Raw genomic sequence first — 56,775 nt, forward strand, 5'->3', positions numbered from 1 at the left:
ACCCATTATCGTCGTCAGGAGCCTGGGCAAATCGGTTCGCCTCGGCCAGGAAAGCCTCACCATCCTTGAAGGGATCGATCTGCAAGTCAATAGCGGCGAGACGGTGGCCCTGGTGGGGGCGTCCGGATCGGGCAAATCCACCCTGCTGGGGCTGCTGGCAGGCCTCGATCTGCCGAGCCAGGGGGAGATAGAGATCCTCGGCAAATCCCTCGGCGAGCTGGATGAGGAGGGGCGGGCGCGGCTGCGGGCCGAGCAGATCGGTTTCGTATTCCAATCCTTCCTGCTGCTGCCCACCATGACAGCCCTTGAAAACGTGATGCTGCCGGCCGAGCTGCGCGGCGAGCGGGAGTGCGAGCAGAGGGCCCGCGAGCTGCTGGCGGCGGTGGGCTTGAGTGAACGGCTGCACCATCTGCCGCCCCGCCTCTCCGGTGGCGAGCAGCAGAGGGTCGCCATCGCACGAGCCTTTATGACCCGGCCCAGCCTGCTGCTGGCCGACGAGCCGACCGGCAACCTCGACAGCAAGACGGGCGAGAAAGTGATAGAGCTGTTGTTCGAGCTCAACCGCAAGCACGGCACTACCCTGGTGGTGGTGACCCACGACCACGAGCTGGCCCGGCGCTGCCAGCGCCAGATAGTGATGGCGGCCGGACGGCTGGAAGGGGCAGCCGAAGGAGTGGAGGCATGAGACGATCCGGGATGACATGCCTGCCTGTTTGGCCAGTAAATGGAGGTCACGGGGAATGATGCAGTGGCGACTGGGATGGCGACTGCTTCGCCGGGAGGGATTCAACGGCGAGCTGCGCTGGTTTGTGCTGGCGCTGGCCCTGAGCGTGGCTTGCGTGCTGAGCGTGGCGCTGGTGGCAGATCGGCTCGATGCCGGCCTCAAGGCATCGGGCCGCGACTTTATCGGGGCGGATCGGGTGCTGCGCACCGCCACGGCCATGCCGGATGGCTGGTTGCAGCAGGCAAAAAATGACGGATTGGCGGTGCAGACCACGATCAGCTTCAACAGCATGCTGTTTCATGGCGAGGCGCTGCAGCTCGCCTCCATTCGGGCGGTGCCGGACGGTTTTCCCTTCTACGGCAAGCTGGAGTTGACCCCGCAGCGTTCTCCCGCGCCCGGGGAGATCTGGCTGTCGGCCCGGGTGATGCAGCTGCTGGCGGCCAAACCGGGGGATGAGCTGGAGGTCGGCAATACGGTGCTGAAGGTGGCCGGGCTGCTGGGTGAGGAGCCGGATCAGGGCTTCAGCCCCTTCCTGCTGGCGCCCAGGGCCCTCATTCACAGTGCCGATATCGAGGCGACCGGCGCCCTGTTGCCCGGCTCGCGCCAGCAGTGGCGCTATCTGTTCCAGGGCTCGCGGGAGTCACTGGCCCGCTACGAGCGCTGGCTGGAACCAAAGCTGCAGCCGGGCCAGAAGTGGATCAAGCCGGATGACGGCGAGTCCCGGGTGGGGCGCTCGCTCGCCAATGCGGAGCGTTTCTTCCGTCTGGCCTCCTTGAGCGGCGTACTGCTGGGGGCGCTGGCCATGGGGATCGCCGTGCGCCACTTTGCCGAGCGCCAGACCAACATGGTGGCGCTGCTCAAGACCCTGGGGGCCTCCCGTGCCAGCCTGTGGCAACTAATGAGCGTGCTGCTGCTCTCCCTGACCCTGATTGGCGCCCTGCTTGGCCTGCTGGCGGGCACTGTGATGCAGTGGTTCACCCTGCAGCTGTTGGGGGAGTTGCTGCCCCCGGATCTGCCGCCTCCCTCCTGGCGTCCTTTTGCTCTCGGGGTGGCGGTCGCCTTCTTCATCACCCTTTTGCTCGCCTTCGTGCCCTTCCTGCGCCTGCTCAAGGTGCCGCCCCTGCGAGTGTTGCGCCGCGAGCTGGAGGCGAGCGTTCCCCCCTGGCTGGCGTTGCCGGTAGGGTTGCTCGGCCTGTTTGCCCTGGTGTGGGGCTTTACCGCCGACGTGCGTCTGGCGTTCGGGCTGGTCGGGGGCATGGGCCTGCTGATGGGGTTGCTGGCGCTGCTGGCCTCCGGCTTGCTGCGGCTGGGTGCCAGGGTTAATGGCCCTCACGCCCTGCGTCTGGCGCTGGCCCATCTCTCCCGCGAGCGTAGCAGCGGCTTGTTCCAGCTGGCGGGCTTTGCCCTGGCTCTCATGCTGTTTGGCCTCTTGTGGGCGGCGCGTGTCGATCTGCTGGACGAGTTCTCGGCCCGTCTGCCCGTCGATGCCCCCAACCGGTTTCTGGTCAATGTGGCGGAACATGAGCGCGAGGGGATCCTGGCCGATCTGGCGGCTGCTGGTGCGGTCACCTCGGACTTCTATCCCATGGTGCGCGGTCGCCTGACCCACATCGCCGGCGAGGCGGTGGGTGAGGGGGCCGCCAGCGGCCGCGAGGGGGTCGATCGGGAGCTCAATTTCACCACCACCAGCACCCTGCCGGTCGACAACCAGCTGGTGGCGGGGCGCTGGTTTGATGGGCCCGGGGAAGTGTCGGTGGACAGCGAGCTGGCCAGCAGGCTCGGCATCAAGCTGGGGGACATGCTCGGTTTCACTATTGACGGGCGCAGCTTCGGGGCTCGAGTGACCAGCCTTCGCAGCATCAAGTGGGACAACATGCGCCCCAACTTCTACATGATTTTCTCGGAGGATCTGCTCTCCTCTTTCTCCCGTACCTGGCTAGGCAGCTACCGGCTGCCCGCCGCCGGGCGCGCCGCCGAGGTGGAGATCATCCGCCGCCATCCCACGGTCAGCCTCATCGACGTAGATGACTTGATCGCCCGCTTGAGTCAGGTTTCCGAACAGGTGAGCCGGGCGCTGGGCTTGATGCTGGGGCTGGTGACGGTGGCGGCGTTGCTGGTGCTGCTGACCCAGACCCAGGCCAGCATGGCCCACCGGCGCCGCGAGCTGCTGCTGATGCGCACCCTGGGGGCCGGCAGCACGCTGCTCAAGAAGATGCTGCGCTGGGAGCTGGTAGCGAGCGGTGCTCTGGCGGGGCTGTGCGCCGCCATGGTGGTGGAGCTCTGCTCCTTTGGCCTGCAGTGGTGGTGGTTCGAGGGGCAGTGGCAGTTCCACTGGGCAATCTGGCTGACCTTGCCTACCCTGGGGGCTGTGCTGGTGACGCTGGCCGGGCAGGGGATGCGCCGTCAGCTGCTGGCGGGCACCCTGAGCGATCGCTTGCGCGGCCTGGGGCAGGGCTTGCTGTAAGCGGTGGTAGACCTATTTACAGCCAATAAAAACAACCCGGCCAATTGGCCGGGTTGTTTTTGTTTGGGATCGGGTGTGCTAGCGGGGAGATCTCAGCAGATTGGTGAGGGCCTGGGGGAGTTCAGGGTAAGTGAAGTGAAAACCGGCCTGCTGCAGGCGGGCGGGCAGCACGTGTTGCCCGGTCAGCAGCAGATCCGATGCCTCTCCCATCATCAGGCGCAGCAAGGTTGCGGGCACGAAAAAGAGATGGGGGCGGTGAAGGGTGTGCGCCAGAGCCTGGCTGAACTCCCTGTTGCTGACCGGATGGGGAGCGGTGCCGTTGAAGATGCCGTCGCACTCGCCGTGCTCCAGCAAAAACAGGATGGCGCGCACCAGATCCTGCACATGGATCCAGCTCATCACCTGGTTGCCGGCGCCCATGGGACCGCCGAGACCAAACCGGTAGGGGAGGAGCATTTTGGGCAGGGCGCCGCCATCGGTGCCAAGCACCAGCCCGATCCGCACGATGCAGACCCGGGTCAGGCGGCTGCGGGCCTCCTGAGCCAGGGTTTCCCACTGCTGGCAGAGCTGGTGGGTGAACTCGTCGTGGGGCGTCTGACACTGCTCATCCAGCGGCGCATCGTCTTGCCTGCCATACCAGCCGATGGCGGAGGCGTTGATCAGCACCTTGGGGGGCGTGGTTGAGAGCTTGATGAGATCCACCAGCTGTTCGGTCAGCAGCCAGCGGCTATCGCAGAGCAGCTGCTTGCGCTGCTCGCTCCAGCGTCCGGCGGCGATGGGCTCCCCCGCCAGGTTGATGACCGCATCCACGTCATTGAGATCGTCGAGCCTGTCCAGGCTGTCGAGCACCTTGATGTCGTGACCCAGCAGGGTATAGGCGCGACTGCCCTGGCGGCTCAATACCACCACCTCGTGGTTTACCTTGAGATGGGCCACCAGTCGACGGCCGATAAAGCCGGTGCCCCCCGTGATCAGAATCTTCATCGCTGCGCTCCCTAATTCGTTGTTTTCACTCTAATCAGCTCTTGGGCATTGAACAAGTGGCCGCAGGTTCATCATTCTCTGCCTGCTCTGTTACCGCAGCTGGATGCGGGCGAAAAAAAAACCAGCGGATCACTCGCTGGTTTCAGGAACGTGCTCGCCATCATGGCGGCGCTATCAGAGCATGCGGGTGAGAGCGCGGCAGAGGCGCTTGACCCCCTCTTCGATGGTCGCCTCATCCACACAGGAGAAGCTCAGGCGCAGGGTGTTCTGGATCTCGGGGCGCACGTAGAAGGGGGCCCCGGGCACGAAGGCCACTTTTTCCTTGATTGCCTCGTCAAATAGCGCCATGGCGCTGACGCTCGGCGGCAGGGTCAGCCAGAGGAACATGCCCCCTTCCGGTCGGGTGTAGCTGACGCCGGGCGGGCAGTGACGGGCCAGGGCAGCTTCCATGGCGGCGCGCTGGCGGCCATAGACCTCCTTGATCTTCTCGAGGTGAGCATCCAGCGAGTTGTCCATCAGGAAGCGGTGTAGCACCTGCTGGCTGAAGGCGTTGCTGTGCAGATCGGTGGCCTGCTTGGCGATGGTGACCTTCTTGCGCAGCCAGTCCGGCACCAGCATCCAGCCGAGGCGGAAGGCCGGGACGACGGTCTTGGAGAAGGAGCCGAGCAGCACGGTATTGTTCGGCGCCAGCTTGGCGATAGGGGGCAGGTGCTCGCCCTCGAAACGCAGCTCGCCGTAGGGGTCGTCTTCCACCATCAGCAGCTCGTGGCGCACCAGCCGCTCGGCCAACGCCTCGCGGTTGGCGCGGCTGTAGGAGACGCCGCTCGGGTTCTGGAAATTGGGTACACCGTAGAGCAGCTTGGCATTGGAGCCGCTGGCCAGCAGCTCGTCCAGCGCCGCCAGATCCAGCCCTTCTTCACCGAGGGTGATGGGCTTGAAGGTAGGCTGATAGACGGAAAACGCCTGGATGGCACCAAGATAGCCAGGCTCCTCGATGATGAGGTCCTGCTCCTCGTCGATCAGTACCTTGCCCAGCAGATCCAGCGCCTGCTGGGAGCCGCTGGTGATGAGGATGTTGTCCGGGTTGACCTGCATGCCGTGGCGGCTCAGATAGCGGTTGGCAATGTATTGGCGCAGCGGAGCGAAGCCCTCGGTGGCGGCATACTGCAGGGCGGCGGCACCCTGCTCGCGCAGCACGTCCTGGCAGGCCTGGTCGATGGCCTTGACCGGGAACAGGTGCGGGTTGGGCAGACCGCCAGCGAAGGAGATGATCTCCGGATTGGCGGCAACTTTAAGGATTTCGCGGATAAAGGAAGGCTCGACTTTTTCGAAACGCTGGGCAAAAAACGGCTGCATAGGACTCTCTCTGGCATGATGAGCGGTCACTCCATTCGACCGCCAAGTTATCCGGTTGTATCAGATTTAAAAAATGAGGCAATGGCTGTAACAATATTCGCCAAAAAAGAGCCGGTTTGGCGCCGTGGCGGCGGCCACTGCCCATGACTGCGAGATCCGCGGGCGTGGATGGAAGATTTGTTGTGCGAAACACTTGCGCCCAGTGGCTATCTTGGGATAATTCGCTCCCCTGTTTTCGCCAGGCGATGAAATAACGAGCGTCGAGCCGTCCTTGCGCTGAGCGGATCCAAGACGTATTACCCGGATTGATGAAATAACGAGACAATTATGCCTGTGACCCAAGATGTATTTAACGAAGACGGCAAGTTCATGCGCAAGATCCGCAGCTTTGTCCGTCGCGAAGGCCGCCTGACCAAAGGGCAGGAGAAGGCCCTGGAAGAACTCTGGCCGGTCATGGGTATCGATTTCGCGCCAGAGCCGCTCGATCTGGTCGCCCTGTTTGGCCGCGAAGCGCCGGTAGTGCTGGAGATCGGTTTCGGCATGGGCGCCTCCCTGGTCGAGATGGCCAAGAACGCCCCCGAGAAAAACTTCATCGGCATCGAAGTGCATACCCCGGGTGTAGGTGCCTGCCTGGGTACCGCCCAGGAAGCGGGCGTCACCAATCTCAAGGTCATTTGCCACGACGCGGTCGAGGTGCTGGAGCACATGATCCCGAACGGCTCGCTCGCCTGCCTGCAGCTCTTCTTCCCTGACCCCTGGCACAAGAGCCGCCACCACAAGCGCCGCATCGTGCAGCCGGCGTTCGCCCAGGCCATTCGCCAGAAGCTGGCCATCGGTGGTGTCTTCCACATGGCCACCGACTGGGAAAACTATGCCGAGCACATGCTGGAGGTGATGAGCGCCGCCGAGGGGTACGAAAACACCTCCGCTACCGGCAACTGGGTGCCACGTCCCGACTGGCGTCCGCTGACCAAATTCGAACAACGGGGCCATCGTCTTGGTCACGGGGTTTGGGATCTGATTTTCAAACGTGTCAACTAACTAAGGAGCTATCATGGCCAATCGTAGCCGCCGCCTGCGTAAGAAACTGCGCGTCGATGAATTCCAGGAAATGGGGTTCGACATCGGTTTCAACTTCCCGGTCGGCACTGCCGAAGAGACCATCGATGCGGTAGTCGATGCGATGATCGATGAAGTGATTGAACCTCGCAAACTGGCCTTCGCCGGTTCCGGCCACCTGGCCTGGGAAGGGATGATCTGCACCCAGCAGCTCGGCAAGTGCACCGAAGAAGATCGCGCCGCCGTCAAAGCCTGGCTGGAAGCCAAGGGGATGGAAGCCGTGGTGGTCAGCGAGCTGTTTGACCTCTGGTACGGTGAACCGGCCTAATCATCTCTTGCCCATGGTGGGCAGATAGACAAATCCCGCCGCTGGCGGGATTTTTGTCAGTGGACCCGGGTTCTTCGCAGCCGTTTTAGTCATGGAATCGCTTATGGTGTTGTCATCCGAATTACTGGCCAGCATTCTGGAAGAGGTGCGCCCGCTGCTGGGGCAAGGCAAGGTGGCCGACTACATTCCCGCCCTGGCCCAGGTGCCCGCCGATCGGCTTGGCATGGCGGTCTGTACCGTGGAGGGAGAGCTGTTCACCGCAGGTGATGCCTTCGAGCCCTTCTCCATCCAGAGTATCTCCAAGGCCCTGAGCCTTACGCTGGCCCTCACCCTCTATCAGGAGGAGGAGATCTGGGCCCGGGTGGGCAAGGAGCCGTCCGGCCAGCCATTCAACTCCCTGGTCCAGCTGGAATTTGAACAGGGCATTCCCCGCAATCCCTTCATCAATGCCGGGGCTCTGGTGGTGAGCGATCTGCTGGAGACCCGCCTGACCGCCCCGCGCCAGCGCACCCTGGAGCTGGCCCGCCGTCTTTCCGGCAACCCGGCCATCATGGCGGATCAGATAGTGGCCCGCTCCGAATACCAGCACTCCGCCCGCAACGCCGCCATCGCCTACCTGATGAAGGCTTATGGCAACTTCGAAAATGAAGTGGACAAGGTGCTGCAAAGCTACTTCAATGCCTGCGCGATCCGTATGAGTTGCGTCGATCTGGCGCGGGCCTTCATCTATCTGGCCAACCGGGGTGTGCCGCTCGGTGAGACGACTCCGCTGCTGCCGGCCCGTACCACCAAGCAGGTCAATGCTCTGCTCGCCACCTGCGGCCTCTATGACGAGGCCGGTGATTTTGCCTATCGGGTGGGGATGCCGGGCAAATCCGGGGTCGGCGGCGGCATCATCGCCCTCATCCCGGGTGAGTTGTGCGTCTGTGTCTGGTCGCCCGAGCTCAACAAGGCCGGCAATTCGCTGGCGGGCACGGCGGCGCTGGAGTTGCTGGCCGAGCGCCTGGGCCGCTCCATTTTTTAACCTTGTTCAATGAATCGAGAGATCATCATGAAACGATATCTTCGCTCTCTGCAGGCCGCACTGGCGACCTTGCTGCTCTGGTGTGCCTGGCCCGTCCTTGCTGCCGAATTGCCGTCGCTCACCCTGACCGATGCCAAGGCCAAGCAGGCGGTCATCCTGGATACCCGTGCCAGCTACTTCTATCAGGGGTGGCCAATGGAGGGCGAGCAGCAGGGTGGCCATGTGGCCGGGGCCGAACTCCTCTCCGCTGACTGGAAATACAGTGATGAAGAGTGGCCCAAGGCGCTTGCCGCCAAGGGACTGAAAGCCGATCGACCGGTCGTTCTTTACGGTGCGCCGCGCGAGGTGGCCGAGGTGGCTCGCCTGTTGCGCCAGCAGGGCATCAAGCAGCTGTTCGAGCTGCAGGATTGGCAGAGTGCCCCGCGCGAGTATCTGGTTCGCTGGCAGCAGCTGGTCTATCCGCAGTGGCTGGCAGATCTGCAGGCCGGCAAGCCGGTGGTGGCCGCGCCGAAAGGGGAGTGGAAGTTGTTCGAGGTGGATTGGGGGGCACCCAAGGCCTACCTCATCAGCCACATTCCGGGGGCGGGGTATATCGACACCAACCGCCTGGAGGAGGAGCCGCTGTGGAACAAGGTCTCTGACGAGGCGCTCAAGAAGCTGCTGCTGGAAAATGGCATCCGTCACGATACCACCGTCATCCTCTATGGTCGCAACACCATGGCGGCGGCCCGGGCGGCCCACCTGATGATGTATGCCGGAGTGGAAGACGTGCGGTTGCTGGACGGCGGCCTGGAGGCCTGGTTTGGCCAGCATCTGCGCACCGAAACCGGCCTGCCCAACACCTTTGCACCGGTCAAAGAGTTCGGGGCCACCATTCCTGTGCATCCCGAGTACCTCACCACCCTGGCCCAGGCCAAGGAGCTGCTCAAACAGCCCGATGGCGCCCTGGTCAGTGTGCGAACCTGGGACGAGTTTGTCGGCAACACCTCGGGTTACAGCTACATCAAGCCGAAAGGGGACATCCCGGGGGCCAAGTGGGGGCGTGGTGGCGTGGATGCCAACAGCATGAGCGACTTCCACAACCCGGACGGCACCATGAAACCGGCCGGCGAGATCCTCGCCATGTGGGATGAGTGGAACATAGAGCCGACCCAGCAGGCCGCCTTCTATTGCGGTACCGGCTGGCGCGCTTCCGAGGCCTTCTTCTACGCCTGGCTGATGGACTGGAAGCGGATCAGCGTCTATGACGGTGGCTGGTACGAGTGGAGCATGGATCCCAAGAATCCCACGGTGACCGGTGAGCGTCAGCCCGCCAAGTAATTGATAATCGTGAAAAGGCCGGACATCTGTCCGGCTTTTTTTATCCCGGTTCGTGTCAGCGGCCACGGAACACTACACTTTTTGCGAAGAGATATCAGATCGACGTGAGGAGTGACTGATGAAACGGGTATGGATAAGTCTGCTGGTGGCAGGGATGCTGGGGCAGGGGGCCATGGCCGCAGAGCGGGCCCGCTATCTGGTGCAGATCAAACCGGGTGCCAGCGACTCCGTGCTGGCCCAGAGTCGGGGGATGGGGGGCGAGCTGGCACTGGTGCTGAAGGAGCAAAATGCCCTTGCACTCTGGTTGCCGTCGACGGCAGTCACAGCCTTGGCGCGTAATCCCAACGTACTCTGGGTTGAACCGGATGCCAAACGTTATGCCAGTGCCGAAACGCTGCCTTACGGCATTCCCATGGTCCAGGCGCCGCAGCTGAGTGATGCGGCGGCCGGGGAGGTACTGATATGCATCATCGACTCGGGTTACAGCGGCAATCATCCCGACTTGCCGCATGGGGCTCAGGTACAGGGCAGTGACAATGCCGGTACCGGCAGCTGGAGCAGCGACGAAAATGGCCACGGCACCCATGTGGCGGGCACCATAGCCGCAGTGGGTGGCAACGACATGGGCGTGGTCGGGGTGCTGCCGAACCAGAGCGTGCCGCTGCACATCATCAAGGTGTTTGGCGCCAATGGCTGGGCCTATACCTCCAACCTGGTGGGGGCACTCAACGCCTGCCAGCAGGCAATGTCCAGCCGTGGTTTTACCCGCATGGTCATCAATATGAGTCTGGGGGGGAGTGTCCCCAGCAAGACCGAAGAGAGAGCCTTCAACCAGGCCTACAGCCAGAATGTGCTGAGCGTGGCGGCGGCAGGCAATGCCGGCAATACCAGCAAGTCCTATCCTGCCTCCTACAGCAGTGTGGTGAGCGTGGCAGCCATCGATGCCAACAAGCAGCTTGCCTATTTCTCCCAACGCAACGATCAGGTGGAGCTCGCGGCACCCGGTGTCTCAGTGATGTCGACCGTGCCGGGCGGTTACGCCTACTACAGTGGCACTTCGATGGCGACGCCTCACGTGGTCGGGGTGGCCGCCCTGGTCTGGTCGCAGCGGCTGGAGTGCAGCAACGATCAATTGCGCCAGACCTTGCGCCTCAGTGCCCAGGATCTGGGAACGGCCGGACGGGACAACAGCTATGGCTACGGCCTGGTGCAGGCCAGGGCGGCGGCGGATCGGCTGGTGCTCGGGTGTGACGGCAGCACTAGCAGCACGGGCGGTGGCAAGCAAGGGGGACGCAAGTAGCTGATAGTTGGCTAAAATCCCTCAGGCTTGGCGATTCTGGACTAGGCTTCAAACACCGCCCTCGGTGTTGAGGGAGAACACAGGGAGATGAGACTGGTGATGAAACAACTGATGATTATCCTGGTATGTGCATTCGGGTTGGTGGCGTGCAGTTCCCAATACATCATGAGTACCAAAGACGGGAAAATGATCACCACCGACAGCAAGCCCAGGCTGGACGAGAGCACCGGCATGTATCGTTATTACGATGAAGAAGGGCGTGAGGTGATGATCAAGAAGGATGACGTCACCCAGATCATGGAGCGCTGATTGCCATCAGTGGTCACAGGGGCTGCCCATGGGCAGCCCCTGTCATTTTCGGGCCTCTCTCCCGAAATGATTAATTCGCTCACACTTTGTTATTAGTGGATGATTTTTCAGCAAGATTTATTAATCGGGTACAGCTGCCGTTATGGTTTCGCCGCTATCATGACGCTCCGTTTTATTGGAGGTGTTATGTCCCTGATGTCTGTCCTTAAATCACGTCTTTCCGTCCGAGCCCTGCTGGGGGGCGCCTTGCTGGCCGTTGCATCGAGCAGCTACGCAGGCGATGACCAATTTACCCTGGGACGGACCATACTGCTGGGGGCCGGGGAGCATGGCGCAACCATCCCTTTGGTGATCTGCCGTCAGACCAAATATATCAAGGTGAAGGCCGAGCGGGATTTGACCCTGGAGCGTGTGGTGGTGACCTATGGTGGTGATCGCACCAAAACCATCTATTTTGATCGGGAAATGCGTGGCGAGAAAGAAACGGAGTGGCGCTCGCTGGGTTCACGTCGCTGCGTGAAGAAAATTGAAGTCTATGGTAATTCAGAGCGTAGCAAGGCTGGCGTTAAAGTATTTGGTCGCAAGTAAACGAATACTGCCTGGATATTAATTTTCTTGTTCCGTGAATATGGCGAGCCGGGTGGCTCGCCATTTTTTTATTATTTTTTCGGACGGAAGGGTTTGATGACGGTTTCATCGCATTCGAGATAAGGTCCTTCCATCAGATCGATACAGTAGGGGATGGCGGGGAAGACGGCGTCCAGGCACTCACGGATGGACTTTGGCTTGCCCGGCAAGTTGACGATCAGGGTGTCATCCCGCAAGCCGGCGGTCTGGCGGGAGAGAATGGCGGTTGGCACAAACTTGAGAGATTCGGCCCGCATCAGCTCGCCAAAGCCGGGCATCATGCGATCGCATACCGCTTCGGTGGCTTCCGGGGTGACATCTCGCTTGGCCGGGCCGGTACCGCCGGTGGTGACCACAAGGCAGCACTCCTCTTCATCCGCCAGGCGGATCAGGGTTGCCTCGATCTGATCCTGCTCATCCGGGATCACCTGGTAAACAGGCTCCCACTCCGAAGTCAGGTAGGCGTTTAGGGTGTCGATGATGGCCTTGCCGGAGAGGTCTTCATAGATGCCGGCACTGGCACGATCGCTGACAGTAACGATACCGATTTTTGCCTTGCTCATGGTCTGCTCTTGGTTGCGCTGAATAAGTGGAAAATAAAATAGCATAATCAGCAAGATAAGTTAAACGATGGTAGCTTGGGCAGCGATGCTTGATTGAAATATAAGTGTCGAATGAAGCAAAAATAATGAGTCTGGTTCGTTTGGTCGCAATAAAAGAGGAGCGGGATAATACAAAATTGTATAAGTGGAACCGAGTTCAGGATTGAATTAATAATTTATTGAAATGTATCGATAATTACAGGCTTTGCTGTCAGTTTGAGTCTTATTGTTTCTGGCAAGGCGCACTTTTGGGAGTGAACCCGGGATTGTTCAGGCGTATATAAAAACGAGAGAGGCCGATGATGAGCCGTCGTCTTTTCTCAGTCCATATTGCGGTGCATGATGGAGGGCATCTTTATGGAATTGCCTGATTTCGATACCCTGAAAGAGCTTGCCGCCACTGAGCCGGCCCAACTCGAGACGATACTGCAGCAACAGATAGATGAGTTGATGGCCCGGGCGGGGCCTGAGCAGCAGCGTCGTCTGTTGGGCCTGCAGTTCCAGATTGATGGCCAGCGCCGTCTGGCAAAAAACAATCTCGACAGTTGCATCCGGATTGCCAATATGATGAAAGACTCCTTTTATTTGATGCAAACCGAAATGATGCAATTCAAGGAGGAGGAGCTGCCAGATGAAAACGATAGCAGCAGCAAAATAGTCCGGCTGGCAGATTATCAACATCTTAAATAATCTTCTGTAGTTTATTTTTACCTGATTAAATCCAGCAAGCCTGACAGGAATATAGTCGGAGAGGGGATTCTGTTGTTATTTATAAGATGACTTGTAATGAAGTTGTGATTGCCTTGGCGTTATTTAATAAATAATGACGATATGTCACTGATAGCAGTAGATGAATAGCGGCAAGAAGTAAGCTAGTATGACCAAAGTTTTAATTGCTACGACTCGAAGGGATTATGAGAAGTATCACGCCAAGGCGGGTGTTGTCGCGGGAGCAGCAGACCGAGATCACCCGCATTATCGTCAAGGTGGGGCAAATGCTGGCCCAGTTTGGCGCAGAAAGCCGCATCATAGAGCAGACCACGGTTCGGTTGGGGTTGGCGCTGGGGCTGGAGAGCGTCGAGATGGCCATCTCCTCCAGCGCTATCGTGCTTACCAGCCTCTATCAGGGAGGATGCGTCACCACCACCCGCAGAGTACGGGAGCATGGCATCAATATGCAGGTGGTGTGCGAAATCCAGCGTATCTGCATCATGGCGGAAAAAGAATTGATTGGTGCCCGAGAAGTGCGCCAACGGCTCGAGGCCATAGTGCCGTTTCACTACCATCCCTGGTTGGTGGTGCCCATGGTCGGGCTATCCTGCGGCGCGTTCAGCCTGCTGTTTGGCGGTGACTGGCCCATCTTCCTGGTCACCTGTTTCTCCTCCGCCGTGGCGATGCGGGTGCGCCAGCTGATGGCTCGCCATCACCACAGCCCCTTGATCAACTTTGCTGTGACCGGCTTTATCGCGACCCTGCTCTCCTCCAGCGCCACCTTCTTCCATTGGGGTGAGCAACCCTATCTGGCCATGGCGGCCAGCGTGTTGCTGCTGGTGCCGGGCTTCCCGCTCATCAATGCGGTCTCCGATATGGTGAAGGGCTACTTCAATATGGGGCTGGCCCGCTGGGGCACAGCGACCCTGCTGACCATCAGCGCAGCCATCGGTATTATCCTGGCGATGACGGTGACGGGCATCTGGGGGTGGAAGGTATGATGGTTGTTGACTCTGAGTTGGCACATGAGGATCTGGCCATCAGCGCAGGAAGCCATATCGGCATCATTCTGACCATCTCGGTGACCGGAATCAGGGGGGGGAAAGTATGATGGATCTGCTCTGGCTGCTGGCCAAGGATGCCTTCTGGTCGGCCATACCGGCGGTGGGTTTTGCCATGATCTTCAACGTGCCGCCGCGCATGCTCAAATATTGCGCCATGGGCGGGGCGCTGGCCCACAGCCTGCGTACCCTGCTCATCCATTACGGCATGACCATCGAATGGGCTACCCTGGCGGCGGCGACCACGGTCGGGTTTGTCTGCGTCTACTGGTCACGCCGCCTGCTGGCGCCCCGCCCCGTATTCAGCGTCGCTTCCATCATTCCAATGATCCCGGGCAGCTATGCGTTCAAGACCATGATTGCGGTGGTTGAGCTCAATATCTCGGGGGTGAGCATGGAGCTTATCCAGAGCGCGGTGGAGAACGGGTTAAAGTCTATCTTTATCGTAGGGGCCCTAAGTTTTGGGTTGGCGATCCCCTCTCTGGTCGTATATCGTAACCGGCCCATAATTTAGATGGTTTTGTGAGAGGCTGACACCATGAAGATTTCCATGATCGCCGCCATGGCCCAGGATCGGGTGATCGGCAAGGACAACCAGATGCCCTGGCATCTGCCGGCCGATCTGGCCCACTTCAAGCGGGTCACGCTCGGCAAGCCGGTACTGATGGGGCGCAAGACCTTCGAGTCCATTGGTCGCCCCTTGCCCGGGCGTCGCAATTTGATTATTAGCCGCAACGCCGCCTATGCAGCCCCTGAAGGAACCGAGGTGTTTCCATCCATCGAGGCCGTGTTGGCAACGCTGGCAGAGGTGGGGGAAGTGGACGAGTTGATGGTGATCGGCGGTGGTCACCTCTATGGCCAGCTGCTGGCCAAGGCCGATTGCCTCTATCTGACCCGCATCGAGCTGGCGGTGGAGGGGGACACCCGCTTTCCTGCGTTTGATGACGGCCAGTGGCAGCTTGTTGAAAGCGAAGCCCATCCCGCCGACGAGAAAAACCCGCATCCCTATCGTTTCGAGACCTGGCAGCGCTGCTGCTGAACCTCATTGCATCATCGTTGAAGCCAAAAAGCCCCTGGTGCCGCACAAGGGGCTTTTTCTTGCAATGAAGCTTCTGCCTGGCAGACAAGATCTCTGCCATGGCTGCACCAAAGCGCGCTACTTCATTCGCTCCTTTTTTGGCTTGATATCGTTAGGGTTGTAATAATTTTTACAGCTTTGATGACTGTTCGGGAGCATGTCCCGGCGCCACCCCCGAAAAGCCTGATCTTTCTCCCGCTCTTCCTGACTGGTCAAAACGCAACAATGATGAGTTACCTGACCACATAATTCATGCTGGCATGGTCCATGCTTTTTTGACGCTCAAGCTTTCCTGTTTTTCATCCCGGCGATGGCGTCGCCAACCTTGTTAATACGGGTGATTCTGAACCTGCTGACGACTCCCATTTTCTTGCCAGCGTTCCCTCTGTCACTGACTGTTCAATAAAAATATCAATTATTTAAATGGCGAAGCATTTTTCATCCTGTCATCTGAATAATGTTCAACTTAATGTATTTTTGTTGTTCAAATAAACCCTTTTTAATCAATAAATTGGCTGATTCCGTTCTTTTCTAGTGGCATGTAAACCTTTTTTTCTAGATGCAGATTGCTTAGTGTTAAAAGTAATTGGCTCACGTTCGGCAGGCAAATTGTCAAGATGTCGACCATGAAAAAAGGACAGTATGACAGTCAAAATCGAAGTCAAATCACTCTATAAAATCTTCGGAGAACAGCCGGAAAAGGCGTTCAAATTGCTGGCGAAAGGGCACGATCGCGCCAGCATTCTAAAAAAGACCGGACAGACCCTGGGTGTGCAGGGGGTCGATCTGGCCATCCACGAGGGGGAGATCTTCGTCGTGATGGGCTTGTCCGGCTCGGGTAAATCTACTCTGGTGCGGCTCTTCAACCGGCTGATCGAGCCGACCCGTGGTCAGGTACTGATCGATGGTGAGGACATTGCCGCCATCTCGGACAGAGAACTGCGTCAAGTGCGGCGCAAGAAGATCAGCATGGTGTTTCAGTCTTTTGCTCTTATGCCTCATCTGACCGTGCTGGAAAATACCGCCTTTGGCCTGGAGCTGGCTGGCGTGCCGCTTCTCGAGCGCCAGCAAAGTGCCCGTCAAGCTCTCGATCAGGTGGGGCTGGGGCCCTGGATGAATGCCTTCCCCGACGCCCTCTCCGGTGGCATGAAGCAGCGGGTTGGCCTGGCCCGAGCGCTGGCCAATGACCCCGACATTCTGTTGATGGATGAGGCCTTCTCCGCGCTGGATCCGCTGATCCGCACCGAGATGCAGGATGAGTTGCTCAAGCTGCAGGCCAGCCATCAACGCACCATCGTCTTCATCTCTCACGATCTGGACGAGGCGATGCGCATCGGTGATCGCATCGCCATCATGCAGGATGGGCAGGTGATCCAGGTCGGGACGCCCGACGAGATCCTGAGTCAGCCTGCCAACGACTATGTGCGTGCCTTCTTTCGCGGTGTGGATCTGGCCAACGTGTTCAGTGCTCGCGATATCGTCAGCCGCAAGCAGATGCCGCTTATCAAGAAGCACACCACGGACGGGCCGGCCAACGCCCTGCGCCAACTCAAGCAGCAGGATCGTGAGTTTGGTTATGTGGTTGATCGTGCTCGTCGTTTCGTGGGCGTTGTCTCTCTCGCATCGCTGGCGCGCACTGTGGATAGCAAGGGCAGTCTGGAACAGGCCTTGCTGGATGAGGTGACACCGCTATTGGCCGATACCCCGCTGCATGAGCTGATCAGCCAGGTAGCGGCGGCTCCCTGCCAGGTGCCGGTTATTGAGGAGGATGGTACTTACCTGGGCCTCATTTCGAAGGCGAATCTACTCAACACCCTGGACAGGAGTACCCCGGCATGAAGCAGTTACTCTCCCTCTGCCTGGCACTCCTGTTGCTGGCAAGCTACCCCGCATGGGCTGAAGAGGCGACGGCCAATCATCAAGATGATGCGGTCAGCAGTGAGACTACGGACGCGGCCGAGGATCCCTGGGGCAGTTCAACCGAGACGGCGGTGGCCAGCAATGACTGGCAGGCCGAGCTTGCTGCGAAAGCGGAAGAGCCGGCTTTCGACCCCCTGGATCCTTTCCAGCATGCCTGGGTGCCACTCGATAGCTGGGTCGAACAGGGTATTGACGTGCTGGTGAGCAACTTCAGACCCCTGTTCCAGATCATACGTGCTCCCGTCGAAGTGACACTCAATGCGCTGACCAGTGCGCTGCAGAGCATTCCTTCTTCCATCATGGTTGTGCTATTGACCCTGGTTGCCTGGCAACTGGTCAGTGGGCGGATGGCGTTGGGGACGTTGGTCTCGCTGATCGGCATAGGTCTTATCGGTGCCTGGGCTGATGCCATGGTGACCCTGTCGCTGGTGCTGACTTCACTCTTCTTCTGCATCCTGATTGGCTTGCCGGCCGGTATTCTGCTGGCCCGTAGCGAGAAGGCGACCACCTGGACCCGGCCGTTGCTGGATGCCATGCAGACGACCCCGGCCTTTGTCTATCTCATCCCCATCGTCATGTTGTTTGGCATAGGAAATGTGCCCGGGGTGGTGGTGACCATCATCTTTGCATTGCCGCCCATGATCAGACTGACCATCCTCGGCATTCGTCAGGTACCGGAGGATCTCATCGAGGCTGGGAATTCATTTGGTGCCAGCCCCTCCCAGCTGCTGTTCAAGGTGCAGCTGCCGCTCGCCATGCCCACCATCATGGCCGGGGTCAATCAGTCGCTGATGCTTTCCCTCTCCATGGTGGTGATCGCTTCCATGATAGCCGTGGGGGGGCTTGGCCAGATGGTATTGCGCGGTATCGGACGTCTCGACATGGGGATGGCCTCGGTAGGGGGGCTTGGCATTGTGCTGCTGGCCATAGTGCTGGATCGCATGACCCAGGCGATGGGCCAGTCCAAATCAGGGCATGCTGGCCGCTGGTATCGGCGTGGTCCCATTGCCCTGTTGCTCGCCCCGTTCGAACATCGCCACAAGACTCACACCAAAGGAGGACAAGTATGACAGCCATTACCCAAGGAATGACGCTGGGTTGCCTGCTGCTGAGCACGGCCGCCATGGCCGGTGTAACGGTTCAACCCATCCAGAGTACGTTGCCGGAGGAAGCCTTTCAGACCCTGCTGGTGAGCAAGCTGCTGGGTGAGCTGGGTTATGATGTCAAACCAGCCAAAGAGGCGGACTACAACGTAGGATATGCCTCGGTCGCCAGTGGCGATGCCACTTTTCTCGCTTTCAACTGGGATCCGCTCCATAAGGACAAGTATGAAAAGGCCGGGGGCGATACCAAGTTCTACCGCAAGGGTACCTATGTGACCGGGGCGGCCCAGGGTTATCTCATCGACAAGGCTACTGCCGACAAATACGGCATCACCAACATAGCCCAGTTGAAGGATCCCAAGCTGGCTGCCCTGTTTGACAGCGATGGCGATGGCAAGGCTGATCTGGCCGGCTGCAATCCGGGTTGGGGCTGCGAGATGGTGATCAATCATCAGCTCAAGACGTACGGTCTGGCACAGACAGTGACGCATCAACAGGGCAATTATGCGGCCATCATTGCCGACACTATTACCCGCTTCAAGGAACAAAAACCCGTGCTCTACTACACCTGGACCCCGTACTGGGTGAGTGGTGAGCTGGTGCCCGGCAAGGATGTGGTATGGCTGGAAGTGCCTTATACCGCCTTGCCAGAGGGACGTGAGGGGGATACCCAATTGGCGAATGGCAAAAACTATGGCTTTGAAATGAATACCATGCACATAGTGGCCAACAAGGGGTTTGCCGAGGCCAACCCCTCTGCCGCCAAGCTGTTTGCCGAGATGAAGCTGCCCATCAATGACATCAACGTACAAAATGGGCTGATGAAGCAGGGTCAGAACAAGCCGGCGGATATCGAGCGTCACGCAGATGCCTGGCTCAAGGGGCACGAGGCGCTGGTGAACGACTGGCTGACTCGGGCTCGCGCCGCGAAGTAAGCGGGGGCAGGGAACAAGAAAATGCAGCCATACCACTCAGGCATCCAAGTTCTTTGAGTGTCACTTATAAAAGCGCCCGGCAGTTGCCGGGCGATTTTTGTGATCGGAATGGTGCGTTGTCGGACGGGATCAGATGCCTGAACCGTCGCTCTCGCCACTCTCCTCGTGCAGGCCGCATTCGCGCTTGAGGCCGAAGAAGCGGGTCTGCTCCTCGCTCATGCCGGGCTCCCACTTGGCGGTGGTGTGCACGTCGCCCACCGACAGGTAGCCCTGCTCCCACAGCGGGTGGTAGGGGAGGTCGAACTCCTTGAAGTAGTAGAAGACGTCCTTGTTGCTCCAGTCGATCACCGGCAGGAACTTGAAGCGACCGCGCTGGATGGCCAGCACCGGCAGCTTGCCCCGGCTGCCTGACTGCTCACGGCGCAGGCCAGAGAACCAGGTGCGGGCGCCGAGCTCGTTCAGGGCGCGGTCCATGGGCTCCACCTTGTTGAGCTGGTTGTAGCGGGTGATCCCCTCCACTCCCTGCTCCCACAGGAGGCCGAAGCGGGCCTCCTGCCAGGCCGGGGTGAGCGCGGCCCGGTAGATCTTGAGGTTGAGCGCGAGACGCTCGGTCAGCTCGTCGATAAAGCGGTAGGTCTCGGGGAAGAGATAACCGGTATCGGTCAGCACCACCGGCACGTCGGCCCGCTCGCGGCTCACCAGGTGCAGCATGAGCGCCGCCTGGATGCCGAAGCTCGATGACAGCACGTGCTCTCCCGGCAGGTTGGTCAGGGCCCAGCGCACCCGCTCGGGGGCGCTCATGGCGTCCAGCGCCCGGTTGAGGGGGGCCAGCGCCTCGACCTGCTCCTCCCGGCTCAAGGCCAGCAGGGCGTCGAGGTCGAGCCGACCGTCGGCGGTGCGCGCCAGCAGTTCGGTATCAGTTTGTTCAGGCTGCATAGAAGTCCCTCGCGGAGTCGATGACCGGGGCTATGATGCCGGCGCGAATGACGAAATCGCCGAAGCACTCGCCCGGGTTGCGATCCTTGGCCCAGCGGCCGATCAGGGCGTCCAGCTCCGCCAGGATCTGCGGCTCGGTGATGTTCTCCAGATGCAGGCGCGGGATGCGGGTCCCCTCCAGATTGCCACCCAGGTGCAGGTTGTAGCGGCCGGGCGCCTTGCCCACCAGACCCACTTCCGCCAGCATGGCGCGGCCGCAGCCGTTGGGGCAACCGGTGACCCGGAAGATGATGGCGTCATCCGCCAGCCCATGTTTGGTGAGCAGCCCCTCGATATCGGTGACAAACGCCGGCAGCATGCGCTCGGCCTCGGCCATCGCCAGCGGGCAGGTGGGCAGGGCCACGCAGGCCATGGACTGCTTGCGCTGCTCGCTCACGCCGTCATCCAGCAGGCCGTACTGGCGGGCCAGCGCTTCGATGCGGGCCTTCTCGCCGGCCGGGACGCCCGCGATGATGAGGTTCTGGTTGGCGGTGAGGCGGAAGTCCCCCTGATGCACCTTGGCGATCTCCAGCATGCCGGTCTTGAGGGGCTTGCCCGGGAAGTCCAGCAGACGGCCGTTCTCGATGAACAGGGTCAGGTGATGCTTGCCGTCGATCCCCTCGACCCAGCCGAAGCGATCGCCACGGCTGGTGAACTCATAGGGACGTACCGGCCCGAACTGGATGCCGGCACGGCTCTCCACCTCGGCCTTGAAGGCCTCGATCCCCACCCGTTCAAGGGTGTACTTGGTCTTGGCGTTCTTGCGGTTGACCCGGTTGCCCCAGTCGCGCTGGGTACTGACCACGGCGGCCGCCACCTCCAGCACGTGGGAGAGGGGCACGAAGCCGAAGTCGCTCGCCTTGCGCGGATAAGTGGTGGTGTCACCGTGGGTCATGGCCAGGCCCCCGCCCACCAGTACGTTGAAACCCACCAGCTTGCCACCTTCGGCGATGGCCACGAAGTTGAGATCGTTGGCGTGGATGTCCACGTCGTTGTGGGGCGGGATCACCACGGTCGTCTTGAACTTGCGCGGCAGGTAGTTGGAACCCAGGATCGGCTCCTCGTCACCCCCCAGCTTCTCGCCGTCCAGCCAGATCTCCACGTAGGCGCGGGTCTTGGGCAGCAGGTGTTCGGAGATCTTCTTGGCCCACTCGTAGGCCTCCTGGTGCAGCTCGGACTCCACCGGGTTGCTGGTGCAGAGCACGTTGCGGTTCACGTCGCCGGCGGTGGCGATGGAGTCGATGCCGGTGCTGTTGAGGGTCTGGTGCATCAGCTTGATGTCGCGCTTGAGCACCCCGTGGAACTGGAAGGTCTGGCGGGTGGTCAGGCGGATGCTGCCGTACAGGCTGTGTTCCTCGGCAAACTTGTCGATCACCAGCCACTGGGCCGGGGTGATGATGCCGCCGGGCAGGCGGGCACGCAGCATGACGTTGTGCAGTGGCTCCAGCTTCTGGGCGGCGCGCTCCGGGCGGATGTCGCGGTCATCCTGCTGATACATGCCGTGGAAGCGGATCAGCTGGAAGTTGTCGCCGTTGAAGCCGCCAGTGAGCGGGTCCTTGAGATCCTGCTCTATGGTGCCGCGCAGAAAGTTGCTCTCGCGTTTCAGACGTTCGTTGTCGGCCAGCGGTCCTTCCACCGGTCCTGGAATAACTTGTTTGCTCATCAATAGACATCCCTTTGATAACGTTTGGCACGACGCAATTCGCTCAGATACTCTTCTGCTTCCTCACGGCTCTTCTGGCCATGTTCGGCAATCACATCCAGCAGGGCTTCCTGCACATCCTTCGCCATGTGGTTGGCGTCGCCGCACACATAGAAGTGAGCGCCTGCTTCCAGCCACTGGTAGAGCTCGAGCCCCGCCTCGCGCAGGCGGTCCTGCACATAAATCTTGTTGGCCTGATCCCGGCTGAAGGCCAGGGAGATCTTCGACAGCAGGCCCGACTTCACATAACGCTGCCACTCCACCTGATAGAGGAAGTCCTGGGTAAAGTGCGGATTGCCGAAGAAGAGCCAGTTCTTGCCCTCCGCCCCTTGCGCTTCCCGCTCCTGCAAGAAGGCCCGGAAGGGGGCGATGCCGGTGCCCGGGCCCACCATGATGACGGGAGTGTCGGGGTTTTGCGGCAGGCGGAAGTTGTCGTTGTGCTCCACGAATACCCGCACCTCGGCATCCTCAGGCAGACGGTCCGCCAGATAGGAGGAGGCGGCGCCACTGCGCACTGTGCCATCTTCCTGCGGGTAGCGCACCACGCCGACGGTCAGGTGCACCTCCTCTTCCACCTCGCTCTGGCTGGAGGCGATGGAGTAGAGGCGTGGAGTGAGCGGGCGCAGCAGGCTGATCAGCTGTTCGGCTGTGAGCGCGGTCGGGAAGCGTTTGAGCACATCCACCACCTGGGCGCTGGCCACCAGCGCGTTGACCTGGGCCTTGTCGCCGGCCAGATCCTTGAGCGCCGCGTTGTCCGAGATCTCTGCCAAGCCGGTGATAAAGCCGCCGTGCAAGCGGGTCAGCTCAAGCTCGCGGCTGAGCACCTCGCGCAGGCTGCCGCGGGCGGTGGCCTCGTCGCCGGAAAGATGAGCCAGCGCCAAGACCTCACCGACCAGGTCGGCATCGTTGTCAAACCAGATGCCCAGCGCATCCCCCGGCTGGTAGCGGATGTCTGACTCTTCCAGGCTGATCTCGATGTGGCGGATATCCTTGGTCGAGTCGCGACCGGTGATCTTCTGGTTGACCGAGAGCCTGGCCGGGAAGGGGTTCTCCTTGCTGTACTGGCTGTGGCCGACAGCCTGCTGTACCGCGCTGGCTACGCTGCTGCCGGCAGGGCCGGCAGAGAGGGGGGCGGCGATGGCGTTGAGCGCCTGTTCGCCCCATGCCTTGGCGGCATCCTGATAATCCACGTCCAGGCTGGCGAGTTCATGCACCCGGTCGGCGCCGGCCTTGGTCAGCAGGCTGTCAAAGTCCTTGCCGGTCTGGCAGAAGAACTCATAGGAGCTGTCACCCAGCCCCAGCACGGCGAACTTGAGTCCTTCCAGCTTGCCGACCTTGCCCTTCTTGAGCTGCTCGTACAGATCGACCGCGCTCTCCGGCGGTTCCCCCTCCCCGTAAGTGCTCACTACCACCAGCAGGTGGGTCTCTTTCTTGAGCTGCTTGGGTTTGTAGTCCGCCATGGAGGTGAGAGTCACCGGTAGGCCACGGGCCTCTGCCTGCGCCTTGATGGCACTGGCCACGCCCTTGGCATTGCCGGTCTGGGAGCCGTAGAGAATGGTCAGGTTGCCGCCGGGGGCAACGGCTGCAGTGCTTGTAGCGACAGGCTGTTGACCGGACTGGGAGAGACCGTAGAGATAACCGCTGACCCAGGCGAGTTGCTGGGTATTGAGGGTTGAAAGTGCCTGGCTCAGCTGACGTTGCTGCTCATCAGAGAGGGGGGCGAGGTGGGTCAAGGGATCCTTCAATTGCATCACACACATCTTCCATGGGCTGATTTTTGGTCAGAGTAAGGGGTGTGATGGATAACAACAAAGAATAAAAATATCTTCTTTATTCCATTGTTGCATTAAAAGGAGAGAGCAGAGGTGTTAGCCATTCGGGGCGTAACGATTGTCATGGTATAAACAGCCATGAATGAGCCCCGAATTGATCACACAGGAAGCGTGAATGTCGACCATCAGATTGTTCCATGTCAATGCCTTCAGCAGGCAGCCCTTTGGCGGCAACCCGGCGGTGGTAGTGCTGGGACCGGCCTTGCCGGATGCCGGATTGCAGGCCATGGCGGCCGAGTTCAACTTGTCAGAGACCGCCTTTCTGGTGCCCCAGGGCCGGGTCCGCTACCAGCTGCGCTGGTTCACCCCCGAGCTGGAAGTGGACCTCTGTGGCCACGGCACTCTGGCAGCGGCCCACGTGTTGTGGCAGACGGGGGTGGTGGCAGAGGATGAGGTCATTCGCTTCGAGACCCGCAGCGGCGAGCTGCTGGCTCGGCGCGAAGGGGAGTGGATCTGGCTCGATTTTCCGTGCATCCCACTCACTCCTCTGGCGCTGGACCCTGCCTATGCTGTCGCCCTTGGTTGCAAGCCATTGCAGGCGCTGGCGGCGGGGGCCAAGTTCTTGTTTGAGCTAGCCAGTGAAGAGGAGGTGCGAGCGATTTCGCCCGATTTCCACGCCCTGCGAGCGCTGCCCGGTCGTGGCCTGATGGTGGCGGCGCCCTCGAGCGATCCGGATCATGACTTCGTCTCCCGCTACTTCGCCCCCTGGGTCGGGGTAGACGAGGATCCGGTGACCGGCTCCAACCACTGCGCCCTGGTGCCCTTCTGGGCCGAACGGCTAGGCAAACAGCAACTGCGGGCCCGCCAGATCTCGGCCCGGGGCGGTGAGCTGCGGCTTGAATTGCAGGGAGATCGGGTGCTGATGGCGGGTCAGGCCGTCACCTTGTGGCAGGGGGAGTGGCTGCTACCGCCGGCCTTATAAGCGGCAAGCTAGCGGCGTATTGAGTGTTCGCCACCGGCTGTGCCCGCCATAAAAAAAACGCCCCGCAGTTGCGGGGCGTTTTGATTGTCATGGACGGCAGCTGTGCTGCTGCGGCCCTGTTTCTTCGGCTCTTACTTTTGTGGACGCAGAGCCGGGAACAGGATGACGTCGCGGATGGTGTGGCTGTTGGTGAACAGCATCACCAGACGGTCGATACCGATGCCCTGACCAGCAGTCGGCGGCAGACCGTGTTCCAGCGCGGTCACGAAGTCGGCGTCGTAGAACATGGCTTCGTCATCGCCTGCGGCTTTCTGGTCAACCTGAGCCTGGAAGCGCTCGGCCTGATCTTCCGCATCGTTCAGCTCGGAGAAGCCGTTGGCCAGCTCGCGGCCGCCGATGAAGAATTCGAAGCGGTCGGTGACGTCCGGGTTCTGGTCGTTGCGACGGGCCAGCGGAGAGACGGCGGCCGGGTACTCGGTGATGAAGGTCGGTTGCAGCAGCATGTGCTCCACGGTCTCTTCGAAGATCGCGGTGATCACATGACCCAGCTCCCAGCTCTTCATCAGCTCGATGTGCAGGCGCTTGGCGACGGCGGTGGCCTTCTCCAGGGTCGCCAGATCGTCGCGGGTCACATCCGGGTTGTACTTCAGGATGGAGTCAACCATGGAGAGACGCTGGAACGGCTGACCGAAATCGATGGTCAGGCCCTCTTCGCCCTCTTTGGCGTAACGGATCTTGGTGTCGCCCAGAATGTCCTGCGCCAGGGTGCGCAGCATCTCTTCGGTGAGGTCCATCAGATCGATGTAGTCGGCGTAGGCCATATAGAACTCGAGCATGGTGAACTCGGGGTTATGGCGAACGGAGATACCTTCGTTACGGAAGTTGCGGTTGATCTCGTAGACACGCTCGAAGCCACCGACCACCAGACGCTTCAGATAGAGTTCCGGAGCGATACGCAGGTACATGTCGATGTCCAGCGCGTTGTGGTGGGTGATGAACGGACGGGCAGAGGCGCCACCCGGGATGACCTGCATCATGGGGGTTTCCACTTCCATGAAGCGCTTGTCGTTCAGGAACTTGCGGATACCGGCCACCACCTTGGTACGGGTCACGAAGGTCTTGCGGGACTCTTCGTTGGCGATCAGATCCAGGTAACGCTGACGGCAGCGGGCTTCCTGGTCGGTCAGACCCTTGTGCTTCTCGGGCAGCGGGCGCAGTGCCTTGGTCAGCAGGCGGATGTCGGAGACGTGCACGGACAGCTCGCCGGTCTGGGTCTTGAACAGGGTGCCTTCGACACCGACGATGTCACCCAGATCCCACTTCTTGAACTGCTCGTTGTAGAAGCCTTCCGGCAGGTCGTCACGAGTCACATAGACCTGGATCTTGCCAGCCATGTCCTGCAGGGTCGCGAAGGATGCCTTGCCCATGATCCGGCGGGTCATGATACGACCGGCAATCTTCACCCGTTTACCCAAGGCTGTCAGCTCCTCGGCGCTTTTGTCGCCAAACTCTGCCTGCAGATCGCCGGAGAGGCTGTCACGACGAAAGTCGTTGGGGAAGGGATTGCCCTGGGCGCGCAGGGCGGCCAGCTTGGAACGACGCTCTGTCATCTCATTGTTGAGTTCGAGAGTTTGGTCGACTTCCGGAGTAGTGGTTTGTTCAGACATGGTGATTCCTGCTTGTTTACAGACCTGATTTCAGGCTGGCTTCGATAAACTTGTCCAAGTCACCGTCGAGCACCGATTGGGTATTACGGGTTTCGACGCCGGTGCGCAGATCCTTGATACGGGAGTCATCCAGCACGTAAGAGCGGATCTGGCTGCCCCAACCGATATCGGACTTGGTCTCTTCCAGGGCTTGTTTCTCAGCGTTTTGCTTCTGAATTTCCAGCTCGTAGAGCTTGGCTTTCAGCTGCTTCATACACTGATCTTTGTTTTTGTGCTGGGAACGGTCGTTCTGGCACTGTACCACGACACCGGTCGGGACGTGGGTGATACGCACCGCGGATTCAGTCCGGTTAACGTGCTGACCGCCGGCACCGGAGGCGCGGTAGACGTCGATACGCAGATCGGCCGGGTTGATATCGATTTCGATATCGTCGTCGATCTCGGGATAGACGAACACGGAGCAGAACGAGGTGTGGCGACGGCCACCGGAATCGAACGGGGATTTGCGAACCAGACGGTGCACGCCGGTTTCGGTGCGCAGCCAGCCGAAGGCGTATTCGCCGGTGAACTTGATGGTGGCGGACTTGATGCCGGCCACGTCACCCTCGGAGCATTCGATGAGCTCCGGCTTGTAGCCGTGGGCATCGCCCCAGCGCAGGTACATGCGCAGCACCATGTTGGCCCAATCCTGTGCTTCGGTACCACCGGAGCCGGATTGAATGTCGATATAGCAGTCGGAACCGTCGTGCTGGCCGGAGAACATGCGGCGGAACTCCAGCTCCACCAGCTTGGCTTCCAGCTGCTCGGCTTCGGCGATGGCTTCGTTGAAGGTCTCTTCGTCTTCCCCTTCCACGGCCAGGCTTACCAGCATCTCGACATCTTCCACGCCCTGGGTCAGGGTATCGATGGTGCCAACCACGTTTTCCAGCGCGACACGCTCCTTGCCGAGCGCCTGTGCGCGCTCCGGCTCATTCCAGACGTCGGGCTGTTCCAGCTCGGCGTTTACCTCTTCCAGACGCTCTTTCTTGGCGTCATAGTCAAAGGTACCCCCTAAGAAGCTCGGTCCGCTCAGACAGCTCCTTAAGTTTGTTCAATACAGGATTAACTTCGAACATCGTGAAAACTCTCAGGATCGATGTGATTTGAAAACGGGTCATTCTAGCCAATTGTGGAAGGAATAAACAGGGCCGCCTGTCCTTGTGCGTGCCCTGTAGGCAATTTCTGGTGCAGTTTTCCCCACTCCAGTAGAAAATACCGCCCGCAACCCGGAATAAGGGTTCAGTTCTGGCTAATAACGTCGCTATAACATACGGGTGCCATGCACTTTTTGGGAAATCCTGTTCCTGATCTCATAAGAAGAACCATGATGAAAAATCTATCACTCAAGCAAAAGATACTGTTATCGGTGGTGATCGCCCTCTCGCTGGTGATCACCTTGCTCTCCTGGCAAGGCTACAGCAGCCAGAAGTCGCTGCTGTTGCAAGGCAGTCAGGAGCAGGTACAGCGTCTGGGTAACCAGCAGGCTGAACGGATCAGCGACTGGCTGGCTGCCCGTCGCGATGTAGTGCAGGCCCTTGGCAACAAGGCTGGCGCCGAGCCCCTTAATGCCCTGCAGCAGGCACAGGTCTCCGGCCGCTTCCAGCTCACCTATTTTGGCGAGAGCAGCGGCAAGATGAATGACTCTGACCCATCCATCAACCGTGACGGCTATGATCCCCGCTCCCGTGGCTGGTATCAGGAAGCCATGGCCAAGGGGGGCATGATAGTCACCAAACCCTATCTGGACGTGGCCTACAACATCCTGGTGGTGACCCTGGCCCAACCGGCCCAGGGCGGTGTGGTTGGCGGCGATCTCTCCATCGCCGCCCTGGTGGAAGACGTCACCAAGATGACTCTGCCGGCCGACGGTTTTGCCGTCATGATGCACAAGGATGGCACCGTCATCGCCTACAAGGATGCCGCCAAGGCGATGAAGCCGGCCACCGAGATCGACAACGATCTGACCAACGCCCTGATTGAACAGAGCAAGGCCAGCCACGAGCTGGTGCCGGCCTACTTCGACGGCGAAGGGCGCGACAAGCTGCTGTGGGCGGTGGACATTCCGGATACCGACTGGGAGCTGGTACTGGTACTGGACAAGGCGACCCTGGAGGCGCCGCTCTCCTCCCTGCTGATGACCCAGCTCGGCCTGGCCCTGTTGGTGCTGGTGGGCAGCATCCTCGCCATCTCCTGGCTGGTCAGCTTGCTGCTTGGCCCGCTCACCAAGGTTTCCCAGGCACTGGCCCGCATTGCAGACGGTAACGGCGATCTGACCCAGCGCATCAAGATCGACACCAATGACGAGGTCGGTCAGCTGGCCAACAGCTTCAACCGCTTCGTCGGCAGCCAGCACCAGCTGATCGGCAATATCCGCAAGCTGGCCAGCGAGCTGGACGCCGATGCCGAGCGCAGTCTGGTGACCAACCAGGCGGCGGTCGAAGAGCTGCAGCGCCAGCAGCAGGAGGTGACCATGGTCGCCACCGCGGTGACCGAGATGGCGAGCGCCACCCAGGAGATCGCCAACAACGCCGAGAGCACCGCTGCCGCGGCCCAACAGTCGGCCCAGAGCAGCGAGCAGGGCAAGATGCTGGTCAACAAGACTCGTCAATCCATCAACGGTCTGGCCGATGAAGTGGGTCAGGCGACCGAGGTGATCGGCGAGCTGAGCCGTCACGCACAGGCCATCTCCGGCATCCTCTCCACCATCCAGGGCATCGCCGAGCAGACCAACCTGCTGGCCCTGAACGCGGCCATCGAGGCGGCCCGTGCCGGTGAGCAGGGCCGTGGTTTCGCCGTGGTGGCGGACGAGGTGCGGGTGCTGTCGCGCCGTACCCAGGACTCCACCCAGGAGATCCAGTCCACCATCGAGACGCTGCAGCAGACCACCTCCCGTGCCGTGAGCCTGATGCAGACCAGTCAGGGGCTGGCCGACAACAGCGTGCAGGATGCCGATGCCGCCGCCGCCGCGCTCGAAGAGATCACCCAGGCCGTCTCCCTCATCTCCGACATGGCGGGCCAGATTGCCACTGCTGCCGAGGAGCAGACCCAGGTGACCGGCGAGATCACCCAGAACACCACCGCCATCAAGGATGTGAGCGACGAGATCACCGCCGCCGCCATGCGGGATCTGGATCAGGCCGCCGGACTCAAGGGACGGGCAACCGACCTGAACCAGCAGGTCGCGACCTTTATCCTGTAATCAGGCAGACCCGTTGCAACCGGGCCCCGCGATCGATGATCGCGGGGCTTTTTATTGGCCGTTATCGTGGTAGCCGCGGTTGGTAAAGGGGAGGTAGAGGGAAGAAACTTGCGTTTAACTCCCATGTGCCATGTGCCATGTGCCAGCATATCTGGCCCCTGGCCAGCACTCCGCCAAGCAGATTGTTGCCCAAAACAGAGAGCCCACCTTGCGGTGGGCTCTCGTCATCATGGTTCTGTCTGGTCGGGCTTACAGGAAGGGCAGGGCCATAAACAGCTTGATCACCATGGCGTTGATGATGTCGATGAAGAAGGCCCCCACCATGGGCACCACCAGAAACGCCAGGTGAGAGGGGCCGAAGCGCAGGGTGATGGCCTGCATGTTGGCAATGGCCGTCGGGGTCGCCCCCAGGCCAAAGCCGCAGTGACCCGCCGCCAGCACGGCCGCATCGTAGTTTTTGCCCATGACCCGGAAGGTGACGAAGACGGCGTAGAGCGCCATCGCCACTGTCTGGGCGGCCAGCAGGATGAAGATGGGCAGCGCCAGGCTGGCCAGATCCCACAGCTTCAGGCTCATCAGCGCCATCGCCAGGAACAGCGACAGGCTGATGTTGCCGAGCAGGGAGACTTCGCGGTCACTCACCTCATGCCAGTTGAGCAGGGTCAGGGCGTTGCGCAGCAGCACGCCGACGAACAGCACGCAGACGAAGATCGGCAGCTCGAGGACACTGCCCTTGAGGTAGAGGGAGAGCAGCTCGCCCCCTTTCAAGCTAATGGCGATGAGCGCCAGGGTCTCAATCACGCTGAACGGGGTGAGCGGGCGCTCCATGTCGGGCATCTCGAAGCCCTGGGGCGCGTCATCCTGGTTGTGCTCTTCGCCCGGCACCTGCACCTTCTTAACCAGATAGCGGGCCACCGGGCCGCCGATCAGGCCACCCAGCACCAGACCGAAGGTGGCGCAGGCGATGGCGAGTTCGGCAGCAGACTGCACGCCGTACTTGTCGGAGAAGGTAGCGCTCCAGGCCGCTCCGGTGCCGTGGCCGCCGGAGAGGGTGATGGAGCCGGCCAGCAGCCCCATGTGGGGATCCAGACCGAGCAGAGTGGCCAGGCCCACCCCCAGGCTGTTTTGTACCAGCAGCAGGCCGGTGACCACCATCAGGAAGGTGACCACCGCCTTGCCGCCGCGCTTGAGGCTGCCCAGATCGGCGGAGAGGCCGATGGAGGCGAAGAAGGCCAGCATCAGCGGGGTTTGCAGGCTGGTGTCGAATTGCAACTCCATCTGCAGGGTGGAGCGCAGCAACAGCAGTACCAGGGCGACCACCAGGCCGCCGGCAACCGGTTTGGGGATGTTGAAGGTGCGCAGCAGCCCGACGCGGGTAACCAGCAGACGACCAAGCAGCAACACCAGGGTGGCGGCGACAAGAGTGGCGTAGGAATCAAGTTGTAGCATTCAGTACTCCCATGTTGATTGGCTGTGTCTTTCGGTGGTGAAGACTCACAGATTCAGCCGGGATAAAAACAGTGCGGCGAACGTGCCAGCAAAGAAGGGGAAAGGTTCCCCGCTCCATGAAGATGGAGCCAGTGCGGGCCTGACATGCTCAGGCATCCAGATGAGATTTTGGTAAAATCCGGCGGACTGTAGCAAAAAACACCTATTAATTCCATATTTCATGCCTTATTGACCATTATTTGTTCTTTTTTCGAGATTTAATACCTATGGGGTAGGGCGTGTTGAGGTTCGAAATGGTTGGCTCCTGCTGCCCGTCAAACCCAGCCCGGGCGTGGGAAAAACAGTGTGTTTGACTGAGGGATAACAATGGATATGGCACACCTTGCCGCCCCATCGTGCTTGGGCAGGTATCACAAGATGCGACGGATGGGGTGTGAAGAAGAGGGGCTATCCCTATATAATCCGCCGGTTTCCGGCCCACTGATCCGGCCAACCAAGAGGAGAGGGTGTGAAGAAGTCCATCTATATCGCCTACACAGGCGGCACCATTGGGATGCAGCGTTCCGACCATGGCTATGTGCCGATGGCGGGCTTTATGGAAGATTGTCTGGCGCGGATGCCCGAGTTTCATCGGCCCGAGATGCCCGATTACCATATTCACGAATATGATCCCCTCATCGACTCCTCCGACATGACCCCGGCGGACTGGCAGCGCATCGCCGAGGACATTCGCGACAACTACGAGAAATACGACGGTTTCGTCATTCTGCACGGTACCGACACCATGTCGTTCACCGCCTCGGCGCTCTCCTTCATGCTCGAAGATCTGCACAAGCCGGTCATCATCACCGGCTCCCAGATCCCGCTCGCCGAGCTGCGCTCCGACGGCCAGCAGAACCTGCTCAATGCCCTCTATATCGCGGCCAACTACCCGATCCACGAGGTGACGCTCTTTTTCAACAACCAGCTCTATCGCGGCAATCGCAGCAAGAAGGTGCATGCGGACGGCTTCCACGCCTTCGACTCGCCGAACTATCCGCCGCTGCTCAATGCCGGCATCGCCATCTCCCTGGAGGCAGGCGAGCTGGGGGGGGCGTCCGATCAGCCCCTGGTGCTGCACGACATCACCCCCCAGCCCATCGGCGTGGTGACCCTCTATCCCGGGATCTCCAGCGAGGTGATCGCCAATATCCTGCAGCAGCCGGTGAAGGCGCTGATCCTGCTCTCCTTCGGGGTCGGCAATGCGCCGCAGAATCCGACCATGCTGGCGCTGCTCTCCGAGGCCTCGGCCCGCGGCGTCATCATCGTCAACCTTAGCCAGTGTCTGCACGGCAAGGTCAACATGGGGGGCTATGCCACCGGCAACGCCCTCTCCCGCGCCGGGGTCATCTCGGGCTTCGACATGACCGCCGAGGCGGCGCTGACCAAGCTGCACTTCCTGCTGAGCCAGGGCTTGCCCTCCCACCGCATTCGCGAGCTGATGCAGCAATCCCTGCGTGGCGAACTGACCCCCTGATGAGCGGGTAAGGTGCGGATAAAACAAGAGGGGAGCCATAATGGCTCCCCTCTTTGTTGTGCGCTGCCAGCAGCGACTTGTCGGGTCAGTCTCAGTGGCTGAGGTCGACCCGCACTATCTCTTCTTCGTCGCGGTACTGGCGCTTGAGCTCGCTCTTGCTCTTCATCACGATCTCGCCGTCACGGCCAATATTCATGTGCTCGGGATTTTCAAGGTGCATCGCCTGCCAGGCCATCACGGCCTGCAGGGAGGTGGCCTTCTGCTCGTCGGTGAGGGGCTTGCCATCTGGCCACTTGCCAAGCTCGACCGCGGTCTTGAGCCGCTCGTACACCTCTTTGGGCATCTGCCTGATTGCTTGTTGAAACTCACCTTGTTGATACGACATCCGGCCTCTCCTTGAAATTGAGCCATGAACCCGGGCTTGGGCGGGCAGATCCTGGCGGGTTATGCAGGTAGATCCTGACGGACTACGCCAGCCATCTGCTCCATCACCCGCACTACCTGACAACTGTATCCGAACTCGTTGTCATACCACACGTAGAGCACGCAGTGATCCCCTTCGGCGATGGTGGCCTGGGAGTCCACGATGCCGGCGAAGCGGGAACCCACCATGTCGGAGGAGACCAGCTCGGTGCTGGCACTGAAGTCAATCTGGCGATGCAGGGCCGAGCTCAGCGACATCTGTTGCAGATAGGCGTTGAGGCTCTCCCGATCGGTGGCCTGCTCCAGGGACAAGTTGATGATGGCGAGCGACACGTTGGGAGTCGGCACCCGGATGGCGTTGCCGGTGAGCTTGCCCTTGAGTTCGGGCAGCGCCTTGGCCACGGCCTTGGCGGCACCCGTGCTGGTCATCACCATGTTGAGGGCTGCACTGCGACCGCGGCGCTCGCCCTTGTGATAGTTGTCGATCAGGTTCTGATCGTTGGTGTAGGAGTGCACCGTCTCGACGTGGCCGTGACGAATGCCGTATTTCTCCTGCATCACCTTGAGCACAGGGGTGATGGCGTTGGTGGTGCAGGAGGCGGCGGAGATGATGCGATCTTCCGGGGTGATCACCTCATGGTTGACCCCGAATACCACGTTCTTCATCTCGCCCTTGCCGGGAGCGGTCAGCAGCACCTTGCCGGCGCCGCGCGCCTTGAGATGTTCACTGAGGCCTGCCTCGTCGCGCCAGACGCCGGTATTGTCGATGATCAGGGCATTCTGGATGCCGTAAGTGGTGTAATCGATATCGGCCGGGCTATTGGCGTAGATCACCTGGATGTAGGTGCCGTTGGCGATGATGGCACTGCGCTCCACGTCCACTTCGATGGAACCGTTGAAGGGGCCGTGGACGGAGTCGCGGCGCAGCAGGCTGGCGCGTTTTTCCAGATCTCCGTCACGACCGCCGCGTACCACGATTGCGCGCAGGCGCAGGGAGTTGGCGGCGCCGGTACGCTCGATCAGCAGGCGGGCCAGCAGGCGGCCGATGCGACCAAAACCGTAGAGCACTACATCAGTCGGCTGGGGAACCTCACCACGGCCCAGGGCCGGTGCCAGTTTGGCTTGCAGATAGTCCTCGATGCCCGCCTCATCCTGATGTTCCTGCCAGTAACCGACGGCCAGTTTACCCAGATCGATCTCGGCAACGGTCGGTTTCAGGGCCAGGATGGCCTGCAGCAGGGGAAAGCTCTGTTGGATGGGGAGGGGGGCGCCCTGGTGGCGGCGTACGACCCTGTGGGCCTTGAGGATATCGATGGTGGAGGCGTTTTGCAGCGGGCGTCCGTAGACGGTGATCTCGACCCCTTGCTGGCGATAGAGACGACCAATCAGGGGTTGCATGGCTTCGGCGAGCTCCTGGCTCTCCTGCCACGCTTGCAAGTAGTGCTCGTGGGTCATTAACCAGATCCTTTATTTCACGTTGTTGGTGCAAATAGAAAATCGTCGAATGCAGATCACTGTAGGGGTGTATATTTCGTTATATTATTCTGCAGTCGCGGCCTTGAGTGGCGCGCGCATTGTAATGGATATGTAACCGGTTTGCTAGCCGAGGGTGGCCGCATCAGGCTCCTATTGTAATTAACCAGATGTGAGTCATGACAGATCTGCCTATGCGCCCAACACTCATCCTGCTCCCGATCATGTTTGCCGCCGCAGGCTGCAATGACGATCGGCTGCACAACATTTGCAACAACCATCCCGAGTTGTGTCAGGACTTGGTGGACGATGGCTGGTGCCGCTACGAGCGTACCGACATCATCCGCAGCCGTTTCTACCTCAAGGAGGAGGAGACGGATCGCCGCAAATACGAGCTGATTCGCAACCTTGAGCGTTACCTCAAGTGCGCAGAGCGCTCCACCAACATCGAATACAAGAATGCCAAGGAGCTCAAGAGTCCGCGGGTGGAAGGCATGCTGGCCGCCGGCGAACAGCTGGCCCAGCTGGATGTGGCGACCCGCAACTCCCAGGATCCCTACCTGCTGCTTTGGCACTGGACCAACAACACCAACGAGCTGGCTCGCCAGCAGTTCATGGCGCTCGAGGGCAAGTCGGTGCTCGAGGAGCCCGAGTTGCAGCTGGCGCTGGGGGGCATCTATGCCAAGAGCGATCCGGCCAAGGCGATCGACACCCTGCAGCACGGTCTCTCCCTCTACCGGCAGGGGGACACGGTCAACAGCCGCCTGCTGACCTCCCTCAGCACCCTCTACATGGGTCAGAAGCAGTATGGGCAGGCCTACCTCTGGGGCAAGGTGAGTGAATCGTTCAAAGGCTCTCCCGAGGTCTCCACCGCGCGCTTTGGCATCTATCACACCCTGAGCAAGACCGATCTCGAAGCCTACGACAAGCGGGCCGCCGAGCTGGTCGAGCAGATCCGGCAAGGCAACTACCGGCCTTGAGACAATGATGACGTTACAGACACAGACTTCCTGTTGGCCCGACCCCTTTGCCATCGACTTTGTCCACGGCCAGGTGCCGACCGATGGCAGCACCCTGGAGCGCCTGACGGTGCGCGCCGTGGTGGCGCGAGATGACGAACTGCTGCTGGTGCACTCCCGGGTCAATGGCGACTTCATGTTTCCGGGCGGTGGCGTCGAGGCAGGTGAGAGCCATGCCGCGGCGCTGGCCCGCGAACTGCGAGAGGAGTGTGGCGCCGAGCTGCTGGAGGTGGGTGCCCTGCTCGGCGAGACCCGCGAGTACCGGCCGGCCCGGGAGCAGGGGGTCGATGCCTATTGCATACGCTCCCTCTATTACCTCTGCCGGATCGGGGAGACGCTGGTGGCCCCGCAGCCCCAGCCCTACGAGATACGGCTCGGTTTCGTACCCGGCTGGATCGCCATCGAAGAGGCGCTGCAGACCAACAAGACCCAGCTGGCGGGCCCCTGTCCGCAGTGGACTGTGCGCGAGACCCGGGTGCTGGCCCAGCTGCAGCGCTGGTGGCAGCGCGGCGTGTTCGATGAGTGGTAATGTCGAGAAGCGGATATAAAAAGAGCGCCTTGTGGCGCTCTTTTTGATGGCAGGGGATGAGGTTACTTGACCTCTTCGCCCTTGGCCTGCAGATCGGCGTGATAGGAGGAACGCACGAAGGGACCGCAGGCGGCGTGGCTGAAGCCGAGCTCCATCGCCACGTCTTTCAGCTCGTCGAACTCTGCGGGCGGCACGTAGCGCTTCACCGGCAGGTGGTGGCGGCTCGGCTGCAGATACTGGCCCAGAGTCAGCATGTTGACGCCGTGCTCGCGCAGATCCTTGAGCACCTCGACTATCTCTTCGTTGGTTTCGCCAAGACCCATCATCAGACCGGACTTGGTCGGTACGTGCGGGTGCATCTCCTTGATGCGGCGCAGCAGCTCCAGCGACCACTTGTAGTCGGCGCCCGGACGGGCCACCCGGTACATGCGCGGGGCGGTTTCCAGGTTGTGGTTGAAGACGTCCGGCGGGGTCTCGCGGAACACCTCGAGGGCCTGCTCCATGCGACCGCGGAAATCCGGGGTCAGGATCTCGATGCGGGTCTGCGGGCTGTGCTCGCGGATCTGCTTGATGCAGTCGGCAAAGTGCTGGGCACCGCCGTCGCGCAGATCGTCGCGGTCCACCGAGGTGATCACCACGTACTTGAGGTTCATCTCCTTGATGGTGAGCGCCAGCTTCTTCGGCTCTTCCGGATCCAGCGGGAGCGGACGGCCGTGGGCCACGTCGCAGAAGGGGCAGCGGCGGGTGCATATGGCGCCCATGATCATGAAGGTCGCCGTGCCGTGGTTGAAGCACTCCGCCAGGTTGGGGCAGGAGGCCTCTTCACAGACCGAGTGCAGCTTGTTCTTGCGCAGGGTGCTCTTGATGTGCTCGATCTTCTGGCTGGAGGGGGGCAGTTTGATCCGCATCCAATCCGGCTTGCGAAGGAGTTCTTCGTTGGGATCCGGCATGAATTTCACCGGGATCAGGGCCATCTTGTCGCCATCGCGCAGCTTGACGCCCGGCTCCATACGAACGGGTTTGCTCATGATTCACTCTCGGTGTTTGTTATTGTCTGATAGCCAATCAGGCTGGCCAGTTCGGCCACCAGAATGGATTGCGCCTCGGCCACGCTTTGCGGGCCGCCCAGGGCGCTGGTCTGGGTCATGGCCATGCCCGCGTAGCCGCACGGATTGATGTGCAGGAAGGGGGTCATGTCCATGTTGATGTTGAGGGCCAGCCCGTGAAACGAGCACCCCTTGCGAATGCGCAGGCCGAGGGAGGCCAGCTTGGCCTCCATGCCCAGTTCGTTTTTCACATAGACACCGGGGGCGTCCGCCTTGGCATAGGCCGTGATGTCGCTTTTCGCGAGGGTATTGATGATGGCGGTCTCCAGCGCGGTGACCAGTTCGCGCACCGTCAGCTTGCAGCGGCGCACATCCACCAGCACATAGAGCACCAGCTGGCCGGGACCATGATAGGTGATCTGGCCGCCGCGATCGCTCTGTACCACCGGGATATTGCCCGGGTTCAGCAGATGTTCGGCCTTGCCGGCTTGCCCCTGGGTGTAGACGGGATCGTGCTCCACCACCCAGAACTCGTCCGGGGTCTCGCCGGTGCGGCTGTCGGTGAAGGCTTTCATGGCGTCCCATACCGGCTGGTAGGGGCGACGGCCCAGATGTCTGACGATAAGCGTGGGCTGGGCGGGGATCCGGGATGACATGGCTTCCTCACGGCTGGCTGCTGCCAAAAACAGTCGCCCCGCAGAACGGGGCGAGAGAGACGTTACAGTACGTATTTCACCAGCTCGATCTTGCCGAGGGCGGTATACATCGCCTCGATGTGCTCCTTGCTCTGGGCGGTGACAGTCACTCGAACCGAGTGATAGTTACCCTTGGAGCTGGGCTGGACGGTCGGGCTGTAGGTGCCGGGGGCGTGCTGCTGCAGCACTTCCACCACCATGTCCGGCAGCGCCGGATCGGCGACGCCGAGCACCTTGAACGGGAATTTGCAGGGAAACTCCAGCAGTTCATCAAACTTGGTATTCATTTACTCACCTTTTGCATCGTCACGGGGACGACTTCATCTTGGATGGCTAGTTGCCGGTGGCCCCTTGGGGCCGCCATTGCTGTCTATATGGGCACGATCCTGGCCAGGATCAAGGCCCGGAGCGGTCAGACAAGAATGGGAGTGCTGCTTTTTACCACAAATCGGGGTGTGGCGGAACCTGCAGTTTGCAGGGTTATTCACTGCCCTGACGGCCAGAGACAGCAGCGGCGCCTGTTGGCGCCGCTGCTGGGTGAGGATTGTGCGTCTCTGTTACTTGAACCAGCTGGAAACCAGCAGTACCAGATAGTCCCACAGACGGCTCATCAGACCGCCTTCCTGCACCTCTTCCAGGGCAACCAGCGGAACCTGCTTGATCTCCTTGTCGCCCTGCTTGAGGAACACGGTACCGACTCGCTGACCCTTGGCCAGTGGAGCTTTGAGCTCGCTGTCGAGCTGGAAGTCAGCTTTGAGGTTGTTGCCCTGACCGCGGGTCACCAGCACGGAGACATCCTGGTCGACACCCAGTTTCACTTCAGGCTTGTCGCCCATCCAGATCTTCTGGGTGACCAGCTCGGTGCCAGCCTTGTACGGGGTCAGGCTCTGGAAGAAACGGAAACCGTAGGTGAGCAGCTTCTTGCTCTCGGCGGCGCGGGTGGCTTCGCTGTTGGCACCCAGCACCACGGCGATCAGGCGCATGCCTTCATTGTTGGTGGCGGAGGAGACCAGGTTGTAGCCCACCTGGCTGACGTGACCGGTCTTGATGCCATCCACCTGCAGGGACTGGTCCCACAGCAGGCGGTTGCGGTTGTGCTGGGTGATGCCGTTGAAGACGAAGGACTTCTGGGAGTAGATCTTGTACTCCTCCGGCAGATCGCGGATCAGCGCCTGACCCAGACGGGCCATGTCATGGGCGGTACTGTAGTGACCTTCCGCATCCAGACCGTGGGGGTTCACGAAGTGGCTGTCATTCATGCCGAGCTTGGCTGCCCAGCTGTTCATCAGGCTGGCGAAGGAGTCGGTGCTGCCCGCCAGGAATTCGGCCATGGCGACGCAGGCGTCGTTGCCGGACTGGATGATGATGCCCTTGTTGAGATCATCAACGGAGACCTGTTTGCCCACCTCGATGAACATCTTGGAGGAGTCGGCGTAGTTCTTGGACCAGGCGTTCTGGCTGATGGTCACCATGTCGGTGCGCTTGATGTTTCCCTTGGCCAACTCCTGGCCAATGATGTAGGAGGTCATCATCTTGGTCAGACTGGCGGGCGGCAGACGCTCTTCGGCGTTCTGCTCGGCCAGCACCTGACCGGAGTAGTAATCGATCAGAATATGGGCCTTGGCGGAGATTTCCGGCGCGGCGGGAACGACCACAGGGTTGGCGTTCGGCGTAGGGACAGGCGTGTTGGCCTGAGCGGTGGCGCTTATCAGAGAGGCCAGAATAACGGAACGGGCAAATTTGGACATCTTGAAATTCCTGCGAGCCAGATGGGAAATGAATGCGGGCCTAACTATACCAGATGCACCCGCCGGTCATAGTCCGACGTGGCGATCAACTCTGGTTTTTTATCCATCGGCCCCGTTCACCACGCCACAAAGCGACGTGATGAGCGGGTTTTACGGCAGATAGACCCACAATCTGGAGGGGATCAGGGCACGATGAATGCCTGTTCCAGTCCACCCTGGCGAACTTTTTCCAGTGTGCCGAGCTGTTGGTCGGCCGGGATCGGGCCTATCAGCACCCGGAAGATGGCGCCATGGGTGTCAATCCGGTAGGGCACGCCGTAGCGCTGGGTCATTACCTTGCCCATCGCCTCGGCTCGCTCCCGGGAGCCGCTGGCCAGCACCTGGATCATCTTGCCCTGACCCTGACCACTGGTCGCCTGGGGCTGAGCCTGTTTGGCCGCAACCGGCTTGCTGGCGCTGCTGGCCGGTGTGGCCGGCTTGGGCGAGGGGGCAACCTGGCTATCTGCCGGTGTCTCGGCCGGCATCATCGGGGCCATCGGCTCCATGATCACCCGCTGATCCGGCGTGTCGCTGATGAGTTCAAGCCGCACCCGGGCCTCGCCAGTGTGGACCATGTCCAGCTGCTCGGCGGCGGCGTAGGAGAGGTCGATGAGGCGGCTGCTGTCAAATGGACCGCGGTCATTGACCCGCACTATGGTCTCGAGGCCGTTGTCCAGATTGGTGACCCGCACATAGCTCGGGATTGGCAGGTTGCGGTGGGCGGCGCTGAACAGCTTGCTGTCCAGCACGTCGCCGTTGGCGGTCTTGTTGCCGTCCAGATCCTTGGCCAGCCAGCTGGCGGTGCCCTCCTCGGTGTAGTGCTTGATGTCGCGCCATACCTCGTATTTCTGCTTGCCAATCCAGTAGTTCCGGTTGCCGCTGGTACTCAGGGGCTCGGGGCGCGGAATGGCGCCGGTGGCTTGCGGTATCTCGATAACGGGCGGTTTGCTGACCGGTGCTTGCGGTTCGACCGAGGCGCTCTGTTCCGGCTGGCTGCTACAGGCGGCCAGCAACAAGCTCAGGCTGAGCGGGAGGAGTTTGTGACGAAGTTGCATACGCTTCCTGAATGGCTTGGCTAAGTTGATACACCGCCATCGCATAAAGGGGGCTGCGATTGTAGCGGGTGATCACATAAAAATTATGCCGTGCGACCCAGTATTCCGGTCCATCGGCTTGTTCGAACGCCAGCAACTTGACCGGCGTCTGCGGGGCCGGCGGGGTGGCAAGCTCGATGCCTGCCGCCGCCAGTTCCGCCCACTGTTGTGTCAGCTCGGGCTCGGATCTCAGCAGGGGCTCGATCGCCAGCAAACCGGTCTGGGCCGGTTCGACCACCGACTCGCCCCAGCGCCACTGATGTTCGGCAAAGTAGTTGGCCACGCTGCCGATGGCATCGGCCGGATTGGCAAACAGATCCCGTTTACCGTCACCGTCGAAATCGACGCCGTAGTGACGATAGCTGGAGGGCATGAACTGCCCCATCCCCATGGCCCCGGCGTAGGAGCCCTTGAGGCGCGCCAGCGGCCAACCCTCTTCCCGGGCCAGCAGCACCAGCTGGGCAAACTCCTTGGCGAAGAAGTCGGCCCGCGCCGGATAGTGAAAACCCAGGGTATAGAGACTGTCCAGCACCGGATGACGCCCCATCTGACGGCCATAGAAGGTCTCGACCCCTATGATGGCCACGATGAGCGCCGCAGGCACCTTGTAGGTCTGCTCGGCCCGGCTCAGGGTGGCTGCATGGCGTTGCCAGAAGCGCAGTCCGTCGGCAATCCGCTCCTGAGTCACGAACAGCGGCCGGTAGCGATACCAAGGCTTGGCCTCCCAGGGACGGTTGATGGTGTCGAGCACCTCCTGGCGCAGCCTGGCCTCCTTGGCGGCGGCCTGCAGCGCCGCCAGCGGTACCTGTTGCTGCTCGGCGAGCTGCGCCAGACGCTCCTGCGGCACACCGGCCTGGGCCGCAATGGCCCAGAGGGAGAGCAGTGCCCAACCCCACCTCATCAGGCGAGTAGCCTTCTATGAGTCTGAATTGACATCAGTATGCCAAAACCGGCCATCAGGGTCACCATGGAGGTGCCACCATAGCTCACCAGCGGCAGAGGTACCCCCACCACCGGCAGTATGCCGCTCACCATGCCCATGTTGACGAATACATAGACGAAGAAGGTGAGGGTCAGGGCGCCGCCAAGCAGACGCTCGAAGCTGCTCTGGGCCTGCATCGAGATAAACAGGCAGCGGCTGATGACATAGAGGTAGAGCACCAGCAGCAGGGCGACTCCCACCAGGCCGAACTCCTCGCTGAATACCGCGAAGATAAAGTCGGTGTGGCGTTCGGGCAGAAATTCGAGCTGGGACTGGGTGCCCTGCAGCCACCCCTTGCCGAAGACGCCGCCGGAGCCGATGGCGATCTTGGACTGGATGATGTGATAGCCACGCCCGAGGGGATCTTTTTCCGGGTCGAGCAGCATCAGTACCCGCTGGCGCTGGTATTCGTGCATCAGGAAGAACCAGAGCACCGGCATGAAGGCCAGCGCCATCACCACCGCCAGCCCGATCAGCCACCAGCTCAGTCCCGCCAGGAAGATGACGAAGAAACCGGAGGCGGCCACCAGGATGGAGGTACCGAGATCGGGCTGGGCGGCGATCAGCAGGGTCGGCAACAGCACCATGACCAAGGCGATCGCCACGTGGCTGAGCTTGGGGGGCAGCGAGTGGCGGCTGAGCCAGGCGGCCACCATGATGGGCATGGAGAGCTTCATCACCTCGGAGGGCTGGAACTTCATAAAGCCGAGATCCAGCCAGCGCTGGGCTCCCTTGCCGATATGGCCGAACACGTCCACCGCGATGAGCAACAGCACCACCACCACAAACAGCGGCACCGACCAGCGGGCATAGAGGGAAGGGGGCAGCTGGGCCATGGCGATCATCAGGGCGAAGGCGATCCCGCCGCGCACCAACTGGCGCACGATGGAGTCCATGTCCTGACCGGAGGCGGAGTAGAGCACCACCATGGAGAGGGCCATCACGGCCAGCAGGCCGAGAAACAGCGGCAGGTCGATATGCAGCTTGTACCAGATGCTCTGCTGGCGGGCAGAATTACTCATGAGGGGCGACCTCTTCAGATTGGGACTGCTTGACAGGCGCCGGCGGCAGCTGGGGGTCGGGCGGCAGCAGATAGGCATCCAGCATCTGGCGTGCGATAGGCGCACCGGCTCGACCACCGCCGCCACCAATCGAGTTCTCCAGCACCAGGGCGACTACCGCCTTGGGCGCTTCAAACGGCGCATAGGCGACGAACAGCGCGTTGTCGCGGTGCTCGGCCTTGACGGTTTTGATGTTATAGACCTGGTTCTCCTTGAGACCGACCACCTGGGCGGTACCCGACTTGCCACCAGAGGAGTAGGGGGCTTTGGCAAACGAGAGGCGACCACTGCCTTCGCGGCCATGGTTGACGCGCCACATGCCGTCCTGGGCCACTTTCCAGTAGCTGTCGTTTTTCACCTGCAGAGCCATCTTCTGGTTGACCGGGGCGTCTTCGTTACCTGTGGCTGAAGTCAGGCGCTTCAACAGGTGAGGTGTCACGTCGTGGCCGTTCTGGGTCAGGATGCTGATCGCCTTGGCCAGCTGGATTGGCGTAGCGCTCCAGTAGCCCTGACCAATGCCGACGGAGATGGTGTCACCCTGATACCAGGGCTGGCGCCAGCGCGCCATCTTCCAGTCGCGGGACGGCATGACACCCTTGGTCTCTTCATAGAGATCGACGCCACTGTAGCGGCCGAAGCCGAACTTGGTCATGTAGTCGTGGATCTTGTCGATGCCGACCCGGTAGGCGAGATCGTAGAAGTAGGTATCCGCCGACACCTCGATGGCGCGGTAGACGTCGAGCCAGCCATGGCCCCAGCGGCGCCAGTCGCGAAACTTCTTGGTGGTGCCCGGAATGGAGAAGCTGGGGCCGCCGAAGTAGCGATAGTTGGGGGTGATGGCCCCTTCGTTGAGCCCCATCACCGCCATCATGGGCTTGACGGTGGAGGCGGGGGCATAGATGCCCTGGGTGGTACGGTTTACCAGGGGACGGGCCGGATCGTTGAGCAGCGCCGAGTAGTTGGCGCTGGAGATGCCGGTCACGAACAGGTTGGGGTCATAGCTCGGGCTCGACTCCATGGCGATGATGGCACCGGTGGAAGGGTCCATCATGACGATGGCCCCCCGCTGGCCTCCCAGCAGCTGCTGGGCCTTGAGTTGCATCCGGATGTCGATGTTGAGGTAGATGTCCTTGCCCGGGATCGGCGGCTGGAACTTGAGGGTGCGCACCACCCGGCCGCGGTTATTGACCTCGACTTCCTGATAGCCGGCCACCCCGTGCAGATCGTCCTCGTAGTACTTCTCCACCCCCTGCTTGCCGATGTCCTTGGTGGCGGCATAGTTGGCGAGCTTCTCTTCCTTTTCGAGGCGTTCCACGTCGCGGGTGTTGATCTTGGCCACATAGCCGAGGGCATGGGTGAGGGTATCGCCAAACGGGTAGTAGCGCTTGAGGTAGGCCTCGATGCTGGCGCCCGGGTAGTTGTGCTGGTTGACCGAGAAGAGGGCGACCTGATACTCGGTCAGCTTCTCGTACAGCGCCACCGGCTTGAAGCGGCGCTGACGTTTCACCTCGGCCAGGAACTTCTCCTTGGTTCCCTCCGGCAGCTTCAGCAGGGCGATGAGGTCGTCGGCGGTCTTCGCCAGATCCTTGGTCTCTTCCGGCACGATTTCCAGGCTGTAGACGGGACGGTTCTCCGCCAGCAACACGCCGTTGGCGTCATAAATGAGGCCGCGGGGCGGCGCCACCGGCACGACCCGGATCCGGTTGTCATTGGAGCGGGTCTGATAGGTGTCGTAGGACTCGACCTGCAGGTAATAGAGATTGCCCAGCAGCACCAGCATCAGCACTATGATGCCGATGTAGGCTACCAGGGTGCGCCGGAAGAACAGATTGCCCTCGGCACTGTGATCGCGCATCTCGATGCGTTGTTTCAGCATGCCTCTACCTCAACTCCATGGGGGGCAATAACAGCAAGAACGGCATGGTTCACTCTCTGTGGTACGCAAATGCAGCAGGGACGATCGGCCACGACATCATGGATCACTCCCTGTGATACGGGTGATTGGTGGTGATGCTCCAGGCCCGGTAGAGGCTCTCGGCTACAAGAACTCGCACCAGCGGGTGGGGCAGAGTCAGCGGTGACAGGGACCAGCTCTGCTCAGCCGCGGCCTTGCATTCGGGCGACAATCCCTCGGGCCCGCCGACCAGCAGGGCCACGTCACGGCCGTCCAGCTTCCATGCCTCGAGTTGGCTGGCCAACTGCTCCGTGGTCCAGGGCTTGCCCGGAATATCCAGGGTGACGATGCGCGAGCGACCGGCGGCCGCCAGCATGGCCTCCCCCTCTTTTTGCAGGATGCGGGGAATGTCGGCATTCTTGCCGCGCTTGCCGGCGCCAATTTCCACCAGCTCGAACGGCATGTCTTTCGGGAAACGGCGACGGTACTCTTCGAAGCCATGTTCTACCCAGGCAGGCATCTTGGTGCCCACCGCAATCAACTGGATCTTCATGGTCTTTACGCCTGGATCGGGGCGCCGCCCCACAGTTTTTCCAGTTGGTAGAAGTCGCGATATTCGTCCTGCATCACGTGCACGATCACCGACCCCATGTCTACCAGAACCCATTCGCCGCTCAGCTGGCCTTCCACGCTCAGCAGATCGAGTCCGGCATGGCGGGCTTCGCTGGCCAGATGACTGGCGATGGCGCAAACGTGACGGTTGGAGTTGCCAGAGCAGATGATCATGGTATCAGTGATGCTGGATTTGCCGCGCACATCGATGGTGATGATATCGCGGCCTTTCATGTCATCGATCTTGTCGATGATAAAGGCGTGCAGTTCTTGGCCTTGCAATGAGTCTCTCCTGTATTCCGGCGCGCTCGTACGGCGTGAGGGCGGCGGATTATATCATGGTCAATCCCGTTTCCCCATTGGGCTGAGACGGGATTACGACAGGGTCTTACTGGCCGGTGGCGCGGTAGAGCCCCTGTTGATCAATATAGTGTGCAACCGACTCGGGCAGGAGGTAGCGGACATCCTGCCCCGCTTCCAGCAGTGCCCGCAGCCGGGTGGACGACAGCTCGACGGGCTGGTTGTCCGCCAGCCAGATATGGCCGGCCAGACGCTGATGCAGTGCCTGCACCCGGGTGGTCTGGTGGCGAGCCAGCAAGTCGGCGATCTCTGCGGGATAGTCGGGCTGCCAGCCGGGGCGTGAACTCACCACCAGATGGGCATAATCGAGCAGCTCCTGCCAGCGATGCCAGCTTGCCAGGCTCAGCAGCGAATCCATCCCCATCAGAAAGCAGAGCGGTGTGTCGGGCAGCTCGTTCCTCAGCTCGACCAGTGTATCAATGGTCCAGGAGGGGGTGTCGCGCTTGAGCTCCCGTTCATCCACCACGAAACTGCGATTCTCCGCCGCCGCCAGCTTGACCATGGCCAGACGCTGTTCGCTCGAGCAGAGGGGATGGGCCCTGTGGGGCGGAATATGGTTCGGGATCAGGCGGATCTCTTCGAGCCGCAAGGCATCGCGCGCCTCGATGGCGGGTCTCAGGTGGCCGATGTGAATGGGATCGAAGGTCCCCCCCAGCAGGCCGACAGGAGCCTTCAGCGGGCCGATTGAAGCCTTCAGCACGGACTCTCCTCCATCGCCAGCGGCAACGGGGTGCCATCGCGAAAGCCGAGAGCCAGGGTCTGCAGCATCAGCCAAGCTTGCTCGGTGTCGAAGCGGCGCTGGGCGTCATCGAGCCGTGCCATCAGTTGCCACAGCTGCTGCAGCTTGGCGAAGGGGAGCCGGGTCAGCGCCTGCTGGATCAGCTGCTGACGGCTTTGCCAGATACGCAGACGGCTGAAATGCTCCCCCAGTGGCTGGCCACTGCGCATGGCCAGCGACAGCTCGGTGAGCTGCTCCAGCTCGCGGCACAGGGTCCAGGCCAGCATGCCGGGTTCGGTGCCCTCGGCACGCAGGGCCGCCAGGATCCGCTGGGCCCGGTTCACCTTGCCCTCCAGCAGGGTATCGACCAGCTGGAACGGGGTAAAGTGGGCGTGGCGGATGATGGTCTCCTGCAGATAGGCGACGCTGATGGGCTGGGGCGGCGAGAGCAGGGTCAGCTTCTCTATCTCCTGGCTCGCGGCCAGCAGGTTGCCCTCATAGCTGTGACACATGAAGTTGATGGCATCCGGCAGCGCCTTGAGACCGAAACGCTGGAAGCGGGCATTCATCCAGCGCGGGAAAAACTTGGGCTCGGGATGGTTGACCGGCACATAGGTGCCGATCTGGTAGAGCTTGTCGAACCAGGCAGCCTTCATCTGGGTCTGGTTGAGACGACCACCGCTCAACACCAGCAACAGGTCGGGGTGGAGCTGTTTGCCGATCTCGCTGATGCGGGCGGCGAGATCCTTGTCGACCTTGGCGGGCAGCTCCAGCTCGATGATCTGGCGGGCGGAGAAGAGGCTCATGGCCTGGCAGGCGTCGTAGACCTGATTCCAGTCCAGTCCCTGCTCGACCACGAAGCTGTGGTGTTCATCGAATCCCTGCTTGCGGGCGATCTGGCGGATGGCGTCGAGCGCCTCCAGCCGCAGCAGTGGCTCGTCGCCAAAAACGAGATAGCAGGGCCGAAGCCCTGCTTTGAGGTGTTCACCAAACTGCTCGGGGTAGATCCGCATCAGAAGCTGACCTGGCTCAACTGACGGATCACCTGGCTGGCTGCCTGCTCCTGCATCTCGCGGTTGAGCTGCTCCTGCTCGCGGGAGGAGGCCAGCGCCGCATCCGGCTTGTTCAGGAAGCTGCGGTTGAAGTTGATGGGGAAGACTTGAGTCGGCTTGCCCGGTACCGCGACGGTGAAGCGGGTGCTAAAGCCCAGCACATACTCGGTATCGGCCCCCAGGGCGTTGACCGAGGCAACCTGGCTGGAGCTGCCGATGCCGCCCAGAGTCAGCACAGGGATGTCCTCCTTGTCGGCCAGAGTGACGCCCGCAGCCTTGAGACGGGTGGTGACCAGCCGGTAGAAGTCGCTCTTGTTGTCGCCCACGACCTTCATGGTCATCAACTCCGCCGGGATGCCGGTGCCGCGCATATGAAAACCGCAACCCTGCAGCAGCAGGGCTGCCAGCATGATGGCCATCCAGCGAGTGAAGATGGAGCCCATATGAAATCCTCTTTGCGTTAAGTGAAGAGCGGCGGGCGCAAGGCCCGCCGTTATCATCCGTTTACCGTCACCGCTTGGCAACGATCAGTTGGCGACCAAATCAGTTGGCAACGATGTTGAGCAGTTTGCCCGGCACATAGATCACCTTGCGCACGGTCAGGCCGTCGGTGAACTTCTGTACCGAGGCGTCGGCCATGGCCAGCTTCTCGACGTCGGCCTGGCTGATTTCGGCCGGCACGGTCAGTTTGCCGCGCATCTTGCCGTTGATCTGCACCACCACCAGCTTCTCGGTCTCGACCATGGCGGCCTCGTCGGCGACCGGCCAGGTGGCGTGGTCGATGTCATCGCCCTTGCCCAGCATCTTCCACAGCTCGAAGCCGATGTGCGGAGTAATGGGGTAGAGCATGACCACGACCGCTTCCATCGCTTCCTGCATCAGGGCGCGATCCTGAGGCTCGGAGCCCAGTTTGGCCAGGTTGTTCATCAGCTCCATGATGGCGGCGATGGCGGTATTGAAGGTCTGGCGACGACCCACGTCATCGCTCACCTTGGCGATGGTCTTGTGCAGCTCGCGACGAATCGCCTTCTGCTCACTGGAGAGGGCCGCCACATCCAGCGCCGGCACGGCGCCACCGGCAACGTGTTCGAAGGTGATGCGCCACAGGCGACGCAGGAAGCGCTGGGCACCTTCCACGCCGGAGTCGGACCACTCCAGAGTCATCTCGGCCGGGGAGGCGAACATCATGAACAGGCGGACGGTATCGGCGCCGTAACGCTCCACCATCAGCTGCGGGTCGATGCCGTTGTTCTTGGACTTGGACATCTTGGTCATGCCGGAGTGGATGACTTCGCGGCCCTCAAGGTCCACCGCCTTGATGATGCGGCCTTTCTCGTCACGCTCCACCTTGACGTCGGTCGGGCTGACCCAGACGTTGCCACCCTTTTCGTCCTTGTAGTAGAAGGCGTCGGCCAGCACCATGCCCTGGCAGAGCAGGCGCTTGAACGGCTCGTCGCTGTTCACCAGGCCCGCGTCACGCAGCAGCTTGTGGAAGAAGCGGGCGTAGAGCAGGTGCATACAGGCGTGCTCGATGCCGCCAATGTACTGATCCACCGGCAGCCAGTGGTTGGCGGCCGCGGGATCCAGCATGCCCTTGTCGTAGTCCGGGGAGCAGTAGCGGGCGTAGTACCAGGAGGACTCCATAAAGGTGTCAAAAGTGTCAGTTTCCCGGAACGCTTCCTGACCGTTGTAAGTGGTCTTGGCCCACTCGGCATCGGCCTTGATCGGGCTCTGGATGCCGTCCATCACCACGTCTTCCGGCAGCAGTACCGGCAGCTGGTCTTCCGGCGTCGGCACTACTGTGCCGTCAGCCAGAGTCAGCATGGGGATGGGGGCGCCCCAGTAGCGCTGACGGGAGACCCCCCAGTCGCGCAGGCGGTAGTTGACGGTGCGCTTGCCCTTGCCAATTGCTTCCAGCTTGGTGGCGATGGCATCGAAGGCCGCCTGGAACTCGAGACCGTCGAACTCGCCGGAGTTGAACAGCACCCCTTTCTCGGTGTAGGCCGCCTCGCTCACGTCTACTTCGCCATCGGCCGGCTTAATCACCGCCTTGATGTCGAGGCCGTATTTGGTGGCGAATTCGAAGTCACGCTGGTCGTGACCCGGTACCGCCATCACGGCGCCGGTGCCGTAGTTCATCAGCACGAAGTTGGCGACCCAGACCGGGACCTTGCGACCATCCAGCGGATGAATGGCGTAGAGGCCGGTGGCCATGCCCTTCTTCTCCATGGTGGCGAGCTCGGCTTCGGCCACCTTGGTGTTCTTGCACTCTTCGATAAAGGCGGCCAGCTCCGGATTGTGTTCGGCAGCCTGCAGGGCCAGCGGGTGGCCGGCGGCGATGCCCACGTAAGTCACGCCCATGAAGGTGTCCGGACGGGTGGTGTAGACCTCAAGGTGCTCATCCTGCCCATCGATGGCGAAGCTGATGTTGACCCCTTCGGAGCGGCCAATCCAGTTGCGCTGCATGGTCTTGACCATCTCGGGCCAGCCTTCGAGGTTGTCGATGTCGTTCAGCAGCTCTTCGGCATAGTCGGTGATCTTGATGAACCACTGGGGGATTTCTTTCTGTTCCACCGGGGTGTCACAACGCCAGCAGCAGTTGTCCACTACCTGCTCGTTGGCCAGCACCGTCATGTCGTTCGGGCACCAGTTGACGGAGGAGGTCTTCTTGTAGACCAGGCCCTTCTCGTAGAGCTTGGTGAAGAACCACTGCTCCCAGCGGTAGTAATCCGGCTTGCAGGTGGCCAGCTCGCGATCCCAGTCATAACCCAGACCCAGCATCTTCAGCTGGTTCTTCATGTATTCGATGTTTTCGTAGGTCCAGGGCGCCGGCGCCGTGTTGTTCTTGATGGCGGCGTTCTCGGCCGGCAGGCCGAATGCGTCCCAACCTATGGGTTGCAGCACGTTCTTGCCATTAAGGCGTTGATAACGTGAGATAACATCACCTATGGTGTAGTTGCGCACGTGACCCATGTGTAGACGACCAGACGGATAGGGGAACATGGACAGGCAGTAGAACTTCTCCTTGTCTACTTTCTCCACGGCCTTGAAGGTTTTCTTGGCATCCCAGTGCTTTTGCACTGCTGGTTCGATTGATTGGGGAACGTATTGCTCTTGCATTGGTGACATCCGGATCTGTGAAATGGATAGATAAATCAGCTGGGAAATCGCAATAGAATACCCATATCCTGCGGCGGCAACAACCGCCAGCGTCCCTCGGGCCTCAAGCCGGGTCTGATCGGGGTTTAGTAGAGGAGGAACGGCCATGGACAAACATAAAAAAGGATACGAAACCTTCATCGCCGAGCTGAAAAAGCAGTGGCAGGAGACCGGAGAGTTCCAGGGAGAGCGCCTCAACCGGATGATTGCCAGGGTGCAGGCCTATCTGGAGGCGGCCAGCGATCTGACCCAGGACGAGCTGGCACTGATCGCCGAGTACGTGAAGCGGGATCTGGGCAACTATGATGAGGGGCGCAGTGACGAGGCGGTGGAGGAGTCAGCCTTTATGCTGGCGCTCAAGGACACTGCCTGGTCCTGGCTGGCGGACGTGACCGATCGGGCCCAGGTGGAGTGGCGCGAACTGGCGGACGAGCTGGAGCATAAGGGCGTCTACGAGGCGGGGGAGTGGGTCGGGCTGGGGGTCATGGAGTGCAACCAGTGTGGCTGGCGCCATAAGGTTCTTCGTCCCGAGCAGCTGGATACCTGTCCCGAATGCGGCGGCACCGAATATCACCGCGAACCCCTCTCGCCCTGATTGCCAATCTCTTGAGCATCCAACGAAAAGAGGCGCTATCAGGCGCCTCTTTGTGATTCCTCAGTGGCGTTACTTGCCCGCCACCGCAAGGCCGCCAAAGCGGATCAGCGGGGCATAGAAGCCCTTGCCATCGTTGTGATGCAGGGTATCGCCGACTGCTTCCAGCTCCCCCAACAGGCGATAGAAGTTGCCCGCCACCGTGATGCCGCGCACCGGCTGGATACGCACCCCGTCACGACAGAGGAACCCTGACGCGCCAAAGGAGAAGTCGCCGCTGACCGCATCGGCGCCCGAGTGCAGGCCGTCCAGCTTGACCAGCTCCAGATAGTCGCCGCTCTGCACCTCTGTCTCGCTATGAGGGCCGGTACCGAACACCAGGTGACGAGGGGTCACATCCAGCGCACTGCGGGCGCCGCGAGCCGCCGAGCCGTTGCTCGCCACGCCGAAGTGGCGGGCGGTGGCGCTGTTGTGCAGCAGGGTCTTGAGTTCCCCCTCGCCAATCAGCAGCAGATCCGAGGTGGGGGCACCCTCGCCGTCGAAAGCCTTGATGTTCATGCCCCCCGGCATATGGACCCGGCTCTCCAGAGTGAGCCAGCGGGAGGCAACAGGTTGCCCCACCTTGTCCCGCCAGGGGTTGATCCCCTGCTGGGCCCACTTGCCCGAGAGCGCCGCCTGGAAGCAGCCAAACAGGCTGGCCAGGCAGTTGGTGTTGAAGATGACACTGTAGCGGCCGCTCGCGACCGCCTCACCCGGCAGCAGGCCCGCAGCTACGGTATGGATCTGTTGGGCAAGGGTCTGGCTATCCAGCTCGTCGAAGCGACGGCCATATTGCCCCTGGGAGTGCATGGATTGCCGGCCATCCCGCTCGACCAGGGCCGAGGTGTAGCAGCCGACGGAAAATTCGCCGTGCTCGCAGAAGGTACCCAGGCTGTTGGCGAGCCAGAGGCGGCTCTCCCCTTCGAAGAAGCTGTTGTAGGGGGCGCCGGTCACATCCGGCAGGGCCAGCATGTCCGATTCGAGGCGCAGGGCCAGGGCGATCTTCTCCTCCACTGGCGTGGTGTCGGGCTGATTGATCTCGGCGCAGTCGGCCGCGATCCGGCTGTTGGCGACCGAGATAGCCTGGTCCGCATCCACCTTGGCAAAGCGGCTGGCGTCACAGGCATCCTGCAGCATGGCATCGAGCGCGGCCTCATCGAGGGACTCGGAGTAGGCGATGCCGACCCGGCCCTCTTTTATCAGGCGAATACCGATCTGCTGGCTGCTAGTGACCTTGTATTCCCCAAGCTCCCCCTTGTCAGCCTTGAGGGAGAAGGCCCTGTCCTGATTGGCGATGATATCCGCTTGTGCATTGATATCGGCGACCTTGTCCAGCAGGCGGGCAAGCAGTTGGTTCATGTCGATGGCGCTCATCAGGCGTTCCCCCCGATCAGCATAAGGTCCACTTTCAGGAGCTTAATGGTGTCATTCATCAGGCGTTCCCCCCGATCAGCATAAGGTCCACTTTCAGGAGCTTAATGGTGTCATTCATCAGGCGTTCCCCCCGATCAGCATAAGGTCCACTTTCAGGAGCTTAATGGTGTCATTCATCAGGCATTACCCCCCACCAGAATATTGTCCACTTTCAGGGCGGGCTGGCCGACCGAGGTGGGCACAGAGCCGGAGACGGAGCCGCACATGCCGGCGGCCAGCGCCAGATTGCGGCCCACCATGGAGATCTCTTTAAGCACCTGAGGGCCGGTGCCGATCAGGGTCGCCGACTTGAGCGGTCTGGTCACCTTGCCGTGCTCGATGAGGTAGGCCTCCTGCACGTTGAAGTTGAACTCGCCGGTACCCGGTTGCACCGAGCCGCCACCCATTTTTTTGGCATAGATGCCGTGCTCTACCGTGGCCAGCATCTCGTCCAGGCTGTAGTTGCCCGGCTCGATATAGGTGTTGCGCATGCGCGAGGTGGGGGCGAATTTGTAGGATTCGCGCCGCCCCGAGCCGGTACGGGCGTAACCTGTCTTGAGGGCGCCCATCCTGTCCACCAGGAAACCGGTCAGCACGCCATCCTTGATGAGCTGGGTGTGCTGGGTCGCCATTCCTTCGTCATCGACGTTGATGGATCCCCAGGCGTTGCCCTGCAAGCCTTCGTCCACCGCACTGACTGCGGGATTGGCAATCAGCTGGCCCATCTTGTCGTGGAACACCGAGGCCTTCTTGGCCACCGAGGTGGTCTCCAGCAGGTGGCCGCACGCCTCGTGGAAGATGACGCCGCCAAAGCCGCTCTCCATGATGACCGGCAGGGTACCGCTCGGACAGGGGGCGGCGCCCAGCTTCACCAGGGCCTGACGAGTGGCGGTGAGGGCCAGCTCGCACGGATCGATGCGCTCGGCGTGTTCCCAACCCATCAGGGCGCCGGGGGCCTCGTAGCCCATGCTCTGCTCGCTCCCTTCCCGGGCGATGGTCTGGGCCATGATGCGGTTGTAGTGGCGACGATCACTGACCTGCAACCCTTCGCTGTTGAAGATCTCCACTTCCTGCTCCCAGCCCAGCACGTTGCCGGAGAACTGGCTCACCTTGTCGCTCTCGGCGCGGGCCGCGGCATCCATGGTGTGCAGATAGGCGATCTTCTGCTCCAGCAGCTTGTCCGCCGACAGGGGCAGGGCCACCGGATGGCGGTCGGTGAGACGGGTGAAATCGAAGGCGGTGGCGGTCACCACGGGGTCACGCCTGTCCTTGGCCGCCAGCAGGGTGACGATGCGCAACAGCTCGTCACGGCTGGTCTGGTTGGTGTAGCCGTAAAGCACCTTGTGGCCGTAGCACAGGCGCACGCCGATGCCGAAATCGAGGCCACCGCTGATGTTCTCTATCTGGCTGGAGAGCAGACTGAGCTGGCTGCGGCGCTTGCGCTCCACAAACAGCTCGGCAAAGTCGGCACCCAGCGCCAGGGCGTGATCGAGCACGTTGCGGGCGATGGCGGGGGCCAACAGGGAGAATGAGGTCATAGAATTTCCTTTTCTGATCTGTCCGTTTGCTTCCGGCGCCCTGCTTTGCTTGTTATGGGGCGTCAGACTCATTGTTACAGACCAGCACAAAAAAGTCGCTATAGCGTCATACGATGATACCGATTGAGAAAATCGGCGCGAGATATGCGCCCAGGCGGTCAGCACTCTGGCTGACCGCCGGACATCAATCAGAGGAGTTCGTGGATTTCGGCCAGGATCTGGTCGACCCACTGCTCGATGCGGGAATCGGTCTGGTCGTACTGGTTTGCATCGTCGAGGGCCAGGCCGACGAAGTGGCGACCATCGTCGATCAGCGCCTTGGAGGCATCAAACTCGTACCCCTCGTTGGGCCAGTAACCCACCAGTTTGACCCCCTTGGGCACCAGCTGATCGTGCAGCATGCCGAGGGCATCCTGATACCACTCGCCGTAACCGAGCTGATCGCCGAGGCCAAACAGGGCCACGATGCGCCCCTCCAGCTCCAGATCGGCGATATCTTCCCAGCGGGACTCCCAGTCCTCCTGCAGCTCGCCAAAATCCCAGGTGGAGATGCCGAGGATCAGGATGTCGTAATCCTGCATGCGCACCAGGGGCACATCCTTGATGTTGTGGATGTCGACCATCTCGGGGCCGATGAGGGCGCGGATCTTCTCGGCGGCCATCTCGGTGTAGCAGGTGGTGGAACCGTAAAACAGACCAATCTTCATCGCTCTTCTCTCTTTTGGCGCTTTCTCGCATGCTCGTGTGGGCTGCGCCATGTTGGCAACACGATGGGTAACGTAAGGGGAGGGCGCCAGTCTAGCAGATTGCCGGGGCCCCTTCACTGCCCTCAGATATTGGCTGGCGGGCAAGCGGGCTTGCACGGGGGGCGAGCCCGCGCGCTACAATGGGCCATCTTTTTTCTGACTGCGGCGCATCATGAGCAAGCCTGACTCCCATCCCCTGATCGAACCTTTTCTCGACGCCCTCTGGCTCGAACGAGGGCTGTCTGACAACACGGTCAGCTCCTATCGCACCGACTTGGAAAAATTCGCCCTCTGGCTCGACGGGCAGGGCAGCTCCCTGCTGCTGGCGGGCATGGATGACATTCAGCACTATCTCGCCTGGCGGGTCGACAACCAGTTTGCGGCGAGCAGCACGGCTCGCTTTCTATCGGCCCTGCGCCGTTTCTACCAGTATCTGAACCGGGAAAAATTGCGCAGCGACGATCCCACCGTGCTGCTGGAGGGACCCAAGCTGCCCAAGAAGCTGCCGGCCGATTTGAGTGAAGCCGAGGTGGAGGCCCTGCTGCAGGCCCCGCTGGTGGACGATCCGCTGGAACTCAGAGACAAGGCGATGCTGGAGCTGCTTTACGCAACCGGGCTGCGGGTCTCCGAGCTGGTGGGGCTCACCGCCGAGCATGTCAGCCTGCGCCAGGGGCTGGTGCGGGTAGTGGGCAAGGGCAACAAGGAGCGGCTGGTGCCCATGGGGGAAGAGGCTGTCTACTGGCTGGAGCGCTATTACCGGGAAGGGCGCGGTCTGCTGCTTGGCGGCACCAGCTCGGACGTGGTGTTTCCCTCCAAACGGGCCCAGATGATGACCCGCCAGACCTTCTGGCACCGTATCAAACTCTACGCCCTGCGCGCCGGCATCAACGGGGAGCTATCCCCCCACACTCTGCGGCACGCCTTCGCCACCCATCTGCTCAATCATGGCGCCGACTTGCGGGTGGTGCAGATGCTGCTGGGCCATGCCGATCTCTCCACCACCCAGATCTACACCCATGTGGCCAATGAGCGGCTCAAGGCGCTGCACGGCGAGCATCACCCGCGCGCCTAGGCCAGATAGAGGCGGTTTTTCCCCTCCTGCTTGGCGCGATAGAGGGCGGCATCCGCTTGCGCCAGCACCTGGGCCGGTGGAGCATCCAGCGCCTCGGCAAGGCCGCCGCTGAAACGCACTTCGAGGGGTGGCTCGCGCCACTCCTGATCCACCATGGCCTGGCGCCACGCCTCCATCAGCTGGTGGGCCTGGGCCAGCTCTCCCTGCTCGAAGATGGCCACCATCTCCTCGCCGCCAAAGCGGCACAGGGTCGCCTGATCTTCCAGCAGTTGGCGGCCGATGGCGGCGGTGCGTCTCAACACGGCATCCCCGATGGGGTGGCCATATTCATCGTTGATCTGCTTGAAATTGTCGATGTCGATGATGGCAAGCACATAGGGAACGTGCTCCTGGTGCAGCCTGGCGAGCAGGCTGTCCATGTAGCGGCGGTTGTAGAGCCCGGTGAGGGCATCGCGCTGGGCCTTCTCGCTCTCGGCCTGCATCTGGTCGGAAATCATGGTGATCTCGTCCCCCAGCTCTTCAATGCCGGGGATGCTGGGGATGACGATGGGTTGACCGGGCGGGGTAACCCGCAGCAGGCGTACCACCTGCACCAGCATGCTGATGGTATTTTCCAGGCGCTGGTGGAAGATGATGGCCACCAGTATGAACATGGCCAGGGAGAGGATCAGCCCCACCATCATGGTGGGCAGCAGCTCCTTGATGACGAAGGAGTTGCTGAACGGAAACACGGTAATGACCTGCCAGCTGGGGTTGTTGGTCAGGGTGTAGTAGGCGATCAGTTCGCTCTCCCGGGTCTCCAGCGTGCCATTTTGGCCCTTGATTCGGGACAGCCAGGGCTCATCGAGCGGGGTAACATTCAGGAGCGGGTTGCTGTGTGCGATGATGAGCTGATGTTGGCGATCATAGAGCAGATAAGCCATCTGTTTCCCGCCTTGCAGCATGCGGCCGATCCGGTCCGAGACTTTCGCCAGATCGACATCGATGCCGACCACGGCCACTACCTTCCCGCTCGGGTTCAATACCGCCCGAGACAGAGTGATCACCGGAATGTGCTGGACGCTGTCGAGATAGGGAGCACTCCAGGTGTTGATCCCCGGGGTATGAATGGCAGCCTGATACCACTGCTGCTTGGCCATGGTTTGAGTCGAGGGGGTCGCCAGATGGTTGAAGTTGACCAGGGAGTTATCTCGCTGCACATAGTAGAGTCCCTTCAATAAGCTGCCCGAGCGGCTGAGTTGTTGCCACACCGAGTTGTGCCGCGC

General features: G+C 61.1%; 52 protein-coding genes (2 of these 52 only partly in view). 23 read left to right on the forward strand and 29 right to left on the reverse strand.

Annotation, left to right across the window (positions count from 1 at the left end):
* Positions 1 to 685, forward strand: partial view of an ABC transporter ATP-binding protein gene (locus MRK42_RS04870; protein WP_201976798.1) — the 3' portion only. Its footprint begins 11 nt before the window's first position; only the last 685 of its 696 coding nucleotides appear in the window; its start codon lies beyond the left edge, outside the window; its stop codon occupies positions 683 to 685.
* A gap of 55 nt (positions 686 to 740) precedes the next feature.
* Positions 741 to 3,188: an FtsX-like permease family protein gene (locus tag MRK42_RS04875; RefSeq protein ID WP_338611839.1), complete on the forward strand. Its 2,448-nt coding sequence runs from the start codon at positions 741 to 743 to the stop codon at positions 3,186 to 3,188.
* A 78-nt stretch (positions 3,189 to 3,266) separates the two neighbouring features.
* On the opposite strand, the gene MRK42_RS04880 is transcribed toward MRK42_RS04875, so the two are convergent.
* Positions 3,267 to 4,172, reverse strand: coding sequence for a TIGR01777 family oxidoreductase (locus MRK42_RS04880; RefSeq protein ID WP_338611840.1), 906 nt, complete (start codon positions 4,170 to 4,172; stop codon positions 3,267 to 3,269).
* A 174-nt stretch (positions 4,173 to 4,346) separates the two neighbouring features.
* Positions 4,347 to 5,528, reverse strand: a complete 1,182-nt coding sequence (locus tag MRK42_RS04885; protein ID WP_338611841.1) for a PLP-dependent aminotransferase family protein — start codon at positions 5,526 to 5,528, stop codon at positions 4,347 to 4,349.
* A 327-nt stretch (positions 5,529 to 5,855) separates the two neighbouring features.
* Here MRK42_RS04885 and trmB point away from each other — a divergent pair, with 327 nt between their 5' ends.
* The 7 genes from trmB to MRK42_RS04920 all read left to right on the forward strand — a co-directional run bounded on the left by trmB (position 5,856) and on the right by MRK42_RS04920 (position 11,456).
* On the forward strand, positions 5,856 to 6,569 hold the full coding sequence (trmB, locus tag MRK42_RS04890) for a tRNA (guanosine(46)-N7)-methyltransferase TrmB (RefSeq protein ID WP_042025765.1): 714 nt from the start codon (positions 5,856 to 5,858) through the stop codon (positions 6,567 to 6,569).
* 13 nt (positions 6,570 to 6,582) lie between these two features.
* The gene (locus tag MRK42_RS04895; RefSeq protein WP_042025764.1) at positions 6,583 to 6,915 is read left to right on the forward strand and encodes a YggL family protein; all 333 of its coding nucleotides are present in this window, start codon (positions 6,583 to 6,585) and stop codon (positions 6,913 to 6,915) included.
* A 103-nt stretch (positions 6,916 to 7,018) separates the two neighbouring features.
* Positions 7,019 to 7,939 (forward strand): glutaminase B, encoded by a 921-nt coding sequence (glsB, locus tag MRK42_RS04900; RefSeq protein ID WP_042025762.1) that lies wholly within the window; start codon positions 7,019 to 7,021, stop codon positions 7,937 to 7,939.
* A gap of 27 nt (positions 7,940 to 7,966) precedes the next feature.
* Positions 7,967 to 9,259: a sulfurtransferase gene (locus tag MRK42_RS04905; RefSeq protein ID WP_201940492.1), complete on the forward strand. Its 1,293-nt coding sequence runs from the start codon at positions 7,967 to 7,969 to the stop codon at positions 9,257 to 9,259.
* Between the two features lie 118 nt (positions 9,260 to 9,377).
* Entirely contained in the window at positions 9,378 to 10,559 is a 1,182-nt protein-coding gene (locus MRK42_RS04910; RefSeq protein WP_201940490.1) for a S8 family peptidase, read from the forward strand.
* A 99-nt stretch (positions 10,560 to 10,658) separates the two neighbouring features.
* Entirely contained in the window at positions 10,659 to 10,868 is a 210-nt protein-coding gene (locus tag MRK42_RS04915; RefSeq protein ID WP_026456840.1) for a YgdI/YgdR family lipoprotein, read from the forward strand.
* A gap of 186 nt (positions 10,869 to 11,054) precedes the next feature.
* Positions 11,055 to 11,456, forward strand: coding sequence for a DUF2541 family protein (locus MRK42_RS04920; protein ID WP_042072362.1), 402 nt, complete (start codon positions 11,055 to 11,057; stop codon positions 11,454 to 11,456).
* 71 nt (positions 11,457 to 11,527) lie between these two features.
* Here the strand turns inward: MRK42_RS04920 and mog are convergent, their stop codons facing one another.
* Complete coding sequence (mog, locus tag MRK42_RS04925; RefSeq protein ID WP_042025758.1) at positions 11,528 to 12,058, reverse strand: molybdopterin adenylyltransferase; 531 nt, start codon at positions 12,056 to 12,058, stop codon at positions 11,528 to 11,530.
* Between the two features lie 396 nt (positions 12,059 to 12,454).
* Between mog and MRK42_RS04930 the strand changes: the two genes are divergently transcribed.
* From MRK42_RS04930 to proX, 7 genes are all read left to right on the forward strand, one after another.
* The gene (locus MRK42_RS04930) at positions 12,455 to 12,787 is read left to right on the forward strand and encodes a DUF3135 domain-containing protein (RefSeq protein ID WP_042025790.1); all 333 of its coding nucleotides are present in this window, start codon (positions 12,455 to 12,457) and stop codon (positions 12,785 to 12,787) included.
* A 224-nt stretch (positions 12,788 to 13,011) separates the two neighbouring features.
* A complete protein-coding gene (locus tag MRK42_RS04935; protein ID WP_042025757.1) occupies positions 13,012 to 13,809 on the forward strand; it encodes a threonine/serine exporter family protein in 798 nt (265 codons plus the stop codon).
* Between the two features lie 106 nt (positions 13,810 to 13,915).
* Entirely contained in the window at positions 13,916 to 14,383 is a 468-nt protein-coding gene (locus MRK42_RS04940; RefSeq protein WP_026456638.1) for a threonine/serine exporter family protein, read from the forward strand.
* A gap of 24 nt (positions 14,384 to 14,407) precedes the next feature.
* Positions 14,408 to 14,908 (forward strand): type 3 dihydrofolate reductase, encoded by a 501-nt coding sequence (gene folA / locus MRK42_RS04945; protein ID WP_042025756.1) that lies wholly within the window; start codon positions 14,408 to 14,410, stop codon positions 14,906 to 14,908.
* 681 nt (positions 14,909 to 15,589) lie between these two features.
* Positions 15,590 to 16,786 carry a glycine betaine/L-proline ABC transporter ATP-binding protein ProV gene (gene proV / locus MRK42_RS04950; RefSeq protein WP_042072359.1) on the forward strand — a complete coding sequence of 399 codons (1,197 nt, stop codon included), beginning with the start codon at positions 15,590 to 15,592 and terminating at the stop codon, positions 16,784 to 16,786.
* On the forward strand, positions 16,783 to 17,937 hold the full coding sequence (proW, locus tag MRK42_RS04955) for a glycine betaine/L-proline ABC transporter permease ProW (RefSeq protein ID WP_338611842.1): 1,155 nt from the start codon (positions 16,783 to 16,785) through the stop codon (positions 17,935 to 17,937). Before proV ends, proW begins: the two co-directional genes overlap by 4 nt.
* The gene (proX, locus tag MRK42_RS04960; protein ID WP_201940488.1) at positions 17,934 to 18,905 is read left to right on the forward strand and encodes a glycine betaine/L-proline ABC transporter substrate-binding protein ProX; all 972 of its coding nucleotides are present in this window, start codon (positions 17,934 to 17,936) and stop codon (positions 18,903 to 18,905) included. Before proW ends, proX begins: the two co-directional genes overlap by 4 nt.
* A 129-nt stretch (positions 18,906 to 19,034) precedes the next feature.
* Here the strand turns inward: proX and MRK42_RS04965 are convergent, their stop codons facing one another.
* The 3 genes from MRK42_RS04965 to MRK42_RS04975 are packed head-to-tail and all read right to left on the reverse strand — an operon-like array spanning position 19,035 to position 23,333.
* Complete coding sequence (locus MRK42_RS04965) at positions 19,035 to 19,841, reverse strand: phosphoadenylyl-sulfate reductase (protein WP_201940486.1); 807 nt, start codon at positions 19,839 to 19,841, stop codon at positions 19,035 to 19,037.
* Entirely contained in the window at positions 19,831 to 21,543 is a 1,713-nt protein-coding gene (gene cysI / locus MRK42_RS04970) for an assimilatory sulfite reductase (NADPH) hemoprotein subunit (protein ID WP_201940484.1), read from the reverse strand. Before cysI ends, MRK42_RS04965 begins: the two co-directional genes overlap by 11 nt.
* Positions 21,543 to 23,333 (reverse strand): assimilatory sulfite reductase (NADPH) flavoprotein subunit, encoded by a 1,791-nt coding sequence (locus MRK42_RS04975; protein WP_201940625.1) that lies wholly within the window; start codon positions 23,331 to 23,333, stop codon positions 21,543 to 21,545. Before MRK42_RS04975 ends, cysI begins: the two co-directional genes overlap by 1 nt.
* Positions 23,334 to 23,529: 196 nt before the next feature.
* Here MRK42_RS04975 and MRK42_RS04980 point away from each other — a divergent pair, with 196 nt between their 5' ends.
* Complete coding sequence (locus tag MRK42_RS04980) at positions 23,530 to 24,336, forward strand: PhzF family phenazine biosynthesis protein (protein WP_201940477.1); 807 nt, start codon at positions 23,530 to 23,532, stop codon at positions 24,334 to 24,336.
* A 131-nt stretch (positions 24,337 to 24,467) separates the two neighbouring features.
* Here MRK42_RS04980 and lysS read toward each other — a convergent pair whose 3' ends face one another.
* Together lysS and prfB are read right to left on the reverse strand one after the other, a co-directional pair.
* Entirely contained in the window at positions 24,468 to 25,946 is a 1,479-nt protein-coding gene (gene lysS, locus MRK42_RS04985) for a lysine--tRNA ligase (protein ID WP_223380424.1), read from the reverse strand.
* A 73-nt stretch (positions 25,947 to 26,019) separates the two neighbouring features.
* Positions 26,020 to 27,118 (reverse strand): peptide chain release factor 2 gene (gene prfB / locus MRK42_RS04990; protein WP_124239217.1). Its coding sequence is split into 2 segments (ribosomal slippage): positions 26,020 to 27,042 and positions 27,044 to 27,118, totalling 1,098 coding nucleotides; the frame shifts between segments, so codons are not numbered across the junction.
* A 251-nt stretch (positions 27,119 to 27,369) separates the two neighbouring features.
* Between prfB and MRK42_RS04995 the strand changes: the two genes are divergently transcribed.
* Positions 27,370 to 29,241 carry a methyl-accepting chemotaxis protein gene (locus MRK42_RS04995; protein WP_201940623.1) on the forward strand — a complete coding sequence of 624 codons (1,872 nt, stop codon included), beginning with the start codon at positions 27,370 to 27,372 and terminating at the stop codon, positions 29,239 to 29,241.
* Positions 29,242 to 29,490: 249 nt separating this feature from the next.
* Here MRK42_RS04995 and gltS read toward each other — a convergent pair whose 3' ends face one another.
* Positions 29,491 to 30,690: a sodium/glutamate symporter gene (gene gltS, locus MRK42_RS05000; RefSeq protein WP_026457592.1), complete on the reverse strand. Its 1,200-nt coding sequence runs from the start codon at positions 30,688 to 30,690 to the stop codon at positions 29,491 to 29,493.
* 508 nt (positions 30,691 to 31,198) lie between these two features.
* Between gltS and ansA the strand changes: the two genes are divergently transcribed.
* Positions 31,199 to 32,206: an asparaginase gene (ansA, locus tag MRK42_RS05005; RefSeq protein ID WP_201940475.1), complete on the forward strand. Its 1,008-nt coding sequence runs from the start codon at positions 31,199 to 31,201 to the stop codon at positions 32,204 to 32,206.
* 91 nt (positions 32,207 to 32,297) lie between these two features.
* On the opposite strand, the gene MRK42_RS05010 is transcribed toward ansA, so the two are convergent.
* Positions 32,298 to 32,591, reverse strand: coding sequence for a DUF1315 family protein (locus tag MRK42_RS05010; protein ID WP_026457591.1), 294 nt, complete (start codon positions 32,589 to 32,591; stop codon positions 32,298 to 32,300).
* A 59-nt stretch (positions 32,592 to 32,650) separates the two neighbouring features.
* The gene (locus MRK42_RS05015; RefSeq protein WP_201940473.1) at positions 32,651 to 34,084 is read right to left on the reverse strand and encodes a glyceraldehyde-3-phosphate dehydrogenase; all 1,434 of its coding nucleotides are present in this window, start codon (positions 34,082 to 34,084) and stop codon (positions 32,651 to 32,653) included.
* A gap of 212 nt (positions 34,085 to 34,296) precedes the next feature.
* On the opposite strand from MRK42_RS05015, the gene MRK42_RS05020 reads away from it, so the two are divergent.
* The gene (locus MRK42_RS05020) at positions 34,297 to 35,082 is read left to right on the forward strand and encodes a DUF2989 domain-containing protein (protein WP_234924495.1); all 786 of its coding nucleotides are present in this window, start codon (positions 34,297 to 34,299) and stop codon (positions 35,080 to 35,082) included.
* A 4-nt stretch (positions 35,083 to 35,086) separates the two neighbouring features.
* Positions 35,087 to 35,650, forward strand: a complete 564-nt coding sequence (locus MRK42_RS05025) for an NUDIX domain-containing protein (protein WP_042072344.1) — start codon at positions 35,087 to 35,089, stop codon at positions 35,648 to 35,650.
* Positions 35,651 to 35,712: 62 nt separating this feature from the next.
* Here MRK42_RS05025 and lipA read toward each other — a convergent pair whose 3' ends face one another.
* The 14 genes from lipA to leuS form a co-directional block, all read right to left on the reverse strand.
* The gene (gene lipA, locus MRK42_RS05030) at positions 35,713 to 36,678 is read right to left on the reverse strand and encodes a lipoyl synthase (RefSeq protein WP_042025734.1); all 966 of its coding nucleotides are present in this window, start codon (positions 36,676 to 36,678) and stop codon (positions 35,713 to 35,715) included.
* Entirely contained in the window at positions 36,675 to 37,352 is a 678-nt protein-coding gene (gene lipB, locus MRK42_RS05035) for a lipoyl(octanoyl) transferase LipB (RefSeq protein ID WP_026457355.1), read from the reverse strand. The genes lipA and lipB overlap by 4 nt, the downstream gene beginning before the upstream one ends.
* A gap of 62 nt (positions 37,353 to 37,414) precedes the next feature.
* Positions 37,415 to 37,678 (reverse strand): DUF493 family protein YbeD, encoded by a 264-nt coding sequence (gene ybeD, locus MRK42_RS05040; protein ID WP_026457356.1) that lies wholly within the window; start codon positions 37,676 to 37,678, stop codon positions 37,415 to 37,417.
* Between the two features lie 270 nt (positions 37,679 to 37,948).
* Positions 37,949 to 39,139, reverse strand: a complete 1,191-nt coding sequence (locus tag MRK42_RS05045) for a D-alanyl-D-alanine carboxypeptidase family protein (RefSeq protein WP_042072343.1) — start codon at positions 39,137 to 39,139, stop codon at positions 37,949 to 37,951.
* A 182-nt stretch (positions 39,140 to 39,321) separates the two neighbouring features.
* Positions 39,322 to 40,233, reverse strand: coding sequence for a septal ring lytic transglycosylase RlpA family protein (locus MRK42_RS05050; RefSeq protein ID WP_201940461.1), 912 nt, complete (start codon positions 40,231 to 40,233; stop codon positions 39,322 to 39,324).
* Complete coding sequence (mltB, locus tag MRK42_RS05055) at positions 40,175 to 41,173, reverse strand: lytic murein transglycosylase B (protein WP_201940459.1); 999 nt, start codon at positions 41,171 to 41,173, stop codon at positions 40,175 to 40,177. Before mltB ends, MRK42_RS05050 begins: the two co-directional genes overlap by 59 nt.
* A complete protein-coding gene (gene rodA, locus MRK42_RS05060; RefSeq protein WP_042025730.1) occupies positions 41,173 to 42,276 on the reverse strand; it encodes a rod shape-determining protein RodA in 1,104 nt (367 codons plus the stop codon). Before rodA ends, mltB begins: the two co-directional genes overlap by 1 nt.
* Positions 42,269 to 44,191, reverse strand: a complete 1,923-nt coding sequence (gene mrdA / locus MRK42_RS05065; protein ID WP_042072339.1) for a penicillin-binding protein 2 — start codon at positions 44,189 to 44,191, stop codon at positions 42,269 to 42,271. The genes rodA and mrdA overlap by 8 nt, the downstream gene beginning before the upstream one ends.
* Before the next feature lie 103 nt (positions 44,192 to 44,294).
* Positions 44,295 to 44,762, reverse strand: a complete 468-nt coding sequence (gene rlmH / locus MRK42_RS05070) for a 23S rRNA (pseudouridine(1915)-N(3))-methyltransferase RlmH (RefSeq protein ID WP_026456715.1) — start codon at positions 44,760 to 44,762, stop codon at positions 44,295 to 44,297.
* A 5-nt stretch (positions 44,763 to 44,767) separates the two neighbouring features.
* Positions 44,768 to 45,103 (reverse strand): ribosome silencing factor, encoded by a 336-nt coding sequence (gene rsfS / locus MRK42_RS05075; protein WP_026456714.1) that lies wholly within the window; start codon positions 45,101 to 45,103, stop codon positions 44,768 to 44,770.
* 106 nt (positions 45,104 to 45,209) lie between these two features.
* Positions 45,210 to 45,881 (reverse strand): nicotinate-nucleotide adenylyltransferase, encoded by a 672-nt coding sequence (nadD, locus tag MRK42_RS05080; protein WP_061475627.1) that lies wholly within the window; start codon positions 45,879 to 45,881, stop codon positions 45,210 to 45,212.
* The gene (gene holA / locus MRK42_RS05085) at positions 45,875 to 46,912 is read right to left on the reverse strand and encodes a DNA polymerase III subunit delta (protein WP_354688915.1); all 1,038 of its coding nucleotides are present in this window, start codon (positions 46,910 to 46,912) and stop codon (positions 45,875 to 45,877) included. The genes nadD and holA overlap by 7 nt, the downstream gene beginning before the upstream one ends.
* Positions 46,912 to 47,394 (reverse strand): LPS assembly lipoprotein LptE, encoded by a 483-nt coding sequence (gene lptE / locus MRK42_RS05090; protein ID WP_201940447.1) that lies wholly within the window; start codon positions 47,392 to 47,394, stop codon positions 46,912 to 46,914. Before lptE ends, holA begins: the two co-directional genes overlap by 1 nt.
* A gap of 100 nt (positions 47,395 to 47,494) precedes the next feature.
* Entirely contained in the window at positions 47,495 to 50,071 is a 2,577-nt protein-coding gene (gene leuS, locus MRK42_RS05095; RefSeq protein ID WP_201940445.1) for a leucine--tRNA ligase, read from the reverse strand.
* 145 nt (positions 50,072 to 50,216) lie between these two features.
* Here leuS and MRK42_RS05100 point away from each other — a divergent pair, with 145 nt between their 5' ends.
* Positions 50,217 to 50,705: a zinc ribbon-containing protein gene (locus tag MRK42_RS05100; protein WP_026458125.1), complete on the forward strand. Its 489-nt coding sequence runs from the start codon at positions 50,217 to 50,219 to the stop codon at positions 50,703 to 50,705.
* A gap of 69 nt (positions 50,706 to 50,774) precedes the next feature.
* Here the strand turns inward: MRK42_RS05100 and MRK42_RS05105 are convergent, their stop codons facing one another.
* The 3 genes from MRK42_RS05105 to fldB form a co-directional block, all read right to left on the reverse strand.
* Entirely contained in the window at positions 50,775 to 52,115 is a 1,341-nt protein-coding gene (locus MRK42_RS05105) for a TldD/PmbA family protein (protein ID WP_354688916.1), read from the reverse strand.
* Between the two features lie 176 nt (positions 52,116 to 52,291).
* Entirely contained in the window at positions 52,292 to 53,692 is a 1,401-nt protein-coding gene (locus MRK42_RS05110) for a TldD/PmbA family protein (protein ID WP_201940441.1), read from the reverse strand.
* Between the two features lie 188 nt (positions 53,693 to 53,880).
* Entirely contained in the window at positions 53,881 to 54,399 is a 519-nt protein-coding gene (gene fldB / locus MRK42_RS05115; RefSeq protein WP_201940438.1) for a flavodoxin FldB, read from the reverse strand.
* Positions 54,400 to 54,610: 211 nt separating this feature from the next.
* Between fldB and xerD the strand changes: the two genes are divergently transcribed.
* Positions 54,611 to 55,510, forward strand: a complete 900-nt coding sequence (gene xerD / locus MRK42_RS05120; RefSeq protein ID WP_042025717.1) for a site-specific tyrosine recombinase XerD — start codon at positions 54,611 to 54,613, stop codon at positions 55,508 to 55,510.
* On the opposite strand, the gene MRK42_RS05125 is transcribed toward xerD, so the two are convergent.
* A protein-coding gene (locus MRK42_RS05125; protein ID WP_338611854.1) for a diguanylate cyclase crosses the window boundary here: on the reverse strand, positions 55,507 to 56,775 show its 3' portion. The gene runs 270 nt beyond the window's last position; only the last 1,269 of its 1,539 coding nucleotides appear in the window; its start codon lies off the right edge, out of view; its stop codon occupies positions 55,507 to 55,509. The genes xerD and MRK42_RS05125 overlap by 4 nt on opposite strands.

This window comes from Aeromonas sp. 19NY04SH05-1, from assembly GCF_040581895.1.
Lineage (GTDB): Bacteria > Pseudomonadota > Gammaproteobacteria > Enterobacterales > Aeromonadaceae > Aeromonas > Aeromonas enteropelogenes.

Coding starts and splice junctions, on each gene's coding strand:
- MRK42_RS04875 (WP_338611839.1), top strand. CDS start 741: ATGATGCAGTGGCGACTGGGATGGCGACTGCTTCGCCGGGAGGGATTC.
- MRK42_RS04880 (WP_338611840.1), bottom strand. CDS start 4,172: ATGAAGATTCTGATCACGGGGGGCACCGGCTTTATCGGCCGTCGACTG.
- MRK42_RS04885 (WP_338611841.1), bottom strand. CDS start 5,528: ATGCAGCCGTTTTTTGCCCAGCGTTTCGAAAAAGTCGAGCCTTCCTTT.
- trmB (WP_042025765.1), top strand. CDS start 5,856: ATGCCTGTGACCCAAGATGTATTTAACGAAGACGGCAAGTTCATGCGC.
- MRK42_RS04895 (WP_042025764.1), top strand. CDS start 6,583: ATGGCCAATCGTAGCCGCCGCCTGCGTAAGAAACTGCGCGTCGATGAA.
- glsB (WP_042025762.1), top strand. CDS start 7,019: ATGGTGTTGTCATCCGAATTACTGGCCAGCATTCTGGAAGAGGTGCGC.
- MRK42_RS04905 (WP_201940492.1), top strand. CDS start 7,967: ATGAAACGATATCTTCGCTCTCTGCAGGCCGCACTGGCGACCTTGCTG.
- MRK42_RS04910 (WP_201940490.1), top strand. CDS start 9,378: ATGAAACGGGTATGGATAAGTCTGCTGGTGGCAGGGATGCTGGGGCAG.
- MRK42_RS04915 (WP_026456840.1), top strand. CDS start 10,659: ATGAAACAACTGATGATTATCCTGGTATGTGCATTCGGGTTGGTGGCG.
- MRK42_RS04920 (WP_042072362.1), top strand. CDS start 11,055: ATGTCCCTGATGTCTGTCCTTAAATCACGTCTTTCCGTCCGAGCCCTG.
- mog (WP_042025758.1), bottom strand. CDS start 12,058: ATGAGCAAGGCAAAAATCGGTATCGTTACTGTCAGCGATCGTGCCAGT.
- MRK42_RS04930 (WP_042025790.1), top strand. CDS start 12,455: ATGGAATTGCCTGATTTCGATACCCTGAAAGAGCTTGCCGCCACTGAG.
- MRK42_RS04935 (WP_042025757.1), top strand. CDS start 13,012: ATGAGAAGTATCACGCCAAGGCGGGTGTTGTCGCGGGAGCAGCAGACC.
- MRK42_RS04940 (WP_026456638.1), top strand. CDS start 13,916: ATGATGGATCTGCTCTGGCTGCTGGCCAAGGATGCCTTCTGGTCGGCC.
- folA (WP_042025756.1), top strand. CDS start 14,408: ATGAAGATTTCCATGATCGCCGCCATGGCCCAGGATCGGGTGATCGGC.
- proV (WP_042072359.1), top strand. CDS start 15,590: ATGACAGTCAAAATCGAAGTCAAATCACTCTATAAAATCTTCGGAGAA.
- proW (WP_338611842.1), top strand. CDS start 16,783: ATGAAGCAGTTACTCTCCCTCTGCCTGGCACTCCTGTTGCTGGCAAGC.
- proX (WP_201940488.1), top strand. CDS start 17,934: ATGACAGCCATTACCCAAGGAATGACGCTGGGTTGCCTGCTGCTGAGC.
- MRK42_RS04965 (WP_201940486.1), bottom strand. CDS start 19,841: ATGCAGCCTGAACAAACTGATACCGAACTGCTGGCGCGCACCGCCGAC.
- cysI (WP_201940484.1), bottom strand. CDS start 21,543: ATGAGCAAACAAGTTATTCCAGGACCGGTGGAAGGACCGCTGGCCGAC.
- MRK42_RS04975 (WP_201940625.1), bottom strand. CDS start 23,333: ATGCAATTGAAGGATCCCTTGACCCACCTCGCCCCCCTCTCTGATGAG.
- MRK42_RS04980 (WP_201940477.1), top strand. CDS start 23,530: ATGTCGACCATCAGATTGTTCCATGTCAATGCCTTCAGCAGGCAGCCC.
- lysS (WP_223380424.1), bottom strand. CDS start 25,946: ATGACAGAGCGTCGTTCCAAGCTGGCCGCCCTGCGCGCCCAGGGCAAT.
- MRK42_RS04995 (WP_201940623.1), top strand. CDS start 27,370: ATGAAAAATCTATCACTCAAGCAAAAGATACTGTTATCGGTGGTGATC.
- gltS (WP_026457592.1), bottom strand. CDS start 30,690: ATGCTACAACTTGATTCCTACGCCACTCTTGTCGCCGCCACCCTGGTG.
- MRK42_RS05010 (WP_026457591.1), bottom strand. CDS start 32,591: ATGTCGTATCAACAAGGTGAGTTTCAACAAGCAATCAGGCAGATGCCC.
- MRK42_RS05015 (WP_201940473.1), bottom strand. CDS start 34,084: ATGACCCACGAGCACTACTTGCAAGCGTGGCAGGAGAGCCAGGAGCTC.
- MRK42_RS05020 (WP_234924495.1), top strand. CDS start 34,297: ATGCGCCCAACACTCATCCTGCTCCCGATCATGTTTGCCGCCGCAGGC.
- MRK42_RS05025 (WP_042072344.1), top strand. CDS start 35,087: ATGATGACGTTACAGACACAGACTTCCTGTTGGCCCGACCCCTTTGCC.
- lipA (WP_042025734.1), bottom strand. CDS start 36,678: ATGAGCAAACCCGTTCGTATGGAGCCGGGCGTCAAGCTGCGCGATGGC.
- lipB (WP_026457355.1), bottom strand. CDS start 37,352: ATGTCATCCCGGATCCCCGCCCAGCCCACGCTTATCGTCAGACATCTG.
- ybeD (WP_026457356.1), bottom strand. CDS start 37,678: ATGAATACCAAGTTTGATGAACTGCTGGAGTTTCCCTGCAAATTCCCG.
- MRK42_RS05045 (WP_042072343.1), bottom strand. CDS start 39,139: ATGTCCAAATTTGCCCGTTCCGTTATTCTGGCCTCTCTGATAAGCGCC.
- MRK42_RS05050 (WP_201940461.1), bottom strand. CDS start 40,233: ATGCAACTTCGTCACAAACTCCTCCCGCTCAGCCTGAGCTTGTTGCTG.
- mltB (WP_201940459.1), bottom strand. CDS start 41,173: ATGAGGTGGGGTTGGGCACTGCTCTCCCTCTGGGCCATTGCGGCCCAG.
- rodA (WP_042025730.1), bottom strand. CDS start 42,276: ATGAGTAATTCTGCCCGCCAGCAGAGCATCTGGTACAAGCTGCATATC.
- mrdA (WP_042072339.1), bottom strand. CDS start 44,191: ATGCTGAAACAACGCATCGAGATGCGCGATCACAGTGCCGAGGGCAAT.
- rlmH (WP_026456715.1), bottom strand. CDS start 44,762: ATGAAGATCCAGTTGATTGCGGTGGGCACCAAGATGCCTGCCTGGGTA.
- holA (WP_354688915.1), bottom strand. CDS start 46,912: ATGCGGATCTACCCCGAGCAGTTTGGTGAACACCTCAAAGCAGGGCTT.
- lptE (WP_201940447.1), bottom strand. CDS start 47,394: ATGGGCTCCATCTTCACTCGCTGGATGGCCATCATGCTGGCAGCCCTG.
- leuS (WP_201940445.1), bottom strand. CDS start 50,071: ATGCAAGAGCAATACGTTCCCCAATCAATCGAACCAGCAGTGCAAAAG.
- MRK42_RS05100 (WP_026458125.1), top strand. CDS start 50,217: ATGGACAAACATAAAAAAGGATACGAAACCTTCATCGCCGAGCTGAAA.
- MRK42_RS05105 (WP_354688916.1), bottom strand. CDS start 52,115: ATGAGCGCCATCGACATGAACCAACTGCTTGCCCGCCTGCTGGACAAG.
- MRK42_RS05110 (WP_201940441.1), bottom strand. CDS start 53,692: ATGACCTCATTCTCCCTGTTGGCCCCCGCCATCGCCCGCAACGTGCTC.
- fldB (WP_201940438.1), bottom strand. CDS start 54,399: ATGAAGATTGGTCTGTTTTACGGTTCCACCACCTGCTACACCGAGATG.
- xerD (WP_042025717.1), top strand. CDS start 54,611: ATGAGCAAGCCTGACTCCCATCCCCTGATCGAACCTTTTCTCGACGCC.